The organism is Streptomyces sp. NPDC006872, from assembly GCF_040635845.1.
GTDB lineage: Bacteria > Actinomycetota > Actinomycetes > Streptomycetales > Streptomycetaceae > Streptomyces.
This window is the reverse complement of record NZ_JBEYIL010000010.1, coordinates 401436-457910: the sequence shown is the minus strand read 5'-3', so window position 1 is coordinate 457910 and position 56475 is coordinate 401436. Positions and strand designations below refer to the sequence as shown.

Sequence of the window (56475 nt, the reverse complement as noted above, 5' to 3'; positions counted from 1 at the left end):
CCCAGGAAAGCGACAGGCGCGATGAAGGCGATCCAGTTCCACGAAGCGGGCGGGCCGGAAGTTTTGCAGTACGACGAGGTGCCGGTTCCCGAGATCGGCCCGGGCGAGGTGCTCGTCCGGGTGCACGCGGCGGGCGTCAACCCGCCGGACTGGTATCTGCGTGAGGGGATGAAGGTCATGCCGGCCGAGATGAGGCCGACGCTGGAGTTCCCCCTGATCCCCGGAACGGACATGTCGGGCGTGGTCCAGGCGGTCGCTCCGGACGTGCTGGGGTTCGCCGTCGGTGACGAGGTCTTCGGCATGCTGCGGTTCCCCGGATTCGACGGCCGGACGTACGCCGAGTACGTGGCCGCGCCGGCTTCGGACCTGGCTCACAAGCCGGCCGGGATCGACCACGTGCAGGCGGCCGGGGCGCCGATGGCCGTGCTTACGGCCTGGCAGTACCTGGTTGATCTCGGCCACGACGTGCCGTCTCCCTTCACCGGCCAGGTGCATCAGCCGGTGCCGATCACACCGGGGATGACCGTGCTGGTCAACGGGGCCGCCGGTGGAGTGGGCCACTTCGCGGTGCAGTTGGCGAACTGGAAGGGGGCACACGTAATCGCGGTGGCCTCGGGCCGGCACGAGCAGTTCCTGCGCAAGCTCGGCGCCGATGAGTTCATCGACTACACCAGGACGCAGGCCGCGGACGTGGTCAGCGGTGTCGACCTGGTGATCGACACCGTCGGTGGCCCGGACAGCTCACGCTTTCTGACCGTGCTCAAGCGCGGCGGCACCATGCTTCCGGTGTTCTTCGCCGAGTACGACCCGGAAGAGACGGCGAGTCTGGGCATCACAGTCTCGAACATTCAGGTGCGTTCCAACGGTCCCCAGCTCGCCGAGATCGGGCGCCTGTTCGACGAGGGCAAGCTCCAGGTCGGGGTGGACAGCACCTACCCGCTGCCCGAGGCGGGCAGCGCACACACCCGAGCCGCGCAGGGCCACCTCCAAGGCAAGATCGTGCTGACGGTGGTCTCGTGATCGCCGAACCCCAGCAGGCGGTGGCGAACCACGCCCATGCCCTGGACAAGCTCGCACCCGGCACGGCGAGTTCACCGACCGGGCGCGCCTCTCCCCCGGCCGACTCGCGCTGACTGCCCTGACCGGACGGGCATAAGGACATCGCGGCCAAGGGCCTGACCGTGCGTGAGAACCGGATCGACGACTCCGCGTGGGTGTGGGACAGCCGGACGTTGCTGCCGCGTGGCCGACAACGTGATCGACAACGCGATTGCGCACAACGACTCCGGGGGCTGGATCGGCGTCGTGGTAGTGGCCGAAGGAGGCGACGAGGGACGACTGCGGCGCAGTGTCCCTCGTCGCCGAGTCCAGCGGACCGGTCCTCGACCAGCGGCGGATGGCGGACCTCGCACGGCCTTTCCGCCGCCCTGGCACCGACCGGACCGGCACCGGCCGAGGAAGCGGCCTCGGCCTCTCCGTCGTCGCGGCCATCACCCAGGCCCACCACGCCACCCTGGACCTACGCGCCTACCCCGACGGCGGCGGCCTGCGCGTCTCACCATCACCCTCCCCCGTACGGACGCCGGGGAGACGGCGGAGGCCGCCGACACAGGGACGGGCGTGGCACGTTGAGAGTCCTGTTGGTCGGGGACGCCCGCCTGCTCGCCGAGATCATCGCCGATGGGCTGCGCGACCAGGGCATGACGGTGGACGTGGCCCACGACAGGCTCGACGCCGCGGCCAAACTGGACGTCAACGCGTACGACGTCGTCGTGCTCGACCGCGACCTGCCAGGCATCCGCGGCGACACCCTCTGCCAGATGATCACCGAGCGGGACGGCCGCGGGATGATCCTGATGCTGACCGCCGCCGACTCACCCGGCGACCGCGTCAAGGCCTGCCCCTGGGCGCCGACGACTACGTCGCCAAGCACGTTCCACTTTCCCGAACTCGTTGGGCGCATCAGCGCCCTGGCCCGCCGCCGCCCCGCGCCCGGTCCCGCACCCTGAGCACGGCGGGCATCGAACTCGACTCGACTCGACGCACCGCACCGCACCGCCAGCCGTGACGGCCACCGACTCGACCTCTCCGTCAAGGAATTCGCGGTACTCGAAGCCCTCCTGAACGCGAGGCCCGCCTTCCTCGGCGCTGAGGACCTCATCGAACAGGTCCGGGCCTGCAGGGGCCGGCGGCCCGCTGGCGGAGGCCGTGCTCAGTGCACCCGACTCCAGTCATCTGTGCAGTCGGCTTCGGAGACCGACAAGCTGCACGACGACTTCAGACCGGCCCCGTCACCGAGGCCCCATTTGGTCGCCCACCAGGCCGGACGACTGCTCAGCACACGATCTGACACAGATGTTCCAAGGCCTGACCCGCGAGGGGTGTCCTGCTGGACGGCGTGCCCGAACGGGCAGCCACCGCTCTCCCTCCGCCCGCCCTGACAGCCGGTCCGCTCGGCCCGTCGGGCGCAGTACACATGGGCGGACCAGCGGCAGCACTCAGGAGGTAGCCGGCCCATGCGCGCGCACGATCGCGACAAGGAATCCGCGGACTCGGCCGACAGCCGCCGGAGCCCGGAACTCGCGGCCCCCGGGGCGGACTTCTCGGCGGGACCGACCGCGCTGACGGTGTTGCAACGCGCGGTCGGCAACCGGGCCGTCGCCGGGATCCTGACGTCCCGGTCCGACCGGGACGGCAGCGCGGACGGACAGCCAGCGACCATCCAGCGCGCCGCCGCCCACGACGCCCTCGCCACGCCCAGGAGCCCGCCGGCCGGGATGGGACGGGCCGGAACGGAGGCCCGTCCCGGTACCGGTCTCTCCGACGTCCACCTGCCCACCGACTCCGCCGCCCGCCGCCCGGCCGCCGAGTCGGGGGCCCAGGCCTTCACCTCGGGCCACCCCATCGTGGTCGGCGAGGAAGGCACCGACCGGCACACACCGGCGCACGAGTTCATCCCCGTCCTCCAACTGCGACGGGGCCCGGTCGCCGGCACGAACCGGGGTGACGGGCTGAGGGTCAGCTCGTCGGCCGGCCGCTTCGAGGGGGAGGCCCAGGCGAACGCGGTGCGGGGGCCGGCCGGCCCGGTGCCGGTCCGGGCGGCCCCCGCCGCCGCGCGAACATCGGCCGGCCCGCCCGGATCGGCCGGCGGCCACGTGGTCCAGCGGGCGCTGGTATCGCAGATCGAGCCCACGACCGACAAGGACGGGACGGTGCGGATCGGCACGCTCAACATCATCGGGCGCCCGCATTCGCCGTTCAGCAACACCATGGGAGACCACTCCACCGCCTTCGCCGTTCAGGTGGAGGCGATGCGGCGGAAGGTCGTCGGCTGGACGGCCGCCGGGGCCGTGGCAAACCTGCGCGTGCTGTACGACGAATTGCAACTCCTGCCCGGAGTCGACCTGATCCGGGCCGATATGCCCGGTGGACACGGGGTTCGCTGGCAGCAGGCCCATGAGGTGGTGCTGCGCCTGTTCGACGAGTTCGACGAGAACCCGTTGCTCGCCCGGAGGATGCCACTGGTCCAGGAACTCGCCGGCGCGCTCCTCCACCTGCGTGAGCTCGTTCCGCTGTCCACGATCAACGTCAAGGCGGTACGGCCCGCTCTGGCGGGCAAGGGCAAGGGCGAGTCGGGTCACCGCGATGTGCTGCTCTCGGCGGAAAGCGCGTTGGAACGCGAAAGGGCGATCGCTCCGGAACCGCTTCAGACGGCCATCGTCGCCCTCTTCGACCGCAAGGCGGTGGCGCTGCTCGCCCTGGAGCCGGCGAACAACCGTCAGCTCATGGCTCCGGGACTCCCGGTGGACGCCAGTATCGAGGACGTCGTCGACCTGATGGCCCGCCAGCACGTCCGCTCCGTCCAGGCGGCCTTTCCGCTAGCCCTCGCAAGGGCCTGGCCGAGCCTGGGTGAAGCGCTGGCCGGCATCCGCGGGCCGGCCATGGCGGCGGTGAACGACGCGCGCGCGACGGACGTGGACTACTACGTGGATCAGATCCAGGCGTCCAAGAATCGGAAGGAGGTGGCGGAGAACATCCTGGGCGTGCTCTCCAAGAAAGCCACGAGGGAGAAGAGCCAGCAGGAGGCCGTCGTCACCGAAGAGACGAAGAACCTGAAGCATCTGGAGAAGGAGTTGGCGGCGGCAAGGAAGGCGATCGCCGCCGCCAGCCAATCGTCCAGTTCCTCCTCCAGCTCGTCATCCAGCTCCTCCTCCAGTTCGTCGTCCAGTTCCTCGTCCAACGCCATGGACGAAGAGGAGACGAACAATGAGGAGGAAGAGGTTGAGGACGACGAGGAGGTCCTGGCGGACGGGACGCGGCGCAAGCAGCCTCTGGCGTCGCAGGTCGTCGTGTGGATGCACGGCGGCGCCGCCCAGGTCACCGGCCTGCGCTCGGCCGGCCGCAGCCCCTCCCCCTTCCCCGGGGGAACGATGGGTGCGCACACGACGGCCTGGTCGGTGCATCTCGACGCGATCCGCGCCACCATCGTGAACAAACCGCTCTCCGAGGTACTGAACAGGCTGCCGGCTCTCCGCAAGGATGCCATGGACATGTACAACAAGCTGGCCCCGCGATTCAAGGCGACCGAGGCCCACACGGCGGGTCTGAAGAACGCGGACCACCAGATGAACCAGTACCTCGCCGCCATCTCCAAGGCCTCCGACGAAGCGAAGCCGCTCTTGCTGCAGAACTTCCTGAACCAGCTGCTCACCTTCGTCAACTACATCCCCGGCGCGACCCTGGAGTCGTCCGACACCGGCGGCAAGGGCGAGGGCACCTCGCGGGCGATCCTGCTGGCCTTCGAGAGAACGGGGACCCTGGAGGACGACGCGCCTGCCGTCACGACCCTCCGGAAAGCCATCCTGAAACTTCTCGACCTCAAGGTCGTGACAGGCGGGGAGGAACAGCTCGCCCTGGTCAAGAACCACCTCGCAATGATCAGCCGGGCTTATCCGGAGTCCTACAAGGAAGCCGGCCTAACCGACGCCAAAGAGGCACTGGCGGCCTGGCACGAGATCGACCGTAAGGCAGAGGACAAAAAGAAGAAAAAGAAAAAGAAAGAACAGGAACAGGAACAGGAAGAATGAACAGCGAAAAACCAGCCACTGGCCGCCGCTGCAAGCTCCCGCCGGCACAGGGACCGTGGTCGACATGGGGCCGATCCTGGACAGCCGGCGACAAGCACAAGCGAGGCTCGGCGCCTCCTAGGGGCGGAGCATGTCCGTCATGGGCGACTGCGGCGGGATCAGGCCCGGCAGCAGCCAGGGCTGGAAGAGGCTCAGTACCGCGAGTACGAGGAAGGCGACGCCGACGACCTGCGAGAAGACGGGGCCCAGCCGCCAGAGCTTCTCCACGAAGATCACCACGGCCACCGCGGCCATCGCCAGGACGTTCATGACGCCCAGCGGGACGAGCACGACCATCAGCCCCCAGCAGCAGCCCCCGCAGTACGCCCCGTGGTGCGCCCCGACGCGCAGATCGCGGGCCCGGGACCGGAAGCCCGCGTAGCGCACGAGCTGGCCCATCGGGCTCCGGCAGTGCCGCAGGCAGAGGTCCTTCCACGGGCCGAGCTGGTACAGCCCGGCGACCAGGAAGGCCCCGGCGCCGATCCAGCGCCCGGCGCCCGGGTGCTCGTCCACCAGGGCCCCGGTCCCGGCGAGGAGCCCGTAGGCGATCAGGCCGAAGGCCGTCCAGGCCAGCAGGTACCCGCCGACGAACTGGGCGGTACGAGCCACCCGCACGACTCCCGTGGGCGACTGGCGCCCGATGGCCCGCGCCCAGGTGAGGGCCACCGGGGCCACCGACGGGAACATCATGGCGATCATCATGACCAGCCACAGCAGCAGGAACAGCGGGACGCCCATACCCATGGTTCCCGGCTCGACCCCCATGTCGCGGGCCTGGTCGACCACCAGCACCCAGGCGAGGAGGGCGATCGACGCCATCACGGACCAGGCGAACGCAAGCTGCCGGGCCGACAGCAGATTTGCCGGACGCAGAGGGGGTGACAGGGCCTTCCGGTCGAGGCGCACACCTCCAGCACATCACGGCGGACCTGCGCAGGCGCGCGGGAACGCGTGTACGCGGAAAACACCTCCTCCGGGTGACCCCTGCGGTGGGACAATCGGGGTGGGTACCCGTAGACCCGGGCGTGGGCCGGCGATGGCTCACGGGGGCTCTGCCATCCTCCCGAGACCGACGTCCCGGCACGGTCACGAGGAGGCAGAGAGATGTCCGAGACGACGGCGACCGTTCCCCGGTGGCACGCGGCGGGCGACTGGTTCGACACCTGCAAGTGCAACGTGCCCTGCCCCTGCTCGTTCGCGCAGCTGCCCACCCACGGCGATTGCGACGGCATCCTGGCCTGGCACATCCGCGAGGGCCGTTACGGTGACGTACGGCTGGACGGCCTGAACGTGCTGATGCTGGGCTCGTTCGTCGGCAACATCTGGGCCGAGCACACGGACACGTACGCCGCGGTCTTCGTCGACGAGCGCGCCGACGGCCCCCAGCGCGAGGCGCTTCAGATGATCTTCGGTGGGCAGGCGGGCAGTTGGCCCGCCGAGATGGTGAGCATGATGGGCGCCGAAATGCGCGGCATGGAGTTCGCCCCCATCGAGATCGAGGTCGCCGACGACCTCGCGAGCTGGCGGGCCGTGGTACCGGGCCGGGTCGAGGCGAGCGCGGTCGCGCTCACGGGACCCACGACCCCGGAGGGTGCGCGCGTCCAGTCGACCAACCTGCCGGGTGCGGAGACCGGACCGGGCCAGGTCGCGACCTGGGGCCGCTCGACGGTGGACCGCGCCGATGCCCACGGCTTCCTTTGGAGCCGCGAAGGCCGGTCCAGCAAGCACATCACCTTCGACTGAACCGGGCCCGACCACTGAAGTTGAATGTGTGATGTCGGTCAGCCATGTGCGATCAGGGGGCGTCCTGGTCCCAGCTGCGACTCGGCCCATGACCACGCCGTCTACGTCGAGCCCAACGTCTGCGTCGTCCGCACTACCTCTGACGGGTCAGCATCCTCGGTCGTGGATCGCCCGCAGCCACGGTTCCCTGACTGCGGGCATCCGCGCGAGCGTGTACCGGAACGCCTCCCTGGACGGCTGGAACGGGTTCCACGGGTGCGGCGGCAGCGGGTCGTCCCGCTCCACGCCTGCTGGCAGCCCACCGAGCACCGGCAGCCGGGTCCGGTGTGGCGGGAAGGCGAGCTCGGCCCAGAGCGCGGCATCCATAGGTACCGGCACCGCCCCGGCACGCGGCTGCCACATGTCTCCCGCCCGGTGCCGCGCATGTCGCCGGGCGCGAGGAGGACGGTGTCCGACGGTCCGTCGGACAGCGCGCCGAACGGCGCGAAGCGCCACCGCTCCGCCGCCTCGCGCGCCCTGACCTCGTCCCACTGCCGCCACGGCGGCCCGTACGGCGCGGGGTCGACGGCGTAGGACCCGGCCACCAGCAGTGGCGGGTGCAGCGTCTCCCAGTGGGCGTCGGCCAGGTGAATCGGCAACGCCACCTCCGACACGGCCGCCGTCAGAACCGCACCACAGCCCGCACACCCGAAGACTTCAGCAGCCGCCATGTGCCCTCCACGGTGTAGCTCGCGTGGAACAAAAGGCCGATCAACGTCTTCACCCGTGTCAGTGTCAGCCCTTCGACACGACTCCGGCCTCGCCGCGCTCGCGCCACTGGCGGCGCCACCGCTCCACCGATCGCTCGCTGACCCGAGCGTAGTAGCGATCTGCCGGTTCTTCTCCCGGCCCTCGAAGCGTTCCACGGCACCAGTGGCTTCAGCGAACACGAGCGGCGGATCGTCGCTGGCAAGAGGGGCCACGAATGCTCTTGTGGCCTTGAGTGGCTGGCCCGTCGCCTGTTCGACTCGACCTCGTCGGTGGTGGTGTTGAGGCCGGGACTGTCGCCGACCCGCTGCCACGCGGAGACTGCGCGTTTCCTGTCACTGGTGCGGCAGTGTGGTGAGGAAGTCCAGGACGAGCGGGCTTGCGACGGTGCGGAACTCCTCGAAATAGGCGTGTCGGGCTCCGGGGACCATGTGAAGCCGGGCGCCGGGGATGCGGTTCGCGAGCAGGGGAGCGTTGGCGGCCGGGTTGAGCAGGTCGTCGCTGCCGTGCACGACCAGGGTGGGCGCGCTGATGCCGGGCAGGAGGTGCCACGCGTCGTGCCGGTTGCTGGCCGCAAGGTGGCGGCGCTGGGCGTGGGCGGGCATGTCCGGGTCGCCGAGTGTCCGGTAGGGGCCCGGGTGGGTCGCCAGCCAGGCCGGTGTGTACATCAGGTCGAGCAGGGCCTGCCGCGCCGCACCCGGTTGCTGCTGTACCAGCGACTTTCGCACGTCGTTGTCACGTTCGACGGCGTGTTGGCCGCCGGGCGACGTGCAGCCGAGTACCAGGGCGCGCACCCGGTGCGGATGACGGGCCGCGAGCTGCTGGGCCACGCGTCCGCCCATGGACGTGCCGTAGACGTCGGCCCGGTCGACACCGAGCTCGTCGAGCACCGCGATCACGTCCTGCGCGAAGCCCTCGGTGCTGTAGGGCCGGTCGGGCTTGTCGCTCTCGCCCGTGCCGCGGTAGTCGAGCGTGAGGGTGCTGCGGTCGGTGTGGAAGTCGTCGCGTACCCCGTCCCACCAGTGGTGGTTGTTCGCCTGGCCCGCCAGCAGAACGAGCGGTGCTCCCTCGCCTTGGACCTGGTAGGCGATACGGACCCCGTCGGGCGTTGTCGTGTGCTGCATCGGTCCTTCGCTCCTGGTGGGCGGGATTCAGCGAGTGTAACGACGCTGACGGCCACCCAGCCCGCCGCAGTGCCTGGTCGGCGACGGGCGTCAGCCGCCAACGGCCCCCGTGCAGCAGCGAGCGAGGCTCACTCGAAGCTTTTGATCAGCTTCATGGTCTGGTGCGACACGATGCGGTGCACGCCGGGGAGCTGCGTCATCTTCTCGGTCTGGAAGCGCTCGTACGCGTTCCCGTCGGCGACGTCGACGCGGATGATGTAGTCGGGCACACCGAACACTCGACGAACCTCTGTGACCTCGTCGAACGCGGCGACAGCTCGCTCGAACTGCTCCACCGTCTGCCTGTTGGTCATGGTGATCTCCACAGACATGACCACGCAGAAGGGCCGGCCGGCGGCAGCGGGATCGATCCTGGCCCGGTAGCCGGTGATCACCCCTTCCTCCTCCAGGCGTTTGACGCGGCGCAGGCAGGGCGCCGGGGTCAGACCGACCCGAGCGGCCAGCTCGACGTTGCTCAATCGGCCGTCCTTGGAGAGATGCAACAAAATTGCTCTGTCGGTGGCATCAAGTTTCCTTGTATTGCTCATACGGTCATTATGCGCCCATCTTTGGCAATCATTTGCGGACGAAGCTGACATAAAATTGTGGAATGACTTTCCAGGCAGTCGCTCCTTCGACCAGCCCTCCTCCCCCACAGGCCACGGACCCCGGCGATGAGGTTCGGGAGGGCGTGCGCATCGTGACGCCCGCGGCGCTGGCCGCCCTGCCGATGGGGTTGGCCTTCGGCGTCGTGGTGTCCCAGTCGCCCTTGGCGTGGTGGTGGGCCCCGGTGTTCGCGACGGTGATCTTCGCGGGATCGCTGGAGTTCGTGGTCCTGGGCATGGTGGTGGCCGTGGCGCCGCTGGCGCAGATCGCGGCGACGGCGTTCCTGGTGAACTTCCGCCATGTTTTCTACGCACTGTCGTTCCCGTTGCATCGAGTGCACGGACGCGGGGCGAAGGTGTACTCCACGTTCACGCTCACAGATGAGGCGTGGGCACTGACCACCGGTCCGCAGGCGCAGCATTGGAGCAGGCGGCGCATCCTGACGATTCAGGGGGCGCTTCAGGTCATGTGGGTCTCTGCTGTCACCGTCGGCGCCCTGGCGGGGACCTTGATCCCGGACGGCGTCGTCGGGCTGGACTTCGCGGTGACGGCGTTCTTCCTCGTCCTGACCATCGACGCGTTCCGCGTCCGGCGCAGCGTCCCCCCACCCGTCATCGCGCTGCTGTGCGCCCTGGGCTCGTACCTGCTCTTCGGGGACGGAATGCTCGTGGCCGCCATGACCGCCTTCGTCGCGATGCTGCTCATCCGGTACGCCCTCACCCGCGTCAAGCGCAGGGGCGCCCATGCCTGAGCCGACCTACATCATCACGGCCGTACTCGTCTGCTCGGCCGTCACCTGGGCGCTGCGGGCCGCGCCGTTCGCCTTCCTCGCGCCGATCCGGCACAGCGCACTGCTGCCGTACCTGAACGAAAGCATGCCCGTCGGCGTGCTGACGATTCTGGTCTTCTACACCCTGCGCCACACGCCGGTCGACATCGCGCCGCAGACCGGGGCGGCCGTGGCCGCCCTGCTGACCACTGCGGCACTGCACATCTGGCGCAGGAACGCCGTCCTCAGCGTCGTCGGCGGAACCGCCGTGCACGTCGTGGTCGCCTCCTCCCTGCCTCTCTTCTCCTGACCCGCGCCCCGTCCGCGCACTCCGAAAGGCCCCATGAGATGACCATCGCCGAGAGCGCCGCCGCCGTCCCCGCGCTTGCCGCCCGCACCGCTGACGTGGGCGGGTCGCCCGTCCGGGAGATCCTGGCGCTGACCGCCCGCCCCGACGTCATCTCGTTCGCGGGCGGTCTTCCCGCCCCCGAGCTCTTCGACGCGGAGGGCATCCGCGCGGCCTACGACGCGGTGTTGCGCGAGTCGCCGCGGCAGGTGCTGCAGTACTCGACCACCGAGGGCGACCCGTCGCTGCGCGCGGCCGTCGCCGCCCGGCTCACCACCCGGGGCCTCCCGACCGACCTCGAGGATCTGCTGGTCACCGGCGGCTCGCAGCAGGGACTGTCCCTGCTGACCTCGGCCCTGCTGGAACCCGGCGACACGATCCTGGTCGAGGACCCGACCTACCTCGCCGCGCTGCAGTGCTTCGGACTCGCGGGCGCGCGGATCATCCCGGTCCCCACCGATGCGGACGGCGTCATGCCGGACGCGCTGGACGCGCTCGTCGCGGCGGAACGGCCCAAGCTGCTGTATCTGGTGCCCAACTTCCAGAACCCGACCGGCCGGACGCTGCCGCTCGCCCGCCGCAGGGCGGTCGCGGAGGTCGCGGCGAGGCGCGGGCTCTGGATCATCGAGGACGACCCGTACGGCGAACTGCGCTTCAGCGGCGAGCCGGTGCCGTGGGTCGCGGGCTGCGCCGGGGCAGAGGACCGCACGGTGCTGCTGAGCAGCTTCTCCAAGGTGCTGGCCCCCGGGCTGCGGCTCGGCTGGCTGCGCGGCCCCGCCGCACTCCGGCGCGCCTGCGTGATCGCCAAGCAGGCCGCCGACCTGCACACCTCCACGGTCGACCAGGCCGCCGCGGCCCGCTACCTCGCCGACTGCGACCTGGACGCTCACCTCGCCACCGTCCGCGACGCCTACCGCGAGCGTCGCGACGCCCTGCTCGCCGGACTCCCGGACGCGCTGCCCGCCGGCAGCAGCTGGAACCGTCCGGACGGCGGCATGTTCCTCTGGGCCCGCCTCCCCTCCGGCCACGACGCGACCGCCCTGCTCCCGCGAGCGGTCGCCCACAACGTGGCCTACGTCCCCGGCGCCCCCTTCTTCGCCGGCCACCCGGACCCGGCGACGCTGCGCCTGTCGTTCACCACCCACACTCCCGCCGAGATCACGGACGGCCTGAACCGCTTGACCAAAGCCCTGAGTTGACCCCACCCCGTTGCCGCGAGCCGCAGGCAGACACAGCCCCTCCCCCGGTCGCAGAGCGCGGCCAAGTCGACGATGGGGACGCCGTACCTGTCGAACTGTCACCCGGTCCTGGTCACGCCCTGCCGACGGACGCCGCATCGACGTATGACGACGCAGGCGCAGGGGTCTGGCTGTTCATGGGTACGGGGTCGTCCGGAAGTCCTGCCGCACCAGGGCTTTGCCGTTCGCCAAGGGGTACTCGCAGCGGCCCAGGACCGCGAACCCCTCGCGCTCCCAGACGTCGCCGAAGAGCACCTGGTCGGTGAGGTCGGCGAGCTTGGGGGCAACGCTCCCGATGGCCTGCTGTGCTGCGGATTCCTTTTCCGGCACGATGTTCAAAAGTGGGTCCGACACCGCATCTGAACGAGCTGGGCGAGTTCCTCAAGGCGCGCCGCTCCGAGCTGAGCCCGCGCGCCGCGGGCCTGCCCGACAGCGGCGGGCAGCGTCGCGTCGCCGGGCTGCGCCGGGAAGAGGTGGCTCAGCGCGCCGCGATCTCCACGGACTACTACACCCGCGTTCGAGCAGGCGCGTCTGCCTCCCTCGGCGCTGCAGCTGGACGACGACCAGCGGCGCTACGTGTTCGGCCTGGCCGGGAGGGAGAGTCGCCGGCGAGCTCTGCCTGGACTGGGACACCTTGACCCGCCAGCATCGATCCCGACCAGCAACTCGTCGTCTGGACCGCCGAAGTCGGCTCCAGCACCCACGACGGCCTGCGCATCCTCGCCTCCTGGGCCGCAGACCAGTACCAGGCCACCGCACAGTCGGCCGAGTGAGGCCACGCCTTTCGTGGTCGCGGGGAAGTCGGTGCGACGGCCGGCGTGATCGGCCAGTCCGGGACGCGTCAGCGGCGTCGCTGGTCGGCGCGCAGTTCGAAGTCTCCGTAGCTGTTGTCGACCGGGTTGACGGTGACGCCGGGCGCGACGATCTCGTCGATGGCGTCGAGCACGTCGGACGACAGCGCGACGTCGGCGGCGGGCAGGAACGCCTCCAACTGCTCCATGGTGCGCGGGCCGATGATCGCCGAGGTGACGCCTGGGTGGTTGATGGCGAAGGCGACGGCCAGCTCGATGAGCGTGAGGCCGGCCTTGTCCGCCAGGACGGCGAGTTGTTCGACGGCGTCGAGCTTGCGCTGGTTGGCGGGGGTGTCCATGTCGAAGCGGGCCTGGGGGCGGGCCGTGGAGGCGGGGCCCTCGGTGGCGTTCTTGCGGTAGCGGCCAGAGAGCCAGCCGCCGGAGAGCGGGCTGTAGGTGAGGGTGCCCATGCCGTGGCGGCGCACGGTGGGCAGGACGTCCTCCTCGATGCCGCGGACCAGGATGGAGTACGGCGGCTGCTCGGTCACGAACCGTTCCAGGTGGCGCTCTCGCGAGGTCCACTGGGCCTCGACGATCTGGGAGCCGGAATAGGACGAGGAGCCGATGTAGCGGATCTTGCCCTGGTGCACGAGGTCGGAGAGGGCGCCGAGGGTCTCGGCGACGTCCGTGTCGGGGCTGGGGCGGTGGACCTGGTAGAGGTCGATGTGGTCGGTGTCGAGCCGGCGCAGGGAGTTCTCGACCGCGCGGATGATCCAGCGCCGTGAGCCGCCGCGCTGGTTGGGGTCGTTCTGGTCCATCGGCATGAAGAACTTGGTGGCCAGGAACACGTCCTCGCGGCGGCCCTTGAGGGCCTTGCCGACGATCTCCTCCGAGACGCCGGCGGAGTACACGTCGGCGGTGTCGACGAAGTTGATGCCCGCGTCCAGGGCACGGTGGATGATCCGGATCGAGTCGGCCTCGTCCTCGTTGCCCCAGGGGCCGAACATCATCGCGCCCAGGCAGAGCGGGCTGACCTGGACGCCGGTGCGGCCGAGCGGTCGGTACTGCATGAAGTGGTTCTCCTTGGATGTGCTCAGTCGTAGTCAGTCGTAGTCAGTCGTTCGCGGTCGGGGCGACGGTCCCGGTGCTCGCCCAACTGGCGAGGAGGCCCAGGGCCTCCCTCGCCGGGGAGTCCGGTTCGGGCGTGTAGAAGTTGAGGCGAAGGCCGGGATCGGACGGCAACTCCATCGCCTCGTAGGGCAGTGCGAGATCGCCGACCAGCGGGTGGTGCAGGTTCTTCACTCCGGAGCGGTGGAACTTCACGTCGTGGCGAGCCCACCGGCGGGCGAAGTCGCCGCTCTTGGTCGTCAGCTCCCCGATCAGATCGGTCAGCGCCTTGTCGTGGGGTGCCCGGCCCGTCTCGATGCGCAGGAAGGCGACGGCGTCGTCGGCCCCCTTGTCCCAGTCGACCCAGAAGTCCCTGCTCGCGGGGTCCAGGAACATGAAGCGGGCGCTGTTGACCGGGCCGCGCTGGGCGAACAGCGGCGAGTCGAAGAGGGGTGCGTACAGCGCCCGCCCCAGCGTGTTCGCGGCCAGGATGTCGAAGCGCGCGTTGCGCACGTACGCCGGCACATCGGTCATCGAGTCGAGCAGGCGCAAGATCGTGGGCCGCACCCGGGACGCCGTCACCGTGGGGCGCCGGCCCGACGGCGTCGCCGCCCGGGCCAGGTCGTAGAGGTGAGTGCGCTCGGCCTCGTCCAGCTGCAGTGCGTGAGCGAGGGATTCCAGTACCGAGTCCGAGGCGCCGGAGAGGTTCCCTCGCTCAAGGCGGACGTAGTAGTCGACGCTCATGCCCGCGAGCAGCGCGACCTCCTCCCGGCGCAGGCCCGCAACGCGCCGGTTGCCGCCGTAGACGGGCAGTCCAGCCTGCTCGGGGGTGATACGGGCACGCCGGGTGCTCAGGAACTCGCGGACCTCGGCGGCCACGCTCTTCTTGTCTCTGTCTGCCATGGTCGGATCCCTGAAATCGCTCCGCCGCCGGTGATCGCGTCCCGGCGGGACGGTTCTGCTTCGAACTTCACCGTAGGTCCGTCCGAGAGGGTCTGCGAGGTACTGGCAGTACCTGGAAGAGCAGTGCCTCCCACCCATGCGCCCACGCGGCGTTTCCTTGGAAAGAGCCGAGGGCCGGGTCGAACACCGGTCCCTCACCCTGAAACGGAGAAGGACACCACCGTGCGCGCAGCGCCCAAGTACGCCGGGAGCGGCGACGTCCGTGTCGGGCACGCCGCCGACCCGGGCGTCAAGGAATCCGCGGCGCCCACGGTGGTACGTGTGCCTGCCGCCCCGGCCCGGGCGACGCTGATCCTCACGATCATCTGCGTCAGCTACTTCATGGTCATCCTCGACAACTCGATCGTCTTCACCGGCCTGCCGCAGATCCGCTCCGACATGGGGTTCTCCGAGACCGGCCTGTCCTGGATCACCAACGCCTACGTCCTGGTCTTCGGCGGGTTGCTGCTGTTGGGAGCCCGGGCCGGTGACCTGTTCGGACACCGCAGGGTGTTCCTGTTCTCCCTGGTCGTCTTCGCGCTGACCTCGCTCCTTGTCGGCGCCGCCCAGAATCAGTGGTGGCTGATCGGCGCCCGGGCGCTGCAGGGTGGCGGGGCGGCGGTCCTGGCCCCCTCGGCCCTGTCCCTGCTCACCCGCAGCTTCGCCGAGGGCCGGGCCCGTAACCGGGCGATGGCCGCCTACAGCGCGGTGGCCGGGCTCGGCGCGGCGCTCGGCCTGGTGGTGGGCGGCCTGGTCGCCGACCTGATCTCGTGGCGGGCCGGGTTCTTCCTCAACGTCCCGGTCGGCATCGCGATGGTGGCATTGGCCGTGCGGTTCCTGCCCGAGACCGAGCGCCGGGGCGGCCGCTTCGACGTCGCCGGGGCGCTCCTGGCGACTGGGGGCTCCACCGCTCTGGTCTTCGGCATCGTGGACGCCGCCGACATCGGCTGGACCGCTCCGGCCACCCTGATTCCGCTGGTGGCGGGAGTGGTGATGCTGGCCCTGTTCGTCCTGGTGGAGCGGCGGGCCGCGCAGCCGATCGTGCCGCTGCGGCTGTTCGCCAGCCGGGAGCGCAGCGGCGCCTACGTCACCCGGATGCTCTACATGGGCGCGATGATCGGGTTCTTCTTCTTCACCGCGCAGTTCGTACAGAGCGTCTACCACTGGACGCCGCTGCAGGCCGGTCTCGCCTTCCTGCCGATGACGCTGGTCAACTTCGTCTTTGCTATCCAGGTGCCGCGGCTCCTCGAGCGGGCGAGCAGGCCGCAGGTGCTCACCACCGGGCTCGCCCTGACCATGGTGGGCATGGTGTGGCTCAGCCGCCTCGACCCGCACACGCCCTACCTGACCGGAGTGGCGTTGCCGATGGTGCTCATCGGCGCCGGCCAGGGCCTGGCGCTCGCCCCGCTGACCTCCAGTGGCGTCGACGGCGTCGCCCCCGCGGACGCGGGCGCCGCCTCGGGCCTGGTCAACACCGTGCACCAGATCGGCAGCGCGCTGAGCCTGAGCATCCTGACCGCCGTGGCCGCCTCGGTCTCCACCGGTCACGGGGCCGCCGACATCGCGGCCCGCTCGGGTGCCGCGCTGACCGGGTCCGCCGTCCTGCTCGCACTGGCCCTCGCGGCCACCCTCACCCTCATCGTCCCCGCACGTACCCGCCCGCACGAAAGGTCCCTGTGATGCAGACCCTCACCCTCAACAACGGCGTCGAGATGCCCGCCCTCGGACTCGGTGTCTTCCAGACCCCGCCCGACGAGACCCGGGCCGCCGTCACGGCCGCGCTCGACCTCGGCTACCGGCACATCGACACCGCCGCCGCGTACGGCAACGAACGCGAGGTCGGCCAGGCCATCCGCGCCTCCGCCGTGCCCCGCGACGACCTCTTCATCGAGACGAAGATCTGGATCAGCGACTACGGCTACGACGAGACCCTGCACGGCTTCGACAAGAGCGCCGCCAAGCTCGGCGTGGACCAGATCGACCTGCTGATCCTGCACCAGGCGCTGCCGTCGGACTTCGACAAGACCCTCGCCGCCTACCGCGCCCTGGAGAAGCTCCTGGCAGACGGCAGGGTCCGGGCGATCGGCGTCAGCAACTTCATGGTCGACCACCTGACCACGCTGCTCGACACCACCTCCGTCGTGCCCGCCGTCAACCAGCTGGAGATCCACCCGTACTTCCAGCAGCGCGCGGTCCTCGACTTCGACGACGCGCACGGCATCCTCAACCAGGCGTGGTCTCCCATCGGCGGCATCACCTTCTACCGCGGACAGGGCGAGGACCGCGGGAGCGTCCTTGAGGACCCGGCCGTCACCGCGATCGCCGAGGTGCACGGCAGGAGCCCGGCCCAGGTGCTGCTGCGCTGGGGCATCCAGCAGGGCCGCTCGGTGATCCCCAAGTCGACCAAGCGCCACCGCATCGCGGAGAACGTCGACGTCTTCGACTTCGCCCTGACCGCGGATGAGTTGAAGTCCCTCGACGCCCTGGAGACCGGCCGGCGCGGCGGCCCCGAGCCTTCGGACGTCACCCTGGCGGCCTACGGACGCGCCATCCCCGAAGCCTGACATCACCTCGTACCTGCGCAAAGGAATCACCATGCCCACCACCGTCAACGCGTTCGGCGCCCACGAGGCCGGAAAGCCGCTCGTTCCCGTCACCATCGAGCGCCGCGACGTCGGCCCGCACGACGTCAAGCTCGACATCCTGTACTGCGGGATCTGCCATTCCGACATGAACTACGTCGACGGGACGTTCGGCCCGCTGGCGGTCAGCCCGCTCGTCCCCGGCCACGAGATCGTCGGCCGAGTCACCGAGACCGGCCCCGGCGTCACCCGCCACCAGGTCGGCGACCTGGTCGGCATCGGCTGCATGGTCAACTCCTGCCGCACCTGCGAGAACTGCCAGGCGGGCCAGGAGCAGTACTGCCTCATGGGCAACACCCTTGTCTTCGGAGCCCCTGACCCCGCCGAGCCCGGCGCCCGCACCCAGGGCGGCTACTCCGAGGCGATCGTCGCTCCGGAGGACTTCGTCGTCCGCGTTCCCGAGACCCTCGACCCGGCCGCCGCCGCTCCGCTGCTGTGCGCCGGCATCACCGTCTACTCCCCGCTCAAGCGATTCGGCGCCCGGTCCGGCACCAAGGTCGCGGTCGTCGGCCTCGGCGGGCTCGGCCACCTCGGCGTGAAGATGGCCAAGGCCATGGGCGCCGAGGTGACCGTCCTGTCGCAGTCCGGCAGCAAGCGGGAGGCCGCCGCGGCCCTCGGCGCCGACCACTACGCCGTGACCGGTGACGGTTCCGCGTTCACCGAACTGGCCAACACCTTCGACATCGTCCTGAACACCGTCAGCGCGCCTGTGTCCCTCCCCGACTACCTCGGGATGCTGCGTCTGCACGGCACCATGGTGAACGTCGGTGTGACGACCGAGCCGATGCCGATGGAGGTCTTCGCCCTCCTCCAGAACGGCCGGTCCTTCGTGGGGTCGCTGTTCGGCGGCATCGCCGAGACGCAGGAGATGCTCGACTTCGCGGCCGAGCACGACGTCACGGCCGACATCGAGCTGATCGACGCGCAGGACGTCAACATCGCCTACGAGCGGATCCTCGCCTCCGACGTCCGCTACCGATTCGTGATCGACGGCGCGACCTTCGCGAAGCCGAAGCCGAAGCCGAAGTCGGCTTGACCGGTCACCCACGTGGACGCGCCCTTGCGAGAAGGAGACGAACATGGCAGAACACCCCCTGACCGTGCTGGTGGTCGGCGCCACCGGCAGCATCGGACGGCTCGTCGTGACCGAGGCGATCGCCCGCGGACACACCGTCCGGGCCCTGGTGCGTGACCGCGCGAAGGGCGCCCAGCTGCTCCCCGCCGACGCCGAGCTTGTCGTCGGCGATGTCACCCGGCCCGAGAACCTGCCCGAGGCGGTGGCCGGTGCCGACGCCATCGTGCTCACCCTCGGCTCCTTCGGCACCGGCGCTTCCTCGCCTGAGACGGTGGACTACGCAGGCGTACGCAACGTCCTGACCGCCCTGGCCTCCCTGGACGGCGCGCGGCCCCGCGTGGCGCTGATGACCTCCATCGGGGCCACCACCCGCAGCAGCAGCTACGGCCATCTGCTGGAGTGGAAGCGCCGCTCGGAGCGTCTGGTACGGGCCAGTGGCCTCACCTACACCATCGTGCGGCCGGGCTGGTTCGACATGAACGGACCCGACGAACACCAGGTGGTCTTCCTCCAGGGCGACCGCCGCCGCTCCGGCGGCCCCGCCGACGGAAGTGTCGCGCGCACCGACATCGCACGGGTCCTGGTGGCGGCCCTCACCGCTCCCGAGGCAGCCGGCCGTACCTTCGAGCTGGTGGCCGAACAGGGAGACGCACCAAGCGACTTGGGGCCGTCGTTCGCGGCGCTGGACCAGGACCCGCCCGGCTCCCTGGACGCGGTACGGGACGAGGTCAACATGCCGCTCGACGCCGAGCCGCAGCGGGTCCGCGACGACCTCGACGCCGTCCGGGCACGCGCCGCAGCCTGATGAAGGCCGGGCAGTTCGTCTACCGCTCCATCGACGAGGTGGACACGGCGCTCGACCTCGAGGGCGGCACGGCGCGTCTGACCGTCCGGACCATGACCGACGCGAAGGTGTTCCGAGGCGTTGCTGATGGTGGCCGCGCTCTCCTGTGCGCTGGTCGTCGTCCGGTTCCTTTTCCTGTTCGCCGCGGTGTACACCATCAGAGCGCTGGACCGGCGCACGCGGCAGCGGGAGCGCCGCATGGGTCACCGGGCCCGCGTGGTCAGTGCTCTGGCCGGATTCCGGGGGGCCGTCTCCCTGGCGCTCGCGCTGTCCGTGCCGTACACCCTCGACTCCGGTGGACCGTTCCCCGACCGCGACACCATCGTCTTCGTCACCGCCGGCGTCGTCGTGACCACCCTCGTGGTGCAGGCGCCGGTCCTTCCGCGCGTGGCCCGCTGGGCCCGACTGCCCCGCGACACGGACGCCGACCGCGAACCCGCTCTCGCCCGGACCGCGGCATCGGAGGCCGCACTCGACGCCCTCCCCACGGTGGCGGCCGAGCTCGGGACCGACCCCGAGGTCACCGAGCGGCTGCGCACCGAGTACGCCACCCACCTGAACACACTCCGGGCCGCTGCAACCGCGGACGCCCCGGACGCGAGAGTGCTCGTACGACACCACGAACAGGACACCGCCCTGCGCCTGGCCCTCCTGGAACACAAGCGCTCCGCCGTCATCGGCCTGCGGGACGCCCGCCGCATCGACGACGCCGTTCTCCAGCAGGTGCAGGCCCAACTGGACGTGGAAGAGGTGCGCCTGGCCCCGGCGGCGGATCCGGAGTGAGAGCACGTAACGGGTAACGTGCCTCTATGTCTCTCGTCAAGCCGTAGTGAGTGTGGGCGGCTCGTAGAAGGTGCCGTCTCGAAGCATGGCGAAGAGGACGTCAACGCGGCGCCGGGCCGGTGCAATGAGGGCTGCGATGTGGTGCTTCCCCTCGCGGCGTTTGCGGCACAACAGGTTGCGTTGAGCGGCTGCGTGCCGGTCACTGCGGTCTCGACGACGTCGGTGCGGGCTGCCGCGTTTCGTACTACGGCCGGAGGGGAGGCGCGGCGTGCCCGAAAGGGCAGTCCTCGGCAGCGGGCGGGGACGGGTCGTGCCGCTGGTGGTGGTCCGGGGAATACTGACGGCATGGAGCAGCGACGCCGGGGGCAAACCACCCAGCATGCCCCCGCAGTGCACTCGGACGACGTTGAGCGGACCGGTCGGCAGAGGCTCCGTCAGGGTGGGCCGGCGCGGGGGCGGGCTTCGCTGCTGGAGTTGCAGCGACTGGCGGGCAACACGGCGGTGACACGGCTCCTGGCCGGGCGCCAGACATGGCCCGAGGCGCCCAGGGCGGAACGCGTGCACGGCCACCTGGGCGCGGTGACGATCCAGCGGGCCGGGGGCGGCGCGCCGACGACCGCCACCACCACCGCCACCGCAGCCAAGGCGGAGCGCACGCCCGAGCAGATCGAGCGGCTCATCGCGGACATCCTGCGCGTGATCGTGGAGATGGAGGTCGGCGGCGAGGACAAGCCCGTCACGGAGTCGTCCTACGACACCAGTTCGGGAGCCCGGGCCAGCTACAGAAGCAGGGTGCAGGCGACGCTGGTCTGGACGCTCGACCTGCTGGGGCGACACAAGGAACTCCGCGACAAGTTCGGCCTCACCACGGACGAGCTGGCTGCCGCCAAGGAGTGCGCGGCAGCGGTCAAGGCGGTCTGGCAGGCCGTCATGGCACTTCCGGCAGGAACCACTCTCGACCAGGCGAAGGCGGACCGGATCGTCTCGGCGAACCTCTCGAAGACCGGACTCGACGACGCCGACCTCGAACGCATGCGGAAGTTCGGCGTTTGGCGCAGCGAGGTCATCGCCGGGCTTCCCGAGCGGCCGAAGCACATCGCGAAGCTGAACAAGCTGAGCGCGGAGGAACTCGCGGCACAGGCCACTCCCAAGGAGCTCAAGAAAGCCCTGGCGCCCGCGAACAAGCGGGCCCTCGCGGAATGGCGCAAGGAAAAGGCCAAGGACAAGAAGAAAAAGCCCCCGCCTGCCGCCACGGTCGCGGACCTCACCGACCAGGAACGCCAGGGCCTCGCCGCCGTGGTCGGCGACCGGCAGGTCGTGGATCGGCTGGTCAAGGCCGGCTCGGGCGCGGGGATCGGCATCGGTGAGCGGTCGGCGGCACGCTACATCGCCGAGCAGAAGAAGGTTATGGACACCAAGCGGGGTAAGCCGCACTGGGGTGAGGACCAGGCGGCCTGGCTGCGTTACGCGGTCGAGAAGTCGCTGCCGCAGGTCGGGGCGAAGGTGAAGCAGGCCGCCGAAGACGACGAGGGCATGACGCTCGGACGGACGAACGTCAAGGACCGGGTGGCGGCACTCATCGGGAACAAGAGCAACAAGGCGCTGGATGATGAGCAACTCGCCTGGAAGGCGTTCAAGGCGCACAACGCCGACGAGAAGTACGCCGACAAGGCCCTGCCGAAGTTCAAGGCGATACACGTAGTCGAGCCGGCCCCGAAGGCCCAGTGACGCCGTCACGTACGCACGCCGGGCGGGCCCGGAACGACAGGGAGCCACCAGCTGTCCGTGCAACGCAGGGTTCCCACCTGCCCCACGGACACAATCGACTGCTCGAGCATCGTCATCCCGCTCGACGCCGGGAGCGGCTTGCCCACACAACCACCCGCAGCAGCAGCTGACCTGGGCGCCGACCGGCCTGCTGACGGTGGAGGTGGACCACTTTCGCCGAGGCCTGCTCGTCGACCTTCTTGTCACTCCCGCCGACGTCCAGGGCGGCGTTTGCACTCACCAGGCTCGGCCCGGCTCGCCCGTACGCTGTCGTGCCAGGCGAACTGACCCGATAATGCCGGGATGGACCAGGGATGGGCGGCCATCGCAGGGGCCGGCGTCGGCGTACTCGGGGCCGTCATGACGGGATTGGTGGCCGCCGCAGGGCTTCGGCGCCAGTCGCGCGATCAGCTGGCAGGAACACACGCCCAGTGGCGTCGTCAGCTGCGTCGCGACGCGTATGCCGCTTTCCTTGCCGCAGCCCACCGGTTCCAGACCGAAGCGCGCGCGTTGTCGCCCGCGTTAGGAAGCGACCAATCGTCTCTGGTCGAGCGAGGTCTGCAGGTCTTGGGGTCGGCTGAAGGGCTCCTTCTGGAACGGGCGCAAGACGTTGACCTCGAAGGCCCCGACTTCATGGTCCAGGCCATGCACCCCATGCTCGCCACCGCCAAGCAGATCGTCGTTGACGCAACTATCTGGCTGGAGTTGGCTGGACGCAGCGATCCCGGAACGGCGCAAATCCACATGCGATTCGCCGAGCACAGGGAGGACCTCGCCAACCAGATCGCGGTGTTCCGGGACGCGGCCCGCCAGGATCTTCAGGCTCCGTAGTGGCGTCCGCTCCGAAGCCTTCGGACCGCCGAGATCAGGCCCGCCGGAAGGTGCCCGTGCTGCGCTGGTTTCGGTCGTTGTGGCTGCTGTCAATCCCCTGACGATCTGCTCGATGAACTATTCGCGCGGTTGCGTACTGATCGAGACCGGGCGCTGCTGGCGTTCTACGTGAGTTCGGAGGCCCGGGCTTCGGAACTGCTCGGACTGGAAATGGGCGACGTTTCCACACCCAGCGTTTCACCCGCCACGTCAATCTCGGCCTGCCTACCACGCCATTCCTCTTCAAGAATGCTGAACATCAGGGAGTCCCGCCAGCCGTCTCGGATCCATGCCGTGTGTCGAAGGTGCCCCTCGTACGTCATGCCAAGCTTGGTGAGCACTCGGGCGGAGCCGACATTCCGCGGGTCAAGGTGGCGAAGATTCGATGAAGCCTCAACTGGCCGAAGCCGCGTGAGAGAAGCTGGCGCCCGATTCCTGTGCCGATGCCCTGCCCCCATACCCGAGGATGCGCAATGTAGGAGATCTCGCCCTGGCGCTGCGTGTGACTGCGGACATGCGACTCGCCCATACCGACAATGTCGTACCCCAAGCGCGACAGCGTCGTGCGCCCACGGTTCCCGGACCACACGAGCATGCTGCCGCCGTGGGAGCCATGTCCCACCCGCCCCGGGACGGCCGTCACCATCTCATGTCTCCATCGGGACGCAGAGCACCGGGACGGGCGAGAGGTGGAGCAGTTTGTGGGGTGTCGAGCCCAGCAGTGCACCGCGGACGGGACTCTCTCCCCAGCTGCCGACCACGATGAACCGCGCGTCATGGCGCGACGCGGATTCCAGGAGGGCCTGCGCCGGCTTCTGGTCGATGATCTCGACGGTCGTCGCGACACCGACGGCGTCGGCCGCTGCGACAGCGTGACCGAGGGCCAGACGTCCGGCCTCGCGAACGGCCTCCTGGTGGGTCTGATACTCGCCCCCCGGGCCTCCCGGTGCAGCGGCGCCGTAGACCAGGACGAGAGGTTCGGCCAACGCCGCGGACAGTTCCAAGGCCACTCGCAGGGCGCGGACCGCGCCCGGGGACTCGTCGTATCCGAGGATCACCGCCATGTCAGTGCTCCTTCCGGTGCACGAGCTCGGGATCGGCCACATCGGGGCGTTCCGACCAGAAGGCCGGAGACATCAGCCGCCACACGACCATGAGGACCACGCCTGCGACGGCGATGCCGATCCCGATGACGAGCGGCGGTCCGAGACCGAACCACGAGACACCGCTGTAGGAGTTCGCCGGGTCCGCCATGTCGGTGACCGACTCCACCAACAGCCAGGCGAGCAGTCCCGCGCCGACGAGCGGGCCGAGCCCGATCAGTACGAAGTTGCGGAGACTCTCCGTCAGATGGCGGCGGTAGTACACGGCACAGGCGACCCCGGTGAGCGCGTAGTAGAAGGCGATCAACAGCGACAGCGCGGTGAGGGAGTCGAACAGGGCGTTGGCGCTGATCTGGTTGACCAGGACGTACCAGGCGATGGCGATGCCGGCGACCCACCACGTGCTGACATCGGGTGTGCGGAAGCGTGGGTGGATGTGGGCGAAGTGCCGGGGCAGTGCCTGTCGGCGCGCCATGGACAGGGCCGTGCGGGACGCCGGGATGATCGTCGTCTGCGTCGAGGCCAGCGCGGAGGTGGAGACGGCGAGCAGGACGACCCAGTCCCAGTCTCCCATCGCTTCGCTTGCCAGCAGCGCGAAGACGAACTCCTCTTCTCCCGCGTTGTCCGTCAGGAACGTCGTTCCGGCGTAGGCCACGACGGCGAAGGCGACGGAGACATAGGTCACCAGGAGCACGACCGTCGACCAGACGGCGGCCCTGCCGGGCGCGCTGGCGGGGTCCTCGGTCTCCTCGGTCAGGTTGACCGCCGACTCCCAGCCCCAGTAGATGAACACGCCCAGCAGCAGAGCGGCCGTGAGCGAAGCGCCTCCGGCGCCGAAGGGGTTCAGCCACTTGATCGACGGGTCGACGGAATCGGACATCCCTTTGTCAGCGTAGACGCGGTAGAGCGCCACGACGGCGAAGGCGAGCAGGCAGGCGACCTGGGCGAGGATGAGGACGTTCTGCACCCGGGCCGAGACCTCGGTGCCCACGACGCACACGGCGGTCATGACGACGATGAGCGCCACCGCGAGCAGTCGGCGCACGAGGTCGTTGTCGGCCCAGCTGTCGAGGCCGAAGGCGAGCAGGGCGAAGGTGACGGCGACGTCCGCCAGCGATCCGACGACCAGGACCCCGGTCATCGTGATGGCCCAGCCCCCGAGCCAGCCCGCCCACGGCCCCATGGCGCGGGTGACCCACGAGAAGGTCGTTCCGCAGTCCTGGTCGACCTTGTTGAGGTAGTAGAACGCCGACGCGATCAACAGCATCGGTACGAAGGACGCCACCATCACGCCGGGGGCGTAGACGCCGACGAGGACCACGACCGGACCGACGACCGCGGCCAGCGAGTACGCGGGCGAGGTGGAGTTGAGCCCGATGACGAGTGCGTCGAGGAACCCGATCGCGTCGGCCTTCAGCCCCTCCGGTGGCCGTGCGTCCACGCTGCTGTCCGCCATGCGCCCTCACCTCACTCGTGGGTACCTGCGGTCATCCAACAGGGACTCCGTGGGTTCCCCGTGGCACGAGCGCTGAGCGGGACCGCGTTTCACTCGGCTGCGTGCGTCGGCCTGGACCTGCCGCAGCACGAAAGACATGGGCCGGCGCTTCGAGGACTCCGTCGCCATGGGCTGTCTCAGCTGGTCAGAAACGCGCAGGGCGTTATCTGCGGCAAGACTTCAGAGCCTCCCCGTTGCCGACGCTCCGTCACGCACCCACCAGGGCAGCGACGCCGGCGCTTGTCCGCTGTGGGTGCGCTTCGGCACCGGCGGCATCGAGAGGATCGACGGCGTGATGGTCCTCTACATCCGCGACGGCGCCGTGCGCGGCGGCTGCGAGGCGGGGAGCGGCGGCTGAGGCGAAACGGGCCAGGCGCCCGGCGGGGGGGGGCTGTCGTCCCCTCCACCGGGGCCGGCCCGTTCCGCACGCAAGGTCATCTTGCACGATCACCCGCAAAGCGACCCGGTGGATCCGGGTTCAGGCCACCCCGTGCACCAGGAGCGCGCTCCCCTGCCCGCCGCCTCCGCACATGGCGGCGACGGCGGTGCCTCCGCCGCGGCGGCGCAGAGCGTAGGCGAGGTGGACGACCAGGCGGGCCCCGGAGGCGCCGAGGGGGTGGCCGAGCGCCAGGGCGCCGCCGTCGGCGTTGAGGATCTCCGCGGGGAGGCCGAGTTTGCCGGCTGAGACGAGTCCGACCGAGGCGAACGCCTCGTTGATCTCCACCAGGTCGAGGTCTCCGACGCCGAGGCCGGCGCGGGCGAGCGCGGCGTTGATCGCGTTGGCCGGCTGCTCGTGCAGGCTGGGGTCGGGGCCGCCGACCGTCCCGTGCGCCCCGATCTCGGCCAGCGCGGTGAGGCCGAGCTCCGCCGCCTTGCGCGGGCTGCACACCACCACCGCCGCCGCGCCGTCGTTGAGCGGTGAGGAGGTGCCGGCGGTGATGGTCCCGGACGCCCCGAAGCTGGGGCGCAGCTTGCCCAGGATCTCCACGCTGGTGTCGGGGCGCACCGTCTCGTCGTGCTCGACCAGCACCTCGCCGCCCTTGCGCTGGGGCACCGGCACCGGAACGATCTCCTCGGCGAGCGCGCCGCTCGCGACCGCTGCGGCGGCCTTGTGGTGCGAGGCGGCGGCGAAGGCGTCCTGCTCCTCGCGGGTGACGCCGTAGCGGCCGTTGTAGCGCTCCGTCGCCTCGCCCATGACCATGTCGTCGAAGGCGCAGTACAGTCCGTCGAGCTCCGTGGCGTCGGCGAGCGCCGTCTCGCCGTACTTGAAGCCGGCCCGCGCTCCGGCGAGCAGATGCGGCGCCCGGGTCATCGACTCCTGTCCGCCGGCCACGATGAGGTCGAACTCCCCCGCCCTGATCAGCTGGTCGGCCAGGGCCACGGCGTCGAGGCCGGACAGGCAGACCTTGTTGACGGTCATCGCGGGAGCCCCCATGGGGATGCCCGCGGCGACCGCGGCCTGCCGGGCCGGGTTCTGGCCGGCGCCGGCGCCGATCGCCTGCCCCATGATCGTGTACTCCACCTGCTCCGGCGGAACCCCGGCCCGCGCGAGCGCCTCGCGGATCGCCAGGCTGCCCAGCCGCGGTGCTGAGAAGTCCTTGAGCGAGCCCATGAGCTTGCCCATCGGGGTCCGCGCGCCGCCCAGGATCAACGATTTCATGCTGCTCTTCCTGTCCACGTGTTCCTCTCTACGCCCGTCCCCGCACCACGACTGTAGGGCCGGGTGGACGGGGCGGGGCGCGGACCCGCCGCGGTCCCGTGCACGGCAACAACGGCTGTACGGGGCTTTGTTCGCCTGCACAGAGTTCGTCCGGCGGCCGTTGACCGGCCCCCCGCCCCCGGCATCCCCTGGGGGGCCGACTTCCCCGAAGGGACTGCTGATGCGCCTGATGACGCTCCCCGACATCCTGCGTGAGCGGCTGACCGAGCCGCCCGCGCTCGCCTACCGGTTCCTCTCCGACGGCACCGCGCAGAGCGCCGTGGACTGGAGCTACCACGACCTCGCCCGGCGCGCGGCGGAGGTGGCCGGCCGGCTGGGGGACTGCGCCGGGCGGCGGGTGGTGCTCGCGTTGGACCCCGGACTGCCCTACATCGCAGCGCTGTTCGGCATCTTCCAGGCCGGGGCGGTCGCCGTGCCGTCCTTCCCCCCGTTCGGCCGCAAGGCCTCCAGCCGCTTCGTGTCGATCGTCGCGGACTGCCGACCCGACGCGGTCATCATGGCGGGCCACCATCTGCAGAGCGAGGCCATGGCCGCGGAGCCGCTGTCCGGCGTCCGGGTACTCACCCTGGACGACGCCGACGTGGCGGGCCCGGACACCGCCGTCCCCGCCGCGGCCGTGGCGCATCGGACGGTGGCGTCGGACGAGCCTGCACTGATCCAGTACACCTCCGGCTCCACCGGCGATCCGAAGGGGATCGTGCTGACGCACGAGAACCTGGTCAGCAACTGCCGTGCCCTGGAAGCGAACATGGGCGCGGATCCGGAGCGCCTCGGGTGCAGCTGGCTGCCGCCGTACCACGACATGGGCCTGATGGGCACGATCCTGCTGTCCCTGCACGGTGGTTGGCCGCTGGTCCTGCTCTCCCCCGTGCACTTCGTGCAGCGCCCGTTCCGCTGGCTCAAGGCTGTCAGCGACCACCGGGCCACCATCTCCGTGGCACCGAACTTCGCGTTCGACATGTGTGCGGACTCGGTCACCGACGAGGAGCTGGCCGCCCTCGACCTGAGTACGCTGCGCCAGCTCTACTGCGGCAGCGAGCCGGTCTTCAAGGCGACGCTCGACCGCTTCCGCGACCGCTTCGGGCCGGCCGGCTACGACGAGAAGTGCGTCATCCCCTGCTACGGGATGGCCGAAGCCACCCTCTTCGTCTCGGGCAAGCCGGACGGTACGCCGGTCAGGACGCGCTGGCTGGGCCGGGCCGGGCTGGAGCAGGGGCGGGCGGTGGCCGGCGCACCGTGGGCGGACGACGCCGTCGAGGTGGTCAGCTGCGGCGCCGTCGCCGAGGGCCACGAGGTAATCATCGTCGATCCGCAGACCCTGGTCCCGGCGCCGCAGGGACACGTCGGCGAGGTCTGGGTGAGCGGGCCCAACGTGGCGCACGGCTACTTCCAGCGCCCGGAGCTCACCGCCGACACCTTTGGGGCCCGCCCGGCGGACGCGGGCTCAAGCGGCACCCCCGACGGCTCTCCGCGCACCGCCGACGCCTGGACGGACGCCGACACTCCGGCAGGCCGGCTGCGCACCGGCGACCTCGGCTTCCTGCACGACGGCGAGCTGTACATCACCGGTCGGATCAAGGACCTCATCGTGATCGCCGGCCGCAACCTCTACCCGCAGGACATCGAGCTCTCCACGCTCACCGCCTGCGACTGGCTCCGCCGGGCGGCCGCCTTCAGTGTCGTACGCCCCGGCGCGGCCGCCGAGGAGCTGGTCGTCGTCGCCGAGCTCACCCCGTCCGCGGTACGCACGGACGGCGAGCTGGCCCGCGCCGCGCAGGAGATCACCGCCGCGGTGACCGCGGACCACGGCATCGCGCCCGGCACCATCCGCCTCGGTCCGCCCGGCACCGTCCCGGTGACCACCAGCGGCAAGGTCCGCCGCGGCGCGGTCCGCGATGACTACCTCGCCGGGAAGCTCGAGCGCCCCCGCCCGGCCGCCACCCCCGTCGCGCCCTGACCCCAGGAGTTCCGATGACCACCGCCATGCCCGCGGCCGCCCGGTCCGACACCGATCGCCTGGCCCGCCGTCTGGCCTATCTGACCGTCTGCGTCCCCGCGGCCGGCTTCGCCGCCGCCGTGGTCTTCTCCTGGCACTACGGGTTCACCGTGACCGACGGCGTCCTGCTGGCCGTCATGTACCTGGTGACGGCACTCGGAGTCGAGGGCGGGCTGCACCGCTTCTTCTCGCACAAGGCGTTCGCCGCCGGACCGGTCGTCACCACCGTCTGGGGCGTCGCCGGCAGCATGGCCGCGCAGGGGCCGATCCTCTTCTGGGTCGCCACCCACCGCATGCACCACGCCCACACCGACGCCGACGGCGACCCGCACTCCCCGCGCCCCATCGGCACGGACCGGCTGGCCCGGCTGCGCGGGCTGTGGCACGGGCATGTCGGCTGGCTGTTCACCGTTCGGCGCAGCGGCTGGAGCGGCCATGTGCCGGACCTGATGGCCAATCGGACCGTGATGCGTCTGAACCGCCACTACTTCACCTGGGTGGCGCTCGGCCTCGTGCTCCCCGCCGCCGTCGGCGGCCTGGTCAGCGGTAGCGCGACCGGTGCCGTCAGCGGGCTGCTCTGGGGCGGTCTGGCCCGGATCTTCCTGCTCGACCAGGTCACCTGGGGGGTCAACTCGATCGGGCACACCCTCGGGAACCGCCCGTACCGGACGCGGGACAACAGCCGCAACGTCGCGGCGCTCGCCCCGTTCTCGGTCGGCGGCTCCTGGCACAACAACCACCACGCCCAGCCCGCCCTGGCCGTCACCCGGCGCACGTTCTGGCAGCTCGACATCGCCGGTTCGGTGATCAGGCTGGCCGACCGCGCGGGACTGGTGACGAACGTGCGCTATCCGAGCCGCGGTAAGCACTCCGCCGAGAACGCAAGGAGGTAATCCCATGTCGACCACCGTCGGCCCGGCGCTGGAGCCGGCCATCGTCAAGCTCGACCCGGCGAGCCGAAGGATCAAGTGGGTGACGGCGTTCACCCTGATGACGCTGCCCGCGATCGGCTTCGCCGCCGCGCTGTACCTGCTCTGGACGGGCCAGGTCACCGCGGTGGACTGGACGCTCTTCGGCGTCATGTACGCCGTCCACATGGCCGGCATCACCATCGGCTTCCACCGCTACCTCGCCCACAAGTCCTTCAAGACGTCCCGCTTCTTCGAGGGCGTCCTGATGATCGCCGGGTCCATGGGCGGCCAGGGCCCGATCATGTTCTGGGTCACCACGCACCGCCGCCACCACCGCTTCAGTGACCACGAGGGCGACCCGCACTCGCCGAACCTGCACGGCCCGGGCGTCGTGAACAAGCTGCGCGGGCTGTGGCACGCGCACATGCCCTGGATGCTCAGCGACGAGACCTCCCGCTGGACGGTCTTCGCCCCCGACGTGCTGCGCGACCGCCGGCTTATGTTCTACCACCGCACCTACCTGTACTGGCTGGCCCTCGGACTGCTGATCCCGACGGTCGTGGGGCTCGTCGTCGGCGGCAGCCTGAAAGCCGCGTTCACCGCGTTCGTCTTCGGCGGCCTGGCCCGGATCTTCGTCGCCAACCAGGCGGCCTGGTGCGTCGGTTCGCTCTCGCACATGTGGGGCGGGCGTCCGTTCGACAACGGTGACCGCAGCGCCAACAACTGGCCGGTCGCCGTCTTCACCTTCGGGGAGGGGCTCCAGAACAACCACCACGCCTTCCCTGGCTCGTACAAGCACGCGGTACACGCCTGGGAGCCGGATCTCTCCGGCTGGGTGCTGACCGTCCTCGGCAAGGTGCGCGTCGTACGGGACCTGCGCCAGCCGGACAAGGCCACCATCGCCGCCCGCCGCCGGCACGTCCGCACTCCACAGGCCTGAAGGAGACCCGATGTTCAAACGCACCCGGAAGCAGTCCCTGCCCGAGGGCCCGGTCACCGAGGAGGTGCTCCGCGGCTGGCTCGTCGAGCATCTCGCGGGCCGGGTCGGCATCACCGCCGGCGAGGTCGACACCGCCGCCTCGTTCGAGTCCTACGGGCTCGACTCGCGGGTCGCGGTCCAGGTCTCCGGCGCCCTGGAGAAGCTCGTGGAGCGCCGTCTGTCGCCCGCGCTGCTCTACGAACACCCGACCATCGACGCGCTCAGCGGCTATCTGGCCAAGGAGCTGCGGCTCACCGAACAGACGGGATGACCATGGCACTCCCCTCCTTCCCCACCGCGCCAGGCCCCGAGTTCAGCGAGTTCATGCGCAAGTCGGAGCAGCTCAAGGGGGTGCGGCTGCAAGAGGCCGTGCCCAGCGAGTACCTCAAGCCGAACGTCGCCCGGGGCCTGCTCGGCTTCGCGCTGAGCTGGCTGCTGTACGCGGGCGCCGTCGCCGGCGTGGCGGTCGCCCCCGCCTACCTCTGGCCGGTCCTCTGGGTGGTCGCCGGACTCGGCGGCTGGGGCCTGCACTGCATCGCCCACGACTGCGGGCACGGGTCGTTCTCCCGCTCCCGTCGCCTCAACTCGGTGATCGGACACACGGCGCTGCTCCCGCTCGTCTACCCCTTCCACGCCTGGCGGCATGTGCACAACCTGCACCACGCGCACACCAACAACCTGGAGCTGGACACCGACTGGCGTCCGCTGCCTGGCCGGATGTACGACGGCATGCCGCTGCGGCAGAAGATCGTCTACAAGGGGACCCGGACCTTCGCCTTCTGGTTCGGCACCGTCAACTACTGGCGGGTCTCCGGTTTCCGCCCCGGTTTCTTCCCGAAGCGGCAGATGCGCCGGGACGTGGCCCGGTCGATCGTCGTGGTCGCCGTCGTCTGCGCGCTCTATCTCCCGGCGCTCGGCTACTTCTTCGGCGTCCAGGGCCTGCTCACCATGTTCCTGGCCCCGTGGCTCTTCATCCACGCCTGGTTCAGCGCCACCACCCTCATGCACCACAGCACCAGCGACGTCCCCTACCTCTCCGGGGAGCACTGGACCCGCAACGCCGGCCGGCTGCTGGTGACCACCGACTACACCTACCCCCGGTGGCTGCTCTTCCTCACCCACAACATCTCGATCCACACGGCCCACCACGTGATCCCGGCCGTGCCCTTCTACCACTTGCCCAAGGCGCAGGAAGCGCTGAAGGAGGCCTTCCCGGACATGGTCCGCGAGCGCCGGTTCACCTTCGGCGAGCTCTGGCGCATCCTGCGGGACTGCCACTTCTACGACACGGAGTCCGGCTTCTACACCGACTTCGGCCACCATCCCGTACCGGCGCGGGACCGTTCCCAGGCGCCCGCGGCGTGATCGGGCGGCTGGGGTACGCGGCGGCCGGCGCGCTGGCCCCCGGGGCGGCCGGGCGCCGGGCCACCGACGCGTTCAGCACCACCCGGGCCTTCGGCATCCACCCCGCGGACCTGCCACCGCTGGGCGCACGGCCGTTCCCCGTACCCGGAGCGCCGCGCGTACGCGAGGGCTACCTCTGGGGCGGCGACGACGCGCCCACCGCGCTGCTGGTGCACGGCTGGGGAGCCGACTCCAGCAGCATGCACAGCCTGATCGGCCCGCTCCGGGACCTCGGCTACCGGGTGGCGGCCTTCGACGCGCCCGGGCACGGGGTGTCGGCGGGCACCCAGGCCACCATGACCGAGTACACGCAGGCGGTGGGAGCGGTCCTCGACACCCTCGGGCCGGTCCGGGGGGTCGTGGCGCACTCCCTCGGCTCGATCGTGGCCGCCGCGGCCCTCGCGGACCGGCCGGAGCTGCGCATCGACAGCCTCACCCTGGTGGCGCCCACCCGCACCCTCAGCGGAGTCCTCGACCGGTGGGCGCCCGGCCGGCTCCCGGCCCGGACCGTCGCGCTGATCCGCGCGGAACTGCACCGCCGCAACGGCGTCCCCGTCACCCACTGGGACGTCCTCGCCCACCGCCGCGGACTCACCGCACCGGTCCTGGTCGTCGCCGACCCGCACGACCCGGTGGCGCCGTTCGCGGAGGCCGAGGCCATCGCCGCCGGGATTCCCGGCGCCCGGCTGCGGAGCGTCCCGCACAGCGGACACCTGGGCATCCTGATGTCCGCCGTGACCAAGGAGACCACGGCGGCCTTCGTCGCCGAGCATGCGGAGGAGAGCGTCCTGTGAGCACCTCGACCGAAGTCGTCCGCGGCCGGGCCTGGATGTGCCTGATCTGCGGCTGGGTCTACTACGAGGACCTCGGCCTGCCCGAGGAGGGCATCCCGCCGGGCACCGCCTGGGAGGACATCCCCGACGACTGGAGCTGCCCCGACTGCGGCGTGGGCAAAGAGGACTTCGTCGTCGCCCCGCTCTGAACCCCGCCGTACCTGCGACCAGGAGTGAACATGACCGGTACGACGACCCTCCGCGACCCGCTGGACATCATGGTTCGGCTGCTGTCGTACGAGGGGAAGCAGAACCCTTATCCGCTGTACGAGGAGATGCGGGCGCACGGCCCGCTGGTGGACGTGGGCGGCACCCACGTCTTCGTCACCGGCCACGCCGAGTGCGCCAAGGCCCTGCGCGAGCCGGCGCTGCTGCTCTCCACCGACGACGCGGTGCAGGACCAGCGGCTGCCGGGCTGGCGCGAGCACGCGTCCTGGCGCTGGCTGACCAGGAACATGCTGTTCAGCAACGATCCACGGCATGAGCGGCTGCGCCGCTTCTTCGGCAACGCCTTCTCCGCCCAACGCGTGGTGGCACTGCGCGAGATGGTCGACCGGCTCTCCACGGACGCCGTGGAGCACCTCGCCCGGGCGGGCGCGGACGGCGGGACCGTCGACCTGGTCGGCGAGTTCTCCTACCGCTACGCGATCGGGGTCATCGGCGAACTGCTGGGCATTCCACCCGAGGACCAGCCGGGCATGCGCGCGGGCATCGGCGCCATCACCCTCGCGCTGGACCCGATCGGCGACCTGAGTGTCCTGGTCCCCGGTGACCAGGCCATGGAGCGCTTCGCCGAGTACTTCTACACGCTCATTGCCCGGCTGCGTGCCGCCCCCGGCCCGGACATGACGAGCGGCTGGATCCGGGCGATGGACGACGGCGGGGAGATCACGGAGGAGGAGCTGGTCGCCAACCTCATGCTGCTCCTGGTCGCGGCCACCGAGGCACCGATGGATCTGATCAGCAACACCGTGCGGCTGGCGGTCGAGCATCCGGACCACCACGACCGGCTGCGCACCGACCCGGAGTTCACCGCGGGCTTCGTGGACGAGTCCTTCCGCTTCGACCCCGCCGTCCAGGCGCTGAACCGGGTGGCCTCGCGCGACTTCGAGTTCTTCGGCCTCCCGGTGGCGCAGGGCACCCCGCTGACCCTGCTCATCGCGGCGGGCAACCGGGACCCCCGGCGCTTCACCGACCCCGGCGTCTTCGACCCCACGCGGCGCGACAACCAGCCGCTGACCCTCAGCGCCGGCAGTCACTACTGCCTGGGCGCCGCGCTGGCCCGGATGTCCGTCGAGTCGATGCTGCCGCGGCTGTTCGACAGGCTCCCCGGGCTGGCGCTCGCCAAGGGAGCGTCCTTCCGCGACCAGATCGTCCAGCGCGGGCACGAGCGGCTGCCCGTCACCGTCAAGTAGCACCGACACCGCGCAGTCCGACGCCGACTTCGCACAGACCGACACCGCACAGGGAGTGCAGATGTCCACGGAACACACGATCACCGACCAGGAGCTGGCGGCCTCGCTGGGTGACACGTTCACCAGCGAGTTCGCCGAGGTCAACGGAGTCCGTCTGCACTACGTCAGCGGGGGCGAGGGCCCGCCGCTGGTGCTGCTGCCGGGCTGGCCGGAGACCTGGTGGGAGTACCGCAAGCTGATGCCCGCGCTGGCCGAGCGTCATCGGGTGATCGCCGTCGACATCCGGGGCATGGGCGCCTCCGAGAAGCCGGAGTCCGGCTTCGAGAAGAAGGCGATGGCCCGCGACATCAAGGAGCTGATCCACCACCTCGGTTACGAGCGGGCCGCGGTCGCCGGGCACGGGATCGGCGCCATGGTCGCCTACGCCTGCGCGGCCAACCACCCGGAGGTGGTCGAGAAGGCAGCGATCCTCAACACCACCCACATCGACGACAGCTACTACGACTTCCCGATGGTCCCGCGCCCCGGGGATGCCCCGCCGCATCGCTGGTGGCTGGCGTTCAACCAGGTCAGGGAGTTGCCGGAGCAACTCCTCGCCGGACGGTCCCGGCACATCATCGACTACATGTTCGGCATCAGCCTGGTGAACCCGGACGCGATCACGGACTTCGACCGGCGGGTGTACGCCCAGGCGTACGACGCCCCCGGGGCGATCCGGGCCTGCACCGGCTGGTTCCAGACGTATCAGCAGGACATCGCGGACTTCGCCTCCTATCCGCGGGTCACCGTGGAGATGCTGGGCCTCGCCTACGGCCCGTTCTTCGCCTACATGGAGAAGGCGCTGACCGCCTCGGGCACGAACGTCCGGGTCGCCGAGATCAAGGGCTCGCGCAACTACCTGGTCGAGGAGCAGCCCGAGGCCGTGCTCGCCGCGTTCGCCGACTTCTTCAACTGAGAATCAGGGAGCCACACATGGCGCGCTCACCACTGACCGACGTCGCCTGGGAGTACATGTCGGCGCAGATCCTGCACGTGGCGACGGATCTGGAACTCATCGACCGGCTGGCGGAGGGTCCGAGGTCCAGCGGGCAGCTGGCCGAGGAGACGGCGACGCACGGCCCGTCCGTACTGCGGCTGCTGCGGGTCCTCGCGACGCTCGGCGTCGTGACCCAGACCGAGCCCGACCGCTTCGAGCTCACCGAGTTGGGCGGCGACCTCCGCACGGGCACCCCCGGCAGCGTCCGGGACGTCTTCCGGTTCCTCTGCTCGGCCGGCGCCTGGTCCTCCTGGGGCGATGCGGCGCACTCCCTGCGGACCGGCGACACCGCCTTCGAGCACAACTACGGCATGCCCGCGTTCGCCTACCTCGGCCGGCACCCCGAGGAGGCGGCCAAGCTCAACGGGGCGATGGGGAGGATGACCAGCGAGACCGCCGCCGGACTCATCGCCGGCTGCGACTTCACGCGGTTCCACACGGTGGTCGACGTCGGCGGGGGCAGCGGGGTCTTCCTCGCCGAGATCCTCCGCTCCGCCCCCCGGACGGCCGGCGTGGTGTACGACATGCCGACCGGCGTGGCGGAGGCGGCGCAGACGCTGGCGGCCGCCGGTGTCGCCGACCGCGCCACCGTGACGGCGGGGAGCTTCTTCGAATCGGTGCCGGCGGGCGCGGACGCGTACGTCATGAAGCTCATCCTGCACGACTGGGACGACGAGAAGTCGCTGCGTATCCTGCGCGGCATCCGCGAGTCGATCAAGCCGGAGGGCCGTCTGCTCATCTTCGAGCGGGTCGTGCCCGACGTCGTCGGGGCGGAGCACCACCGCGCTCTGCTCGCCGACATGCTGATGCTCGTCCTGACCGGCGGCCGCGAACGAACCGAGGACGAGTACCGCGGACTGCTGGGCCAGGCCGGCTTCACGCTCGCATCGGTCAGCGGCCCACTCGGGGAGCTGGGCTTCACCCGGCTGGAAGCGGTTCCGTCCGCCTAACAGGCCACCCGCGGCCGGTAAGCGGCACCGTCCGCAGCAGGCCACCACCCACCCATCCGCGGCTCCCCGGCACCCAGGGCAGCCCGTCACCCAGGAGAACACGTGCGCAACGCAGTGGTAGTCGAGGCCGTCAGGACCCCCATCGGCAAGGGGAAGCAAGGGGGTATGCACAACGGCGAGCATCCGGTCGCGCTGCTCGCCGGCACGCTGCGGGCGCTGGTCGAGCGCACCGGAGTCGACCCCGCGCTGGTGGACGACGTGATCGGCGGCTGCGTCTCCCAGGTCGGCGACCAGTCGGTCAACCTCACCCGGTCGGCCGTGCTGGCGGCCGGCTTCCCGGAGAGCGTGCCGGCCACCACCGTCGACCGGCAGTGCGGCTCCTCGCAGCAGGCGGTGCACTTCGCCGCCCAGGGCGTCCTCTCGGGGGCGTACGACATCGTGATCGCCTGCGGTGTCGAGTCCATGTCCCGGGTGCCCATGGGCTCCAGCGTGCTGCCCGGCAGCAATCCGTTCGCCCCGCTCGCCGAGCGCTACCCGCAGGGTCTGATCGGCCAGGGGATCAGCGCGGAGCTGATCGCGGCCCGGTGGAAACTCGACCGCTCCGAGCTCGACGCGTTCGCTCTGGAGTCGCACCAGCGCGCCACCGCCGCCTGGGCGGCCGGGGAGTTCGACCGGGAGGTGACCGTACCGGGGGTGCGGGATGAGACGGTGCGGCCGGGCACCTCGCTGGAGGCGCTGGCCGGGCTGCGGCCTGCGTACCACACGCCGGAGTACGAAGAGCGCTTCCCGGAGATCGGCTGGCAGGTCACGGCCGGCAACAGCTCGCCGGTCAACGACGGCGCCTCCGCGGTGCTGATCATGGACGAGGAGGTCGCGGCCCGGCTCGGGCTGCGGGCACGGGCACGTCTGACCGGGTTCGCGGTGGTTGGGGACGACCCACAGCTCATGCTGACCGCGGTGATCCCGGCCACCGCCAAGGTGCTGGAGCGGACCGGTCTCGCCCTCTCCGACATCGATCTTTTCGAGGTCAACGAGGCGTTCGCATCGGTCGTGCTGGCCTGGCAGCGGGAGACCGGCGCCGATCCGGCGAAGACCAACGTCCGCGGCGGCGCCATCGCCCTCGGCCATCCGCTCGGCGGCAGCGGCGCCCGGATCTTCACCACCCTGCTGCACGCCCTGGAGGACCGGGGCGCGCGGTACGGCCTGCAGACGATGTGCGAGGCGGGTGGGCTCGCCAACGCGCTCGTGCTGGAAAACCTCCGGGCATGAGGATCCTCATCGTCGGGGCCGCGGCTGCCGGTGTGTCAGCGGCCGAGACCCTGCGCCGGGAGGGATTCCGCGGGCCGTTGACGTTGGTCGGTGCGGAGAGGCACCTCCCGTACGACCGCCCTCCGCTCTCCAAGCAGGTGCTCGCGGGCACCTGGCCGGCCGAGCGGGCCGCGCTCCGGCCGGCCGGGCGCTACCGGGAGCTGGACACGGAACTGCGGCTGGGGAGGCGGGCCGTCGGGCTCGACCCGGTGGCCCGCCGGGTCGAGCTCGACAGCGGGGAGCGCCTCGACTACGACCGGCTGCTCCTCGCCACCGGTGTGCTGCCGCGCCCGCTGCCGTCCGCGCAGGGCCTGGCCGGGGTGCATCTGCTGCGCACTCTGGACGAGGCCGCCGCGCTGCGCGCCAGGTTGACCGAGCGGCCGCGGGTCGCCGTGGTCGGCGGCGGGTTCACGGGCACCGAGGTGGCGGCCACGGCCCGCGGCCTCGGCCTTGACGTCACGCTGGTCTGCCCGGAGCCCGCCCCGCTGGCCGCGCGGCTCGGCCCCGATGTCGGCGCGCTCGTGGCCCGTCTGCACACCGAGCGGGGTGTGGCACTGCGGACCGGAGTGGCGGTCGACGGCTTCACGTCGGCGGCGGGGCGGGTGACCGGCATCCGGCTGGACGATGGAAGCGTGGTGGCCGCCGAAGCGGTCGTGGTCGCGGTCGGCTCGACCCCCGCGACGGGCTGGCTGGCGGGCTGCGGGCTGGAGCTGGCGGACGGCATCGTGTGCGACGCGACGCTCGAGGCCGCGCCCGGCGTCTTCGCGGCGGGCGACGTGGCCCGCTGGCGGCACCCGGTGCACGGTTCGCTGGTACGGGAGGAGCACCGCACCAACGCCGTCCTGCAGGGTGCCGCGGCGGCCCGCAACCTCCTCGGCGCCGGGCATGCCTTCCACACCGTGCCCTATGTGTGGACGGACCAGTACGACGTCAGAATCCAGCTGCACGGCACCTGCCCGCCGGGCGCGGAGCTGGAGGTCCTGGAGGGCCGGCCGGGGTCCGGCGCGTTCGTCGCCCGCTTCACACGGGACGGGGCGACGACCGCGCTCCTGGGCTGGAACAGCCCGAGGCAGCTCGCCGGATACCGCCGGGAGCTCGTGGGCATCGGCTGAGCGCCGTACGACGTGAGCCCCGCCGGATCGCCGGCGGGGCTCACGTCGGCTTCGGCACCGGTCAGGTGGCCGCCGGCGGGCGCACGAGCCGCAGCTGGTAGGCGGAGCCGAGGTGCGTGCCGGCCTCGTCCCAGGCGTCGATGTGCTCGTCGACCCAGCCTCCGGCGTCGGCCCGATGAGTCCGGGCGTGCAGCTGGATCCAGGGCGAGGAGGCCTGGGCCAGGCCCGGCGCGGGACGGACCGTGAGCTCCAGCGTGGGAACGAGCCGCAGGTCGGTGAGGACGGCGGCGTAGGACGGCGCGAGCGCGTCGATCAGGGTCAGGAAGCGGTCGGTGTCCGGGGGCAGATCGTCCTCGGTGAACCGGATCCAGGCGGTGAGTTCGGGCTCCTCGCAGCCGGAATAGGGCCGGTTGGGGCCGACGGGCCGGATCTCCATGAAGGTGGAGATGGGCACGAACTCGGGCGGGATGGTGAACTGTTCGCAGTCCGGCGGCGGCGGGGCGGTCGGCGGCGCGGGACTCACCGGCGCGGTGCCGGCCGGGCGCCGGGGGGCGAAGGTCGCCGTCGCGTCGGCCTCCGGGCCGGGCCCGCCGTCCGCCCGCACGGCCCGGGCGGCGAGCGTGGTCACCGTGCCGGGCCGCAGCACCGCGGTCTCCACGTCGAAGCGGCCGGTGAGCGACCGGTGGAAGCGCGCTGTCACGGTCCGCAGTTCGGCGTCGGCCGGCGCCGACCGGCGCATCGCCGAGGTCAGCAGGGCCAGCGTCAGCCCGCCGTGCAGGCCGCCGAAGCCCCACAGGTGGCGTGGGGCCTCGACGGGGCCGTCGAGTCCGCGCGCCAGCAGGCGACCGGGAGAATCCGGGAGGGCGGTCGTCACGGCCCACTCCTCGTCAGTTGGAACATGCGACTGACCGTAGGCAACCGGCGACCCCGACGCAATGGCGGGCCGCCAAGTCATGCGCGATGTGGGGAAGTTCACGGCTGCTGCCAGTCGCCGCAGGGTTGGTTGCCATGTCCAACGAACCCTGGCTAGCATCATGGGCGACTTAATCAGTTGGACATCCCAACTCACTATTCGACTGCGAGGCACCGTGAAACTCCAGGACTCCGCCACCGCGCCGGCGGCCCTCCAACCGAACAGATTCGGGCCCGTGTTCGCTGTGGTGGCGGCGGGGGTCCTGATGGCCAATCTCGACCTCTTCATCGTCAACGTCGCCCTGCCGCAGATCGGCAGCGATTTAGACGACTCTCCCCTCTCCTCCGTCTCCTGGGTGCTCAACGCCTATGCGGTGGTCTTCGCCGCGCTCCTGGTGCCGGCGGGCAACTTCGCCGACCGGTTCGGCGCGCGGGCCACCTATCTGGCCGGCACCGGCGTGTTCACCCTCGCCTCGCTGGCCTGCGCCGTCGCGCCGAACATCTGGGCGCTGGTGGCGCTGCGCGGGCTACAGGCGGCGGGAGCGGCCGCCCTCATCCCGGCCTCTCTCGGCCTGCTCCTCGCGGCGGCGCCCCCGGAGAAGCGCCTGGGCGCCATCCGGGGGTGGACCGCGGTCAGCGGCATCGCCACGCTGGGACCCGCCGCCGGCGGACTGCTCACCGAGATCAGCTGGCGCTGGGTCTTCCTGGTGAACGTCCCGATCGGCCTCGTCGTCCTGCTCGCCGGGCCCCGGCTGCTCCCCCGCACCCCGCCCCGGACCAAGGCCGACCTGCCGGACCTGCTCGGGGCGGCGCTCTTCACCGCCGCCATCGGCGTGCTCGCCCTCGGCCTGGTCAAGAGCCCCGAGTGGGGGTGGACTTCGGCCGAGGTGCTCGGCTCGGTGATCGGCGGCGTGCTGCTGCTCGCCCTCTTCGTGCTGCGCTCCGCGCGGGCCGCGTCGCCGGTGCTCCCGCTGGAGCTGCTGCGGTTGCCGACCTTCGCCACCGCCTCGTTCGCCAGCCTGCTCTTCGCCATCCCGTTTGCCGCACTGCTGCTGTCGTGCGTGCTGTGGCTGCAGAACGTCTGGCACTGGTCTCCCCTCGCCACCGGCCTCGGGCTCGCACCGGGACCGCTGATGGTGCCCGTCCTCGCCCTCGGCGCGGCGGGGATCGTCCGGCGCTTCGGACCCGCGCTCGTCTCCTTCGCCGGCTGCGTGGTCTTTGTGGCCGGCATCGCCTGGTGGCTCGGCGCGATGCACGCGGACTCCGACTACGCGACCGGGATGCTGCCGGGCATGATGCTCACCGGTATCGGCGTCGGCCTGACGATGCCCACGCTGATCGGCGCGGGCATCACCGCAGTCCCCCCGCAGAGCTTCTCCACGGGCTCCGGAGTGGTGACGATGGCCCGCCAGCTCGGCTCCGTACTCGGCGTGGCGCTGCTGGTGGCGATCCTGGATGCCGAGTCGACCGGGACACTGCGCGCCTTCGACCGCGGCTGGTGGTTCACCGGAGGGTGCGCCGCGGTGACGGGGCTGGCCTGCCTCTGCGTCGGCCGCACCTTCCGGCGCCGTGCCGACTGAACGGCCCGGCCGACGGCGGCCGTAGCCCGGTCGGGCGCCATGCGCCCCCGGGTGCGGCCCGGCTCGGGGGCGGACAGGGCATTCGCGACCGCGGCCGGACTCAGAGGCCGGCCGGCGCCGGACGCCCGAGGTCCGGCCGCGGCCGGGTCAGCCCTCCACCGGGCCCGACTTCGTCCAGCCGGGGGTCTGGAAGCGGGGCACCGCCGGACCGCCGCGGGGATCGAGCCGGCCGCCGCAGTGCTCGCAGGCCGACACGACACGCAGCTCGTGGCCGCAGGTGTGCTCGACGACGGTCGGCTTCTCCTCGACCAGCCAGCGATCGCCCCAGTCGCGCAGCGCCGCCAACACCGGGAACAGGTCGCGGCCCGCCTCGGTGAGGTGGTACTGGTAGCGCGGCGGGCGCTCGTTGTACAGGCTCCGGTAGAGCACGCCGGCCGCCTCCAGCGAGCGCAGGCGCGCGGTGAGGACGTCCCGGGACGCGCCGGTGTTGATCACGATCTGGTCGAAGCGGTGATTGCCGAATCCGATCTCGCGAACCGCGAGCAGCGCCCAGCGCTCTCCGACGATCTTCAACGCCGCGGCGATCGAACACGGCCTGCCGGGTGCGCCCGGGGTGTCGACGCGTGTCGGAAGCCGCTTCTGCGGAAGGTCAGGTGTTCCCATAGGGATAGGTTGTCATATCCAACTTACCTAAGGGAAAAGGTTGCGACCTCTTTCCCGGCGCGCAGCCCCCACTCCGTGCGCCAGCTCGAACGCCTCTGCCGCCAGCACGATTTCGATCATGTCGTGCGGCGACGAGAGGGAGCGCCGGGTCAAGCGCTCGAGCTTGCGCAGCCGGTACAGGATGGTGTTGCGGTGGCAGTAGAGCGCTTTGGCCGCCTCAGCCATCGACCCCTCGGCGGTACGCCAGGCACGCAGCGTCTCCAGCAGCACGTCCCGCGTCGCCTCGTCCAGCTCCAGCACCGGGGCGAGCACCCGGGACTGCATCTGCAGGGCGACGTCCGGCGCCATGGCGAGCATCGCCTGCGTCAGACGCTCCTCGAAGTGCGCGACACCGGTCCCGCGACCGAGCGTCCGCTCCGCCAGCTCGGCTTGGCGGCGTGCCCGGCCCAGCTCGGTGAGGCCGGGCACGGCGGCGCTGATCCCGACCCGCGCACCGGCGGCCGGCAGGTCGTCGCCCAGCACTCCCGGAACGGCGTCCTTCAGTACCACGATGCCGAACGCGGCATCGTGGTGCGCCTGCCACACGGTGCGCAGGCCCGCTATCCACGCGGGCAGCTCTGCCAGCGGCTGCGTCGGACCGCCCGGCGCACCCGGGCGCAGCACGATCACCGCGTACCGACCGTGCTCCGGCAACGCCAACTCCCGCGCCAGCTCGCCCGCCACGACGGCGCTGGTCTCACCGTTCAGCAGGGCGTGCAGCAGACCCTCCGCAGCCGAGGCGGCCGGCAGGGAACGCCGCAGCTCCTGGTAGGCGTTGATGGCGGCGAGGCTGTGCTGCTCCGCGACGGTCAGCACGGTGTCCATGAAGGCTGCCGACCGCTCCGCCGCCAGTCCCTGCTCCGCGGCCCACTGGGCGACCGTGGAGTTGAGCAGGCGGCCGCCGACGTGGTACGCGCGGGTGAGCGCCGCAATCGGCACTCCCTGCCGAGCCCGGCGCGCCCCGGTGGTCCGGGCCACGGACAGGGTGTCGGCGATCTCGTCCGCCGATTCGAGGGACATGGCGTCGAGCGCGGCGCCGACCGACCGGCTGATCCATATCGGCGGCTCGACCGGCGGAATGGTGCCGTCCCGATAGGCGAGTTCAGTTGCCCGCAATTCGTTCAGAACCGAATCGGTCAGATAGGGCAGGCGACTGGCGAGCGCACGTCGACATTCCTCGGGAACGGGCACGTAAGGATGCTGATCGGACATTATTCCCCCTGGCATCTTCCCGAATCGCTGGGTTGGTTCGGCATGCGACTTCACTAAGAGTGGCAGATCATCAGTCCTTAACGCGGTGACGTAGGCCATCTCTCACCCCGCGGCGGGCTATGCGACGCCGACGGATTCGACGACAGTTCGCCTGGACGCGACAGATGGCCGAAAATGCAAGTCAACTCGTTGCGTATATGTGAACAGTGGGCGCCTCGGTCGCCGCCAACTCCTCCGCGGCGCCACCGAGTACCGCCCGCCCCGGCCAACACTCCTCAGTCGAGGCGGCGTTCGGAATCCCCCATTCCACCTCGGGGCCGCCCGCACCCCATGCGATCGCTTCCGGCCAGATGCGATGACCTCGTTGCATCGGACCATCACCGTGGTATTGAGTGATTCATAGATCGAACCGGCCGGTAATAAGCAGCCCGCGGCGGCTGTCATGCCGCCGTCCTCCCCCACCGACAACATGCCCGAGTCGCCTCGGATGCGCTCCTGAGAGGGTCGCGCGACTCACTGTCGACGGAAAAGCGGAATTGCTCCGACCTGCCCTGCCGAAGCCATTGATCATTCATCTGGGAGTCTCACGATGATTATCGTCCGCCCTGATTCCTACCGCCAGTATCCGACGGGCCGGAACCGGTTCATGCTCGTAGCGGAACAGAGGTTTTCGGACATCGTTCGCATCGACCCTCCGCACCGCTACCAGGACTGGCGGAAGGTGACCGCGAGCCCGGGCAGCACGCTGACCGACGTCCTGCGCTCGGAGGTGCCCGACGGCAGCGATGTCCTCGTCGTGGCCGGCGACGACCGCCTGCTGTCGGCGCCCGCGCGGGAGGTCGGACCGGGACGCACGGTCGCCGCGCTGCGCGCCTGCACGGGGCCGCTCGCCCACGACCGGCTGCGCGCCCTGCTCCGCTCACTCGAGGAGAGCGACCCGGCGGCCATCCGGCGGACCGCCGAGGCGCTGACCGGCGCGCTGGCCGAGGCGACCGGTCTGGTCCTGACGGACCCGCTCACCCGCTCGCTGGCCACGGTGACCGGCACCGGCCTCGGCGGCGAGGGACCGGCCACCGGCACCTTCCAGCCGGGAGTCGCGCAGGCCTCGCCGGTCGGTCGCCAGCGGTTGACCGGTGCCGTGGTGGACGGCCGGGTCGCCGTCAAGGGACGTCCGGTGGTGTACGGGCACCGACCCGTGCCCGGCCTGCGGCAGGAGTGGTACGAGAAGCTCTCCGCGCTCTCCCACTATCCGCTGGTCCTCACGGTCGAGGACGGGGCGGTGACCGGCATGAAAGCGGCGGAGTCCGGGTCCGCACTCGCGGCCGCGGCCCTGTCGGCGCTCTTCACCGCCGACCCCGGCCACGCCCGCGTCACCGGGCTGGAGTTCGGCCTCAACCCCACGGCGCCGCGGCTGCCCTTCAGCACCGAGTCCAACATCGCCGCGGCGGGCGGCGGAACCGCCTCCGTCCATCTCGTGCTCGGCTCGTCGGAGCTGACCGAGTACCAACTCGTACTCGGCTGCGCGACCAGCACGCTCACCGCGGTCGGCGACCCCACGCCACTGGCCGGCGCGGGTACGGCCGCCAAGCGCTCCCCCCGTCGGCCTCAGTCGGCCGCGGCGGCCCGCGCCTGCCGCTGACGGCACCGGGACAGGACCGCTCACCCTTCGGCAGCTCGCGGTGACCGACACGCTGCCGTTGAAGAAGTCGGGCAGCGGCGGCAGGCCGGCGTGAGCTGAAACGGTGGAAGCAGAAGTGGGCCGCCAGAGCACGAACTCGATCTGTCCGTCGTTCGCGAGGTACCAATCGCCACTGGCGTGGGACAGGAGCAGGAGTCCCTTGGCCGAGACGGGCACTCCGTCCAGGTCGTGGCTCCGCCTCGGCGCGAAGAGCTGCTGGGTATCGGCCACCGGATCGCTCTTCACACGGAGTTCGGAGCGCACCGCGCCCGCGTCCATCGACTCCAGCCGCGGCGCCGACGTCGCCATCTCGGCGAGCAGACCCATGTTGATGATCCGTGTCAGGAGCTCCACAGAGGGCGAGTCGCTCATCCCGTCCGCGAAGCCGCTGAGCCTCCGTCGGATCTTCCCGGCGTCCAGGTAGGCGTCGGCGCCCGGCGCCGTCACGGCACGCTCGACCAGTTCCTGCCCGTTGCCGTTCATCAGCCTCACCAGCATGCCGTAGGCGTGGTGGGTGCCGCTTCCGTAGAAGAAGGGGACCTTGTGTCGTTCGGCTATGCGCTGCGGGACACGCGATCCCACAGCGTCGCGGAGTATCCGTTTGTCCCACAGCAGTCGGGGACGGAGGTGATCCGGGATGGACGAGGTGAGTTCCACGATCCGGTGGTCGAGGAACGGCACGCGCGCTTCGACAGCCGGTCGAAGAGCGTGATGCGGTTCATCCCGGTCAGCCCGGCGAGGAAGGACGTCCAGTCGTCGCCCATGTCGTGGGAGTAGCCGCCGTTGAACTCGTCGCTAGCGGCTCCGAGCAGCATGCCGCGCAACTCAGGCCGCACGTGGCGGGCGAACCGATGGAGTTCGTGCTTGTAGTACACCTCCGGGCCGACCATGGGGCTCTCGGTGAGCCAGACCAGGCGCCGCCACTCCTCGGGCGTGGGCGTGAGGTCGGGTTCGAAAAGCACCTGGTGGTTGTGGCCCCCCCCCCCCAGACGGGACAGCCAACTGGCCTGCTCCACGTCCCCGTTGGCGCGTGTGCCGCCGCTGAGGGCGGTGAACGTGTGGATCTCCTCCACTTGCGTCCTGGCCAGGGCCAGGACGATCGACGAGTCGATCCCTCCGGACAGGAAGAGACCCGGTTCGCTGTCGGCGGTCGCGCAGTCCCGGATCGATGCCTCCAGCAGGTCTCCGTAACGCTCTACGAAACCCTCGGCGCTGGTGGACTCGTCCGCCTCGGTGGGCAGTTCACAGTAGCGATGCTCCGTCGTTCTGCCGTCACGGAGGTCCACGCGGAGCACCGAGGCCGCCGGCACGCTTTCCACGCCTTCGAACCAGGTGCACATCTGTTCCGCGCTGAACCGCGGTGCTGCGGCGAGGGCGGTTACGGTCAGAGCCTTGTCCCAGGCGAACCGGCGGGGCGTAGCGGGATCGGCGAAGAGGCCCTTGATCTCGGACGACAGGACGATGCGCTCGTCGGTACGGTGGTAATACAGCGGCTTGATGCCGAAACGGCCGCGCGCCAAGACGAGTTGTCCGCGGGCACGGTCCCAGTTGTCCCGCCCTCCCTGGCCATCCATGCACGAGCCGCCTTCCGCGGCACATTGACGACGGGTGAATCATGACAAGCATCGGCTCTCCCCTGCCGGCGGCTTCCGCAGCCGCGCGACCGCTCGTGGTGATCCTGCACTCGCGCCAACCCCTCACGACGGATCCCACGGCCACGTTCCCGGTCGACCGATGGAACACGATCGTGCTCACCGACGCCGACGCCGACGTGGTGATGCGCGAGGACGCGCCGGGGGAACGCCCGAAGGTCCACCACGCGCCGCGTGGCGAGTGGAGCAAAGCGATCAGATCCCTGGCAGGCATCTCCCCGTTGGAGATCGTCACCAACGACGAGTACTGCCTCATCACCTGTGCCGAACTGCGCGGCGAATTCGGTCTGGTCGCCCGGCATCCGGCCCGTCCTGAGCACTACATCGACAAGGTCCTCATGAAGGAACACCTCGCGGCGGCCGGCGTCCGCGTGCCGCGGTTCCTGCCGTTCCCCGATGGCGTTCCGAACCCGGAGACCGCTCTTGAGTCGATCGTGTCGCACATCGGCCTGCCCGCTGTGGTCAAGCCTCGACGGGAGGCGAACTCCCGAGGGGTGAGCATCCTGCGTTCCGACGCCGAGATGCGCAGTTGGGTGACGGAGCATCAGGGCGAACTCGACTGGCAGATCGAGGAGTTCCTGGACGGCACCTTCCACCACGTGAACGATGTGGTGACCGACGGCACGACAACTCCGGTCCAGGCAGGCACCTATCTCGGGCCGCTCCTCGACCTTCCCTCCGGCCGACGCCTGGGGGGCTGGACCATCCCGTACGGCAGCTCGCTCGCCCGGCGTGCCCACGAGCTGAACCGCGCCGTGGTCGCCGCTCTGGGCGATCAGGGCGGGTTCGTCGTCCACACCGAGTTCGCCGTCACACGGGACGACGAACTGGTCGTCGTCGAAGTCGCCGCCCGGGCCCCGGGCGCCCTGGTCTCCGAACTCGCGCGGTTGCACGCGGGGTTGAATCTCGAAGAGGCCAACTTCGCGCTCCAGGCCGGTCTACCGGTCCCGGCCCCCCGGCCCACCGGGGTCGAGGCCGCCTGGGTGTGGGTACCGGTCATGCCAGGTGAGCGTTACCGGCGGACACCTCCGACGACCAGCGAGCGGCTCGTCCACGTCCGAAAAGCCGCCCAACAGGTCCACACCGGCGCATCGGGCGCCCTCGGGGTCTCGGCCCTGCTGTGGAGCACCGATCCCGACGTCCTGGCAGCGGACGTCGAGATCGCGGCCACCTTCGAGTGGTGCGCTGTCTGAGCCCGGGGCCGCTACCAGCGACATGAGTGGCAATCGAACGAAAGGGGGAGGTCATGAGCATCGCATCGCCGGACCGAAGTCGGACGGGCAAGTCGGACGGGCAAGTCGTACTTAACCGGCCTGGCGGACGGCAGGCGGGTGCATCTCGCGGGCCGCCTCGTCGAAGACCTGGCACACGACCCGGCGACGGAGGGCATGGCCGGTTTCCTGGCGGACCTGCTGGACGCCCATCACCCGGGCGGCGAACTGGTGGCGGCCGATGGACGCCCCTGGGCCTTCTCCCTTGCGGACTCTAGGCAGGCGGTACGCGACCGGGGCCGGGCCTTCGCGCGAACAGCACAACTCAGCGGCGGACTGATGGGACGCAGCCCAGACTTCGTCGCCACGGTGCTGACATCCTGGGCGGGAGCAGCCGGCCATTTCGGCGGATACCAAGGAAACATCCGCGTCGTCGCCGACGGGGCCGGATGGCAGAACGTCCTGATGGTCCGCGTCCATCTCGCCCACAACGACGACTTCGAGGCCATGGACGCTGCCTACCGCGATGTCCTCGCCGAGCCATTCCCCGCGCGTACCACCGTCACCGTCGGCCTTGCCCCCGGCGCGCTCGTCGAAGTGGACGCGCTCGCAGTCCGTCCGTGATCGCCGACTCCCAAGGCTGCCATGTCCACATCTCGACCGGATGAGGTGACCCGATGACCGGCTCACTCGGCGAGCGTGCGTCAGGCACTCGGTCGGTCGAGAACAATCCGGCCGGTTTCGCCAACGCCTGGCCCGGCCTGAAGCGAATCCCTGGCCATCCGGCAGCCCATGTGGGCCGCGGAGCGGCAGAATGTCTGGGTGAGGCGCTGGCCCAACTACGCGTCGAGCGGGTCCTGGTGGTTCACGGCCGGACCTCCTATGAACGCTCGGGCGCCCACCGGTTCGTCACTGCCCTGTCCGCGCGGCACGAAGTGGAACACTTCGACGGCGTACAGCCCAACCCGGGCATCGAGCAGATCAGAGCCGGGATTACCACCATGCGGCGCTTTGGACCGCAGGCGGTGATCGGCATCGGCGGCGGCAGCAGCCTCGACGTGGCCAAGGCGATCGCAGTATTGGCAGTGCAGCGGCGGAGCCCCGAAGACTGCCTGCGGCACCCCGAAGTCATCACCGAAGAGCGCCGGTGCGCGCTCGTGCTGATGCCCACCACCGCGGGCTCCGGAAGCGAGATGACACGGTTCGCCACCGTATATATCGAAGGGCGCAAACACTCCCTCGACGTGGACCAGGCCAGAGCCGACCTGGTCCTCGTCGATCAGAACCTCACCGAATCACTGCCGATCGGGGACTCCGTCTCGACCGGTCTGGACGCGCTGAGCCAGAGTATCGAGTCGTACTGGTCCGTCTCGGCGACGCCGGTCTCGCAGGCGCTGGCGCTGGAAGCGCTGGGCAAGCTGCTGCCCGCGCTCGCCCGCGCGGCGGACACCGGTGCCTTCACGGATCCATGGGTACGCACCGAACTGGCCCACGGCGCCTCTCTGGCGGGCGCCGCGATCGACATCAGCCGCACCACGGCGGCACATGCCTTGTCGTACGACCTGACTGTGCGCCTCGGTCTCGCCCACGGCACGGCCGTGGCCTTGCATCTGCCCTGGCTACTGGAGCGCCACGCCGAGGTGACCGATCCGGACTGCCGACATCCGCAGGGCTCCGCGGCCGTGCGCGACGCGGTGGCCGACATCGAGAACATGGCTCACGCCCAAACCGGGCGCGGAATAGGGCAGTTGACTGGACAACTACTAGCCTTGGCCGGCCGACCGACCAGGATCGAGCAACTCGCCCTGCCCGCAGACCGTTGGCTCGTCACCATGACGGCAGCTCTCGCATCCGGCCGTGCCGCCAACAATCCCTGCGTGCTCACCGCGGCCGACGTGGTGCCGCTCCTTGCCTGACCGCTATTGGCCGTCGGCATCCCCACCAGGGCTTCGCCCACGCGGTCAACACCGTCGGGAGGGAATCTCCTCGCATCGCGGAGCTCCGTCCCCGCCTTCCTGGAGCCTTCCACCACGGCGTCGCGCGACCGGATGCACCACGGCAATTGGGCGCGCAGCCCGCCTTGACGGCCGCGAGCGCCGATCACGGTGTCGGCCACCACGGCCGACGGCCTCATGCCCCAGCCGGCGAGCGTATCGAGCATGTCCAGGGCGAGGCGCCACTTCTCGCGGTGCCCGACGCCCACTCCCCGGGGAGGAACAGGCGCCATTGCAGCGGGCAGGAGGCAGTGTCGATGGCGGCGTGGACACTGACCGCGACCTGGCAGTTGGCCCTGCCGACTGATCCCCGCCACAAGCGCACGTCGCACAGCAGCGCCGCCAACGCAGTCCGCGCGCCGAGCGATCCCCCGCCTGCAGATCGCAGACATCACTGCGGCCTGACGCCTACGAATCGGAGGCGGACACCGCACCCCAGTACGCAGACCAAGGGCACACTGCGCACCGTCACGCTGGGCTCGAGCACTGCGCCCGCCGGGCCGGCCCACGACCCGGTGCACTCCATGACCCCTCACCGCGGTCACACTGCACGGCAACTCCGCCCGCGGCGCCGTCGCACAAGCCCGGGCAACACCACCCGAGGCGGGCCGACTTCACAAGCCGGTTCCTGAACCTGCGGGTTCAGGAACCGAAGAAGAACTCCCGGTCGAGGATCGCGTGCACGACGGAGTCCCTCCACTCCCCCGCCTTCAGCACATGCTCGCGAATCGTGCCCTCTTCGACCATCCCGACAGCGCTCATGGTCTTGGCGGATGCCTCATTGAGAGGAGACCGGGCACCCCAGATGCGGTGCAGTCGCAGGTCGTTGAAGCCGACGCCCAGCAGCAACCGCACCGTCTCCACGCCGTAGCCCCGCCCCCACACGTCCGGGCGCAGCGCGAAGCCCAGGGTGGCCCCGCGCTGCTGGTGAGGGTCGAGGGCCAGGCGGCCGGACCCGATCAGCTCGGCCCGTTCCGTCTCGACGACGGCGAGCGCGTACTCCGTGCGAGGCGTCGCCGCAGCCGCTGCGATGGACCGGGCCACGAACTGTTCGACCTGCTCGCGGTTTCGCGGTTCGAACGAGAGGTGCTCGGCGGCTACGGGGCTCCCGTACACGGCGAGCACCGCCTCCACATCCGCGACGGCGAGTTCCCTCAGACCCAGACGTGCACTGAAACGCGTGACCGGGTGCATGCCCCGGACTCTACCCGCGCGGCAACACAGGCCGACCGGCCGGGAACACTCCGATCCCCGCGCGGAGATCGCACGCGGCGACCGCCGTCCGGGTGGAGCCGGCGGTCAGGGCGTGCCCGACGCGCACGACGGAGACGACGACGCCGTCGTCGCGATGCGAGGCAGGCAGGCAGGCAGGCAGGCAGATCGAGCACCGGGCGGACGGCGTCCGCTGTGCCCTCCACGCCGCCCTGGACAGCCGGACGAGCGCGAAGCCGCACGGTGGATCCCCCGAGGCAGCCGAACGCCCAGCACGGGGCCTCGGGGCTGCCGAAGCCCGCCACCGCTTCCTCCGCCAGAGCGGCTAGCCGCGAACCTCCGCGGCCGAGGAACACCTCAGACTCCACCGCGCAGCAGAGCCGCTGCTCGCGGGCGCAGGCGAGCAGGCCGCCGAGCCCATCCAGGCCATCCGCAACGACGCTCCCCCACAGGCCGGTCGCCTGCCGGTTCACAGCGCGCACGATCTCCCCGCCACCGGGCACACCGCGGCAGCGCGCCACCGAAGGCCAAGCAGCCACAGGCCCACCGATCCACGAAGGCCCGCGGCGAGGCCGGCACCCTTGCCCGCGCAGCGGCAGGCGTCCTCGGGCTGCGCGGGCCGGCCCAAGCGGCCCTGAACGGCGGACGGAAAAGGGCAGGCGCTCCCGGCCGCACTGCGCCACTACGTCGACGGATACACAATCCCGTCACACGCGGCCTCAGGTCCCCCTTCCGCATGAAGCCTGAGGCACCGGCGAACCCAAGGCTTCTTCCCCGTCAGATCCGTTGCACAGCAGACGAGTTGCCACTCGAGGCGAGGCGTGCAGCAGCGCACGGAAGCACGTCCGAAGCAGTCACCCGGGCACCCAGGCACCCAGGCACCCGACTGCAACGTTCGCCGCTCTGGGATACACGCACCTCACGGTCGGCAACTGGCCCAGCATGCACACGCTGGCCCACGCGGCCGCCCAGGCCACGCCACCCTGATCGAGAGGTTATCGGTGCACGTTCGCAAGGACTGGCTCCAGCCTCGCCCGCACCCCCACCGGAGGCCTGGGGACGGAGGCCGACCGACTGGCAAGGTCTTGCCATCCCGCGGAGAACCCTTCGCCCCAAGGGGCCTCCCCTATGAACGCCCGTCCGGTCAGCCCGAGGACGACCGGATACAGTGCGGGAGACGGTAGCCTGGTGAGAGAGGGGAAGCGTGACCGACACCAGCAACACCCGACCCGCCGACCGTGAAGCGCAAGCGCCGCGGCAGAGCCGACTGCACCGCCTGATGCGCTACCTCCCCCTGATCGCCCCCGTCCTGCTGTGGGCCGTGCCGTGCTGGGTGCTCCTGCACACCGGCCAGCACTGGTCGCTGCCCGTCACGCTGGTCGGCACCGCCCTGTTCGCCCTCGGCCTCATCGGTATGCCGCTCGCGATGGTGCGCGGCCACGGCCGGCGTCAACAGGACCGGGCAGCAATCGTCGGTGACACCCTGCTGGGCACCAGCTGGGTCCTGTTCACCTGGTCCGTTCTGCTCGGCGTCCTCTTGCGGTTCGCCCTGAGCGTGGCCGGCGTCGGCGAAAGCCAGGACCGGGCACGAATCGTCACTTGGACCGTCCTCGGCGTGACCGCCGTACTGCTCGCCTGGGGGTACGTCGAAGCCCGCCGCGTGCCACGCGTGCGCCAACTCGACGTGCAACTCCCGCGCCTGGGAGCCGGGTTGGACGGCACCCGCGTCGTCCTCATCACCGACACCCACTACGGTCCCCTCGATCGCACTCGCTGGTCGGCACGGGTATGCGAGACGGTGAACACCCTGGAAGCCGACCTGGTCTGCCACACCGGCGACATCGCGGACGGCACGGCCCAACGCCGCCGCGCCCAGGCCGTCCCACTCGGTACCGTGCAGGCCACCCGGGCCCGGGTCTACGTCACCGGAAACCACGAGTACTACAGCGAGGCCCAGGGCTGGGTCGACCTGATGGACGAGCTGGGCTGGGAGCCGCTGCGCAACCGCCATCTGCTGCTCGAGCGCGGAGGCGACACCCTCGTGGTCGCCGGCGTGGACGACGTCACCGCCGAGTCCTCGGGCCTGGCAGGCCACCGCGCCCACCTCGCCGGAGCCTTGAACGGCGCCGACCCCGACCTGCCCGTCCTGCTCCTGGCACACCAGCCCAAGTTCGTCGACCGAGCGGCAGCCGACGGCATCGACCTCCAACTCTCCGGCCACACCCACGGCGGCCAGATCTGGCCCTTCCACCACCTGGTCCGCGTCGACCAGCCCGCCCTCGCCGGCCTCAGCCGCCACGGCGCCCGGACCCTCCTCTACACCAGCCGCGGCACCGGCTTCTGGGGCCCGCCGTTCCGCGTCTTCGCCCCCAGCGAGATCACCCTGCTCGTGCTCCGCTCCCCGCACCTGCCCACCTCGCGGTAGCAGTGAGCGGGTCAACACTTCCCGTAACCCCAGGAGATCAGCCCACCGGCGGCGGGGTGGAAGGGGTGGGGCGGGTGTGTTGGGAGTCTCCGCGACGAAGGGCCCTGTCTCGACGGTCAGTGAACATCTCGTGCGTCGTGCGCATGCGCTCAAGCAACGGGCTTGATCCACGCGGGTGGAAGACAACGAGTTCGCCGGAGAGGACCCACTGCCGTAGGCATCGAGGAACGTCTTGAAGTCGCTGGGCAAAGCAGTGCCGATGTGCTGCTCGACTTCGTTCCGGTCGTTCGGGTTCAGTTGCCTGCGGGCGTGCTTGCCCAGCAGAGCCCGCCCCTTTCGACTCGCGGCGTCCCGTCGGCCGAGCCGGCCCGTCCGCTGGCGGCATGACATCGGCTGACCCAGTGAGTGAGGTGGATCGGTCCGGGTTGCCCTGTCTGGGGCGGGAGTTGAGCAGCGATCGGGTTCACATGGCCGATCACCATGTGAGCTTGACTCTGACGCCGCTGGAGACTCGAAGATCGCGCTGTAGACGACACACGCGGATTGTTATCGGAGGCGCAAGGCATGCGAGGCAAAGGCATCCACTACGACACCGGCACCTTCCCCAACGGCGATACTTCCCGCCCCGTCTTCGACGCCGACGTCGTCGCGCGGGACATGCGGGTGATCGCCGAAGATCTGCACTGCACCGCGATCCGCATCACGGGCGGCGACCCGGACCGGATCGAGACCACCGCGCGCCATGCGGCGGCGGCCGGGCTGGAGGTCTGGTTCTCGCCGTTCCCCTGCGAGATGACCGACGAACAGATGCTGCCGTACTTCGCCGACTGCGCCGAGCGAGCCGAACGCCTGCGCCGCGACGGCGCCGCCGTGGTCCTTGTCACCGGCTGCGAACTGAGCCTGTTCGCCCGCGGATACCTGCCCGGCGACACCTTCAACGAGCGCATTCCGGTCCTGGCCGGACCCGATCGCGAAGCCGCGCTCCGGCCCATCCCCGACAAGGTCAACGCCTTCCTCGGCGACGTCGTCCGCGCCGTCCGCCCCCTCTTCGCCGGCCCGGTCAGCTACGCCTCGTGCCCGCTGGACGGCGTGGACTGGAGCCCGTTCGACATCGTCGGCCTGGATGCCTTCCGGGGCCTGCGCAACGCCGCCACCTACCGCGACGACCTGCGCAAGGAGTTCACCCACGGCAAGCCGGTCGCCATCATGGAAGTCGGCTGCTGCACCTTCCACGGGGCGGGCGACTACGGCGGCTCGGGGTGGTACGTGGCCATGGAGCCGGACGGTGTCACCCCCAAGCCCGACCTGGTGCGCGACGAGAGCGAGCAGGTCCGCTATCTCGACGAGCTCATGCCCGTCTTCGAGGACGAAGGCGTCGACTCCGTCTTCTGGTTCAGCTTCGCCGGCTACAGCACCCCTCACCGACGGTCCGGACCGGACCCCGACCTCGCCTCCTACGGCATCGTCAAGGTCCTCGACGAGCACAGCGGCTACCCAGCGGACGCGCGTACGTACCCGGACATGCCCTGGGAACCCAAGGAGGCGTTCCACGCCCTGGCGAACCGCTACCAGGCCCTCAAGCAGCACAGCACGATGCCGGCCGGCTCGACGCCGCACACGAACCGGAGCACGCTGAGACGCTGAACGGTTCAGCTCGCGGGGGACGCCAAGGAAATGGATCTCGCTGGCCGGCACCATAGTGGGCAGTGCCATCGCCACAGCATCAGCCGGCCGCCGGACCATCGCCACTGGAGAAGGGAGCGCGGCGACCAGCACAGGGACACCCGGCGCTCCCTCCTCGTCTCCCTACCTGGCCGCCCTGGCAAAGACCCGGCGCACCTGTCGCGTCGCCGTGCGAGAGCCGGACCCAGATCCACACCAGCCCACGCGTGCCGTGTGGGAAACCTTCGAAGCATGCACAGCCCTGCGCTACGAAGTATCGATCTGCCTGCCTCGCTACATCGTCCGGCCAGCGACGATTCATTCCGCCGACGCCGCGTCGCCCGAGCCCGTACGACAAGACGAGCGGCACCCCGCGTCTGCGGTGCTGACTGACCGTCGACATGCTCCTCGCGGCAGGCCCGCGTCAGCCGATCTGTTCGGCCAGGGCGACGATGATGCCTGCGGGGCCGCGGAGGTTGCAGAGCCGGAAGACGTTCTCGTACTGCGCTACCTCGCCGAGAAGTTCGGCGCCGTGGGCGCGCAGGCGGGCGATGGTGTCGTCGATGTCGTCGACGGCGAACATGATGCGATGCAGGCCCAGCGTGTTGGGCGGAGGGTTCCGCGGCTCGGCGTCGGACACCGCGGGGGTGTGGTATTTGGTCAGCTCCAGCTTGCTGTGGCCGTCCGGGGTCCGCATCATCGCGATTTCGCTCCGGACGCCGTCGAGTCCGACGGTGCGGTCCGCATAGAGGCCTTCGATCTGCGCCTTGCCTTCCAACTCCATGCCGAGCTCGGTGAAGAAGGCGACAGCCGCGTCCAGATCGTCGACGACGATGGCGACGTTGTCCATCCGCTGAATGGTCATGCCTCTGAGCCTAACGACTCGATACGCGGGGAGCGCGGGGTCGGCCGTGACAGGCCGACGGGCCGCGCAGGTCGAGTGGATTGAGACGTCCAAGCCGCCTGACGCAGGTGCTCACCCCGGCAGCTCCGCATCAGCGTGCCCCTGGGCGCCGCGCTGCCCTGTCCGGGGCTCCCCACCACGCGTCGAGTCACGGATGGAACCGCCACCGGCCTTCAGAAATGACATCCACCTTGCCGTCCCTGACGCGAACGGCCGTCTCGTCGTCGATGAAGTAGATCGGGAAGTCCGCCCGCGCGGCGATGCGATCAGCCCAGGCGTCGTCCCGCTCGGGGAAATCCGGCGAGTACAGGTGGGGCTTGAGATACCAGTCGAAGAGGCCGAACGGCGGCTCCACGGTCGTCGCGCCGAGCACGTGGAGGTCCGGGGTGTCCCCGATGACGTCGGCGGAGTGTCCGGTGAGATTGCGGCTGAAGATCATTGATCCGGCGCTGACCCCCACATAGACCCGGCTCTCCAGCGCCTCCAGGAAGCCGTCGGCCAGGCCGTTGC

53 protein-coding genes and 4 pseudogenes (1 of these 57 cut by a window edge) are annotated in these 56475 nt (G+C 70.5%); 35 read left to right on the top strand and 22 right to left on the bottom strand.

Translation table 11 applies throughout. The features are described from left to right. Positions 1–21: 21 nt before the first annotated feature. The 3 genes from ABZ725_RS29860 (at position 22) to ABZ725_RS29850 (ending at position 5087) form a co-directional block, all read left to right on the top strand. The gene (locus tag ABZ725_RS29860; RefSeq protein ID WP_358805618.1) at positions 22–1020 is read left to right on the top strand and encodes an NADP-dependent oxidoreductase; all 999 of its coding nucleotides are present in this window, start codon (positions 22–24) and stop codon (positions 1018–1020) included. Positions 1021–1628: 608 nt separating this feature from the next. Continuing rightward, positions 1629–2009 carry a response regulator gene (locus ABZ725_RS29855; RefSeq protein WP_358805617.1) on the top strand — a complete coding sequence of 127 codons (381 nt, stop codon included), beginning with the start codon at positions 1629–1631 and terminating at the stop codon, positions 2007–2009. Positions 2010–2516: 507 nt separating this feature from the next. Beyond that, positions 2517–5087, top strand: coding sequence for a DUF4157 domain-containing protein (locus ABZ725_RS29850; protein ID WP_358805616.1), 2571 nt, complete (start codon positions 2517–2519; stop codon positions 5085–5087). Positions 5088–5204: 117 nt separating this feature from the next. Here ABZ725_RS29850 and ABZ725_RS29845 read toward each other — a convergent pair whose 3' ends face one another. Further along, entirely contained in the window at positions 5205–6032 is an 828-nt protein-coding gene (locus tag ABZ725_RS29845; RefSeq protein ID WP_358805615.1) for a DUF2182 domain-containing protein, read from the bottom strand. A 198-nt stretch (positions 6033–6230) separates the two neighbouring features. On the opposite strand from ABZ725_RS29845, the gene ABZ725_RS29840 reads away from it, so the two are divergent. Further along, positions 6231–6869 carry a DUF1326 domain-containing protein gene (locus ABZ725_RS29840; protein WP_358805614.1) on the top strand — a complete coding sequence of 213 codons (639 nt, stop codon included), beginning with the start codon at positions 6231–6233 and terminating at the stop codon, positions 6867–6869. A 147-nt stretch (positions 6870–7016) separates the two neighbouring features. Here the strand turns inward: ABZ725_RS29840 and ABZ725_RS29835 are convergent, their stop codons facing one another. Beyond that, complete coding sequence (locus tag ABZ725_RS29835; protein ID WP_358805613.1) at positions 7017–7235, bottom strand: hypothetical protein; 219 nt, start codon at positions 7233–7235, stop codon at positions 7017–7019. Positions 7236–7316: 81 nt separating this feature from the next. On the opposite strand from ABZ725_RS29835, the gene ABZ725_RS29830 reads away from it, so the two are divergent. Then, a complete protein-coding gene (locus ABZ725_RS29830; RefSeq protein ID WP_358805612.1) occupies positions 7317–7442 on the top strand; it encodes a hypothetical protein in 126 nt (41 codons plus the stop codon). A 509-nt stretch (positions 7443–7951) separates the two neighbouring features. Here the strand turns inward: ABZ725_RS29830 and ABZ725_RS29825 are convergent. Further along, the gene (locus ABZ725_RS29825; protein WP_358805611.1) at positions 7952–8740 is read right to left on the bottom strand and encodes an alpha/beta fold hydrolase; all 789 of its coding nucleotides are present in this window, start codon (positions 8738–8740) and stop codon (positions 7952–7954) included. 128 nt (positions 8741–8868) lie between these two features. Further along, entirely contained in the window at positions 8869–9327 is a 459-nt protein-coding gene (locus tag ABZ725_RS29820; RefSeq protein WP_358805610.1) for an Lrp/AsnC family transcriptional regulator, read from the bottom strand. Between the two features lie 143 nt (positions 9328–9470). Between ABZ725_RS29820 and ABZ725_RS29815 the strand changes: the two genes are divergently transcribed. The 3 genes from ABZ725_RS29815 to ABZ725_RS29805 are packed head-to-tail and all read left to right on the top strand — an operon-like array spanning position 9471 to position 11699. Then, a complete protein-coding gene (locus ABZ725_RS29815; protein WP_358805609.1) occupies positions 9471–10136 on the top strand; it encodes an AzlC family ABC transporter permease in 666 nt (221 codons plus the stop codon). Beyond that, positions 10129–10464, top strand: coding sequence for an AzlD domain-containing protein (locus ABZ725_RS29810; RefSeq protein WP_358805608.1), 336 nt, complete (start codon positions 10129–10131; stop codon positions 10462–10464). Before ABZ725_RS29815 ends, ABZ725_RS29810 begins: the two co-directional genes overlap by 8 nt. 38 nt (positions 10465–10502) lie before the next feature. Then, entirely contained in the window at positions 10503–11699 is a 1197-nt protein-coding gene (locus ABZ725_RS29805) for a PLP-dependent aminotransferase family protein (RefSeq protein ID WP_358805607.1), read from the top strand. A gap of 174 nt (positions 11700–11873) precedes the next feature. Here the strand turns inward: ABZ725_RS29805 and ABZ725_RS29800 are convergent, their stop codons facing one another. After that, positions 11874–12068, bottom strand: coding sequence for a hypothetical protein (locus ABZ725_RS29800; RefSeq protein WP_358805606.1), 195 nt, complete (start codon positions 12066–12068; stop codon positions 11874–11876). A gap of 11 nt (positions 12069–12079) precedes the next feature. Between ABZ725_RS29800 and ABZ725_RS29795 the strand changes: the two are divergent. Then, positions 12080–12511: pseudogene (locus tag ABZ725_RS29795) on the top strand (helix-turn-helix transcriptional regulator). A gap of 68 nt (positions 12512–12579) precedes the next feature. Here ABZ725_RS29795 and ABZ725_RS29790 read toward each other — a convergent pair. Beyond that, positions 12580–13599 (bottom strand): aldo/keto reductase, encoded by a 1020-nt coding sequence (locus ABZ725_RS29790; protein WP_358805605.1) that lies wholly within the window; start codon positions 13597–13599, stop codon positions 12580–12582. Positions 13600–13642: 43 nt separating this feature from the next. Further along, positions 13643–14539, bottom strand: a complete 897-nt coding sequence (locus tag ABZ725_RS29785) for a helix-turn-helix transcriptional regulator (protein ID WP_358805604.1) — start codon at positions 14537–14539, stop codon at positions 13643–13645. A gap of 222 nt (positions 14540–14761) precedes the next feature. Here ABZ725_RS29785 and ABZ725_RS29780 point away from each other — a divergent pair, with 222 nt between their 5' ends. The 5 genes from ABZ725_RS29780 (at position 14762) to ABZ725_RS29760 (ending at position 19922) form a co-directional block, all read left to right on the top strand. Further along, complete coding sequence (locus tag ABZ725_RS29780) at positions 14762–16258, top strand: MFS transporter (protein ID WP_358805603.1); 1497 nt, start codon at positions 14762–14764, stop codon at positions 16256–16258. Next, entirely contained in the window at positions 16258–17142 is an 885-nt protein-coding gene (locus tag ABZ725_RS29775) for an aldo/keto reductase (RefSeq protein WP_358805602.1), read from the top strand. Before ABZ725_RS29780 ends, ABZ725_RS29775 begins: the two co-directional genes overlap by 1 nt. A gap of 31 nt (positions 17143–17173) precedes the next feature. Beyond that, positions 17174–18256, top strand: a complete 1083-nt coding sequence (locus ABZ725_RS29770; RefSeq protein ID WP_358805601.1) for an NAD(P)-dependent alcohol dehydrogenase — start codon at positions 17174–17176, stop codon at positions 18254–18256. A gap of 43 nt (positions 18257–18299) precedes the next feature. Beyond that, entirely contained in the window at positions 18300–19100 is an 801-nt protein-coding gene (locus ABZ725_RS29765; protein WP_358805600.1) for an SDR family oxidoreductase, read from the top strand. A gap of 126 nt (positions 19101–19226) precedes the next feature. Continuing rightward, positions 19227–19922: a cation:proton antiporter gene (locus ABZ725_RS29760; protein ID WP_358805599.1), complete on the top strand. Its 696-nt coding sequence runs from the start codon at positions 19227–19229 to the stop codon at positions 19920–19922. Positions 19923–19958: 36 nt separating this feature from the next. Here ABZ725_RS29760 and ABZ725_RS29755 read toward each other — a convergent pair. Then, positions 19959–20087 (bottom strand): annotated as a pseudogene (locus tag ABZ725_RS29755) (IS110 family transposase); the annotation flags it as partial. Between the two features lie 309 nt (positions 20088–20396). On the opposite strand from ABZ725_RS29755, the gene ABZ725_RS29750 reads away from it, so the two are divergent. Both ABZ725_RS29750 and ABZ725_RS29745 read left to right on the top strand, forming a co-directional pair. Continuing rightward, positions 20397–21650, top strand: a complete 1254-nt coding sequence (locus ABZ725_RS29750) for a hypothetical protein (RefSeq protein WP_358805598.1) — start codon at positions 20397–20399, stop codon at positions 21648–21650. Positions 21651–21992: 342 nt separating this feature from the next. Then, positions 21993–22520 (top strand): hypothetical protein, encoded by a 528-nt coding sequence (locus tag ABZ725_RS29745; protein ID WP_358805597.1) that lies wholly within the window; start codon positions 21993–21995, stop codon positions 22518–22520. Positions 22521–22878: 358 nt separating this feature from the next. Here the strand turns inward: ABZ725_RS29745 and ABZ725_RS29740 are convergent, their stop codons facing one another. The 4 genes from ABZ725_RS29740 to ABZ725_RS29725 form a co-directional block, all read right to left on the bottom strand. Beyond that, entirely contained in the window at positions 22879–23088 is a 210-nt protein-coding gene (locus ABZ725_RS29740; RefSeq protein ID WP_358805642.1) for a GNAT family protein, read from the bottom strand. Positions 23089–23206: 118 nt separating this feature from the next. Next, a complete protein-coding gene (locus ABZ725_RS29735; protein WP_358805596.1) occupies positions 23207–23623 on the bottom strand; it encodes a universal stress protein in 417 nt (138 codons plus the stop codon). 1 nt (position 23624) lies between these two features. Further along, positions 23625–25118 carry an APC family permease gene (locus ABZ725_RS29730; protein ID WP_358805595.1) on the bottom strand — a complete coding sequence of 498 codons (1494 nt, stop codon included), beginning with the start codon at positions 25116–25118 and terminating at the stop codon, positions 23625–23627. Between the two features lie 517 nt (positions 25119–25635). Next, positions 25636–26817, bottom strand: coding sequence for an acetyl-CoA C-acetyltransferase (locus ABZ725_RS29725; protein ID WP_358805594.1), 1182 nt, complete (start codon positions 26815–26817; stop codon positions 25636–25638). Between the two features lie 220 nt (positions 26818–27037). Here ABZ725_RS29725 and ABZ725_RS29720 point away from each other — a divergent pair, with 220 nt between their 5' ends. The 12 genes from ABZ725_RS29720 to ABZ725_RS29665 all read left to right on the top strand — a co-directional run bounded on the left by ABZ725_RS29720 (position 27038) and on the right by ABZ725_RS29665 (position 38821). Then, positions 27038–28834 (top strand): fatty acyl-AMP ligase, encoded by a 1797-nt coding sequence (locus tag ABZ725_RS29720; protein ID WP_358805593.1) that lies wholly within the window; start codon positions 27038–27040, stop codon positions 28832–28834. Between the two features lie 14 nt (positions 28835–28848). Continuing rightward, entirely contained in the window at positions 28849–29766 is a 918-nt protein-coding gene (locus ABZ725_RS29715; protein WP_358805592.1) for a fatty acid desaturase, read from the top strand. A 4-nt stretch (positions 29767–29770) separates the two neighbouring features. Beyond that, positions 29771–30724, top strand: a complete 954-nt coding sequence (locus ABZ725_RS29710) for an acyl-CoA desaturase (RefSeq protein ID WP_358805591.1) — start codon at positions 29771–29773, stop codon at positions 30722–30724. A 10-nt stretch (positions 30725–30734) separates the two neighbouring features. Then, positions 30735–31034, top strand: coding sequence for an acyl carrier protein (locus ABZ725_RS29705; RefSeq protein ID WP_358805590.1), 300 nt, complete (start codon positions 30735–30737; stop codon positions 31032–31034). A gap of 2 nt (positions 31035–31036) precedes the next feature. Beyond that, entirely contained in the window at positions 31037–32128 is a 1092-nt protein-coding gene (locus ABZ725_RS29700) for a fatty acid desaturase (RefSeq protein WP_358805589.1), read from the top strand. Then, complete coding sequence (locus ABZ725_RS29695; protein ID WP_358805588.1) at positions 32125–32961, top strand: alpha/beta fold hydrolase; 837 nt, start codon at positions 32125–32127, stop codon at positions 32959–32961. The genes ABZ725_RS29700 and ABZ725_RS29695 overlap by 4 nt, the downstream gene beginning before the upstream one ends. 35 nt (positions 32962–32996) lie before the next feature. Beyond that, the gene (locus ABZ725_RS29690) at positions 32997–33149 is read left to right on the top strand and encodes a rubredoxin (RefSeq protein ID WP_351913927.1); all 153 of its coding nucleotides are present in this window, start codon (positions 32997–32999) and stop codon (positions 33147–33149) included. 30 nt (positions 33150–33179) lie between these two features. Further along, complete coding sequence (locus ABZ725_RS29685; RefSeq protein ID WP_358805587.1) at positions 33180–34415, top strand: cytochrome P450; 1236 nt, start codon at positions 33180–33182, stop codon at positions 34413–34415. Positions 34416–34476: 61 nt separating this feature from the next. Then, on the top strand, positions 34477–35370 hold the full coding sequence (locus tag ABZ725_RS29680; protein ID WP_358805586.1) for an alpha/beta hydrolase: 894 nt from the start codon (positions 34477–34479) through the stop codon (positions 35368–35370). Positions 35371–35387: 17 nt separating this feature from the next. Continuing rightward, the gene (locus ABZ725_RS29675) at positions 35388–36401 is read left to right on the top strand and encodes a methyltransferase (RefSeq protein WP_358805585.1); all 1014 of its coding nucleotides are present in this window, start codon (positions 35388–35390) and stop codon (positions 36399–36401) included. 102 nt (positions 36402–36503) lie between these two features. Further along, complete coding sequence (locus ABZ725_RS29670) at positions 36504–37670, top strand: thiolase family protein (RefSeq protein ID WP_358805584.1); 1167 nt, start codon at positions 36504–36506, stop codon at positions 37668–37670. Continuing rightward, positions 37667–38821, top strand: a complete 1155-nt coding sequence (locus tag ABZ725_RS29665) for an FAD-dependent oxidoreductase (protein ID WP_358805583.1) — start codon at positions 37667–37669, stop codon at positions 38819–38821. Before ABZ725_RS29670 ends, ABZ725_RS29665 begins: the two co-directional genes overlap by 4 nt. 61 nt (positions 38822–38882) lie before the next feature. Here ABZ725_RS29665 and ABZ725_RS29660 read toward each other — a convergent pair whose 3' ends face one another. Further along, positions 38883–39695, bottom strand: coding sequence for a thioesterase family protein (locus ABZ725_RS29660; protein WP_358805582.1), 813 nt, complete (start codon positions 39693–39695; stop codon positions 38883–38885). Between the two features lie 274 nt (positions 39696–39969). Between ABZ725_RS29660 and ABZ725_RS29655 the strand changes: the two genes are divergently transcribed. Beyond that, entirely contained in the window at positions 39970–41313 is a 1344-nt protein-coding gene (locus ABZ725_RS29655) for an MFS transporter (protein WP_358805581.1), read from the top strand. 147 nt (positions 41314–41460) lie between these two features. Here the strand turns inward: ABZ725_RS29655 and ABZ725_RS29650 are convergent, their stop codons facing one another. The 5 genes from ABZ725_RS29650 to ABZ725_RS29630 all read right to left on the bottom strand — a co-directional run bounded on the left by ABZ725_RS29650 (position 41461) and on the right by ABZ725_RS29630 (position 46479). Further along, positions 41461–41976 carry a helix-turn-helix domain-containing protein gene (locus tag ABZ725_RS29650; RefSeq protein WP_358805580.1) on the bottom strand — a complete coding sequence of 172 codons (516 nt, stop codon included), beginning with the start codon at positions 41974–41976 and terminating at the stop codon, positions 41461–41463. Between the two features lie 27 nt (positions 41977–42003). Then, positions 42004–43326, bottom strand: a complete 1323-nt coding sequence (locus tag ABZ725_RS29645; RefSeq protein ID WP_358805579.1) for a helix-turn-helix domain-containing protein — start codon at positions 43324–43326, stop codon at positions 42004–42006. A gap of 603 nt (positions 43327–43929) precedes the next feature. Further along, positions 43930–44106 (bottom strand): hypothetical protein, encoded by a 177-nt coding sequence (locus ABZ725_RS29640; RefSeq protein WP_358805578.1) that lies wholly within the window; start codon positions 44104–44106, stop codon positions 43930–43932. Between the two features lie 40 nt (positions 44107–44146). Then, positions 44147–45562 (bottom strand): asparagine synthase-related protein, encoded by a 1416-nt coding sequence (locus ABZ725_RS29635; protein ID WP_358805641.1) that lies wholly within the window; start codon positions 45560–45562, stop codon positions 44147–44149. Then, positions 45460–46479, bottom strand: coding sequence for an asparagine synthase-related protein (locus ABZ725_RS29630; protein WP_358805577.1), 1020 nt, complete (start codon positions 46477–46479; stop codon positions 45460–45462). Before ABZ725_RS29630 ends, ABZ725_RS29635 begins: the two co-directional genes overlap by 103 nt. 41 nt (positions 46480–46520) lie before the next feature. Between ABZ725_RS29630 and ABZ725_RS29625 the strand changes: the two genes are divergently transcribed. The 4 genes and pseudogenes from ABZ725_RS29625 to ABZ725_RS29610 all read left to right on the top strand — a co-directional run bounded on the left by ABZ725_RS29625 (position 46521) and on the right by ABZ725_RS29610 (position 49684). Then, positions 46521–47750, top strand: coding sequence for a hypothetical protein (locus ABZ725_RS29625; RefSeq protein WP_358805576.1), 1230 nt, complete (start codon positions 46521–46523; stop codon positions 47748–47750). 108 nt (positions 47751–47858) lie between these two features. Continuing rightward, positions 47859–48164: pseudogene (locus ABZ725_RS29620) on the top strand (4-hydroxyphenylacetate 3-hydroxylase N-terminal domain-containing protein); the annotation flags it as partial. After that, positions 48138–48392, top strand: a complete 255-nt coding sequence (locus tag ABZ725_RS29615) for a RidA family protein (protein ID WP_358805640.1) — start codon at positions 48138–48140, stop codon at positions 48390–48392. The pseudogene ABZ725_RS29620 and the gene ABZ725_RS29615, both read left to right, overlap by 27 nt. Before the next feature lie 53 nt (positions 48393–48445). Then, on the top strand, positions 48446–49684 hold the full coding sequence (locus ABZ725_RS29610; protein ID WP_358805575.1) for a phosphonoacetaldehyde reductase: 1239 nt from the start codon (positions 48446–48448) through the stop codon (positions 49682–49684). 191 nt (positions 49685–49875) lie between these two features. Here ABZ725_RS29610 and ABZ725_RS29605 read toward each other — a convergent pair. After that, a pseudogene (locus ABZ725_RS29605) lies at positions 49876–50060 on the bottom strand (transposase); the annotation flags it as partial. A 344-nt stretch (positions 50061–50404) separates the two neighbouring features. Continuing rightward, positions 50405–50956: a GNAT family protein gene (locus ABZ725_RS29600; protein ID WP_358805574.1), complete on the bottom strand. Its 552-nt coding sequence runs from the start codon at positions 50954–50956 to the stop codon at positions 50405–50407. A 1222-nt stretch (positions 50957–52178) separates the two neighbouring features. On the opposite strand from ABZ725_RS29600, the gene ABZ725_RS29595 reads away from it, so the two are divergent. Both ABZ725_RS29595 and ABZ725_RS29590 read left to right on the top strand, forming a co-directional pair. After that, positions 52179–53399, top strand: coding sequence for a metallophosphoesterase (locus ABZ725_RS29595; RefSeq protein WP_358805573.1), 1221 nt, complete (start codon positions 52179–52181; stop codon positions 53397–53399). Positions 53400–53963: 564 nt separating this feature from the next. Beyond that, entirely contained in the window at positions 53964–55043 is a 1080-nt protein-coding gene (locus ABZ725_RS29590) for a hypothetical protein (protein WP_358805572.1), read from the top strand. Positions 55044–55485: 442 nt separating this feature from the next. On the opposite strand, the gene ABZ725_RS29585 is transcribed toward ABZ725_RS29590, so the two are convergent. Both ABZ725_RS29585 and ABZ725_RS29580 read right to left on the bottom strand, forming a co-directional pair. Further along, positions 55486–55926: a VOC family protein gene (locus ABZ725_RS29585; RefSeq protein WP_358805571.1), complete on the bottom strand. Its 441-nt coding sequence runs from the start codon at positions 55924–55926 to the stop codon at positions 55486–55488. A 187-nt stretch (positions 55927–56113) separates the two neighbouring features. Continuing rightward, on the bottom strand, positions 56114–56475 hold the 3' portion of the coding sequence (locus ABZ725_RS29580; RefSeq protein ID WP_143614845.1) for a peptidase E. 307 nt of this gene lie beyond the right edge of the window; 362 of the gene's 669 nt are visible here — the last part of the coding sequence; the start codon falls outside the window, past its right edge — the gene reads right to left on this strand; the stop codon is at positions 56114–56116.

Excerpts from the sequence above, each read along its gene's own strand:
- ABZ725_RS29630 (WP_358805577.1), bottom strand. The coding sequence starts at position 46,479 with ATGGATGGCCAGGGAGGGCGGGACAACTGGGACCGTGCCCGCGGACAA.
- ABZ725_RS29745 (WP_358805597.1), top strand. The coding sequence starts at position 21,993 with ATGGACCAGGGATGGGCGGCCATCGCAGGGGCCGGCGTCGGCGTACTC.
- ABZ725_RS29685 (WP_358805587.1), top strand. The coding sequence starts at position 33,180 with ATGACCGGTACGACGACCCTCCGCGACCCGCTGGACATCATGGTTCGG.
- ABZ725_RS29645 (WP_358805579.1), bottom strand. The coding sequence starts at position 43,326 with ATGGCCTACGTCACCGCGTTAAGGACTGATGATCTGCCACTCTTAGTG.
- ABZ725_RS29840 (WP_358805614.1), top strand. The coding sequence starts at position 6,231 with ATGTCCGAGACGACGGCGACCGTTCCCCGGTGGCACGCGGCGGGCGAC.
- ABZ725_RS29610 (WP_358805575.1), top strand. The coding sequence starts at position 48,446 with ATGACCGGCTCACTCGGCGAGCGTGCGTCAGGCACTCGGTCGGTCGAG.
- ABZ725_RS29775 (WP_358805602.1), top strand. The coding sequence starts at position 16,258 with ATGCAGACCCTCACCCTCAACAACGGCGTCGAGATGCCCGCCCTCGGA.
- ABZ725_RS29790 (WP_358805605.1), bottom strand. The coding sequence starts at position 13,599 with ATGCAGTACCGACCGCTCGGCCGCACCGGCGTCCAGGTCAGCCCGCTC.
- ABZ725_RS29825 (WP_358805611.1), bottom strand. The coding sequence starts at position 8,740 with ATGCAGCACACGACAACGCCCGACGGGGTCCGTATCGCCTACCAGGTC.
- ABZ725_RS29585 (WP_358805571.1), bottom strand. The coding sequence starts at position 55,926 with ATGACCATTCAGCGGATGGACAACGTCGCCATCGTCGTCGACGATCTG.
- ABZ725_RS29770 (WP_358805601.1), top strand. The coding sequence starts at position 17,174 with ATGCCCACCACCGTCAACGCGTTCGGCGCCCACGAGGCCGGAAAGCCG.
- ABZ725_RS29710 (WP_358805591.1), top strand. The coding sequence starts at position 29,771 with ATGTCGACCACCGTCGGCCCGGCGCTGGAGCCGGCCATCGTCAAGCTC.
- ABZ725_RS29680 (WP_358805586.1), top strand. The coding sequence starts at position 34,477 with ATGTCCACGGAACACACGATCACCGACCAGGAGCTGGCGGCCTCGCTG.
- ABZ725_RS29735 (WP_358805596.1), bottom strand. The coding sequence starts at position 23,623 with ATGGCGGTGATCCTCGGATACGACGAGTCCCCGGGCGCGGTCCGCGCC.
- ABZ725_RS29720 (WP_358805593.1), top strand. The coding sequence starts at position 27,038 with ATGCGCCTGATGACGCTCCCCGACATCCTGCGTGAGCGGCTGACCGAG.
- ABZ725_RS29835 (WP_358805613.1), bottom strand. The coding sequence starts at position 7,235 with ATGGATGCCGCGCTCTGGGCCGAGCTCGCCTTCCCGCCACACCGGACC.
- ABZ725_RS29740 (WP_358805642.1), bottom strand. The coding sequence starts at position 23,088 with ATGGGCGAGTCGCATGTCCGCAGTCACACGCAGCGCCAGGGCGAGATC.
- ABZ725_RS29705 (WP_358805590.1), top strand. The coding sequence starts at position 30,735 with ATGTTCAAACGCACCCGGAAGCAGTCCCTGCCCGAGGGCCCGGTCACC.
- ABZ725_RS29665 (WP_358805583.1), top strand. The coding sequence starts at position 37,667 with ATGAGGATCCTCATCGTCGGGGCCGCGGCTGCCGGTGTGTCAGCGGCC.
- ABZ725_RS29810 (WP_358805608.1), top strand. The coding sequence starts at position 10,129 with ATGCCTGAGCCGACCTACATCATCACGGCCGTACTCGTCTGCTCGGCC.
- ABZ725_RS29600 (WP_358805574.1), bottom strand. The coding sequence starts at position 50,956 with ATGCACCCGGTCACGCGTTTCAGTGCACGTCTGGGTCTGAGGGAACTC.
- ABZ725_RS29725 (WP_358805594.1), bottom strand. The coding sequence starts at position 26,817 with ATGAAATCGTTGATCCTGGGCGGCGCGCGGACCCCGATGGGCAAGCTC.
- ABZ725_RS29690 (WP_351913927.1), top strand. The coding sequence starts at position 32,997 with ATGTGCCTGATCTGCGGCTGGGTCTACTACGAGGACCTCGGCCTGCCC.
- ABZ725_RS29850 (WP_358805616.1), top strand. The coding sequence starts at position 2,517 with ATGCGCGCGCACGATCGCGACAAGGAATCCGCGGACTCGGCCGACAGC.
- ABZ725_RS29700 (WP_358805589.1), top strand. The coding sequence starts at position 31,037 with ATGGCACTCCCCTCCTTCCCCACCGCGCCAGGCCCCGAGTTCAGCGAG.
- ABZ725_RS29715 (WP_358805592.1), top strand. The coding sequence starts at position 28,849 with ATGACCACCGCCATGCCCGCGGCCGCCCGGTCCGACACCGATCGCCTG.
- ABZ725_RS29650 (WP_358805580.1), bottom strand. The coding sequence starts at position 41,976 with ATGGGAACACCTGACCTTCCGCAGAAGCGGCTTCCGACACGCGTCGAC.
- ABZ725_RS29760 (WP_358805599.1), top strand. The coding sequence starts at position 19,227 with ATGGTGGCCGCGCTCTCCTGTGCGCTGGTCGTCGTCCGGTTCCTTTTC.
- ABZ725_RS29805 (WP_358805607.1), top strand. The coding sequence starts at position 10,503 with ATGACCATCGCCGAGAGCGCCGCCGCCGTCCCCGCGCTTGCCGCCCGC.
- ABZ725_RS29730 (WP_358805595.1), bottom strand. The coding sequence starts at position 25,118 with ATGGCGGACAGCAGCGTGGACGCACGGCCACCGGAGGGGCTGAAGGCC.
- ABZ725_RS29860 (WP_358805618.1), top strand. The coding sequence starts at position 22 with ATGAAGGCGATCCAGTTCCACGAAGCGGGCGGGCCGGAAGTTTTGCAG.
- ABZ725_RS29625 (WP_358805576.1), top strand. The coding sequence starts at position 46,521 with ATGACAAGCATCGGCTCTCCCCTGCCGGCGGCTTCCGCAGCCGCGCGA.
- ABZ725_RS29765 (WP_358805600.1), top strand. The coding sequence starts at position 18,300 with ATGGCAGAACACCCCCTGACCGTGCTGGTGGTCGGCGCCACCGGCAGC.
- ABZ725_RS29785 (WP_358805604.1), bottom strand. The coding sequence starts at position 14,539 with ATGGCAGACAGAGACAAGAAGAGCGTGGCCGCCGAGGTCCGCGAGTTC.
- ABZ725_RS29820 (WP_358805610.1), bottom strand. The coding sequence starts at position 9,327 with ATGAGCAATACAAGGAAACTTGATGCCACCGACAGAGCAATTTTGTTG.
- ABZ725_RS29590 (WP_358805572.1), top strand. The coding sequence starts at position 53,964 with ATGCGAGGCAAAGGCATCCACTACGACACCGGCACCTTCCCCAACGGC.
- ABZ725_RS29675 (WP_358805585.1), top strand. The coding sequence starts at position 35,388 with ATGGCGCGCTCACCACTGACCGACGTCGCCTGGGAGTACATGTCGGCG.